This is a genomic window from Planobispora rosea (assembly GCF_014648175.1).
Taxonomy (GTDB): domain Bacteria; phylum Actinomycetota; class Actinomycetes; order Streptosporangiales; family Streptosporangiaceae; genus Planobispora; species Planobispora rosea.
This window is the reverse complement of the sequence record NZ_BMQP01000043.1, coordinates 1-56196: the sequence shown is the minus strand read 5'-3', so window position 1 is coordinate 56196 and position 56196 is coordinate 1. Positions and strand designations below refer to the sequence as shown.

Genomic DNA, 56196 nt, shown 5'->3' with positions numbered 1-56196 from the left:
GCCCGACCATGGCGGCCACGGCCAGGACGACGACCGCCAGGCCCGCCACCGGACGGGGCATCGGCCTGCGGCGCCGGAGGGGTCCGGACGGCCCGGTTCCGATGGCGGTCAGCAGCCGCCGCTCCTGTTCGTGCAGGTCGGCCAGGTCGGGGCGGGGGACCGCCGCGCGGAAGCGCTCAAGCTGGTTCATCTCATTCATGGACGGATCCCTCGCTGACCGCGGCGAGGGGATTGACCCCGCCCAGTTCGTTCCTGAGTTTGCTCCGCGCCCGGTTGACGCGCGAGCGCACCGTGCCCAGCCGGACGTTCAGCGCCTCGGCGACCTCCGGGTAGGTGAGGCCGCCCCAGGCGACCAGCAGCAGCGCGTCACGGTGGCCGCGCGGCAGCGCCGCCAGCGCACCCGCGAGGCGGCGGTGGGCCGCCTCGGCGCTCAGTCGTTCGTTGCTGCGCTCGGTGAACGGCGCCAGGACGGGGTCGGTCCCGGTGCGTTCCACGACGCGCAGCTGGCGCACCTCCGTGCGCACGTGCCGTCTCATCAGGTTGGTTGCGATCCCGTACAACCACGGTCTGGCGTTCGGGCGGACCACGTCGTAGCCGCCGCGCTGCCGGAACGCCGTCAGGAACGTCTCGGCCACGACGTCGTCGGCGGCGTGGTCACCCAGCCTGCGGGTGACGTAGCGGGCGATGTCCGGGGCGTACCGCCGGAAGAGCTCCGCGAACGCCTCCGGGTCGTGCCGGGACCGTTCGATGAAGGAGGCGTCATCGTCCTCCGCCCGGCTGCTCTCACTCATTCTGCGCCTCTCGGCTCTGGATCAGATCATCCGTTGTTGCCGGGAGCGCCCCGAACGGTTCCCGGAGAGGCGGGTTCGGGTGGAGGACGCGGGGGGATCTCGCCGGGAGGCGGTGAGTCCCGGGCTACGCGGTCCGGAGGCGGTGAGTCCCGGGCTACGCGGTCGGGAGGCGGTGGGGCGACCGGAGGAGCCGGAGGCTCTCGGGGAGCTGCGAGTGCAGCGGGTCCGGCAGCGCGTCGGGCGCGAACCAGCCCAGCTCGTCGAACTTGTGCGGCTCGCCGATGGCGACCTCACCGGGATCCACCCTGACCGCGAAGACCACCGCGACCCAGTGAGAGGTCACCGGGTCCCCGCGCAGGACGTTGCGGACGCCGATCGTCTCGATCTCCAGCGCCTCGGCCGAGTACTCCTCGCGGACCTCCCGGGCGACCGCCGCCTCGAACGTCTCGCCGTACTCCAGCGCCCCGGCGCCGCAGTCCCACGTCCCGGGCTCGTCCCGGGCCCCGGCTCCGCGCCGGGCCAGCAGCACCCGGCCCTCGCCGTCGTGGCAGACGAACACGCAGGAGACGGAGGGCGCCTTGGGCGCGCTCCGGGGGACAGGGCCGTTCGAGGAGGGGACAGCGCTCATGTCCCGGAGCGTACTGATCGGGATGGCGCCCCTCCATCCATTTTGCTACCCGCCCCAGCCCAGCCCAGCCCAGCCCGCTCCAGCCCAGCCCAGCCCGGCCCAGCCCAGCCCGGCCCAGCCCAGCCCGGCCCAGCCGGGCCGGACGGGGATCAGATGCTGGGACGGGTGGAGTCGCCGGAGTGGGTCAGCTCCTCCACGTGCTTCATGCTCTCCCGTACGTCGATGACGCCCGGGCGGTGACGCCGCCACCCGGTCCCGCCGCGCTGCCAGGGGCGCGGCCCGTCCAGCGGGCGGTACTCGACGCCCAGCGCGTCCAGTCGCCTCAGGTGCCGCTCCAGCCGGGCGGGGAACGCGGTGTCGGCGGATCCCGCCCAGGCGACCTCCGCCAGCGCGCATCCCCGCGGCCAGGCCCGGTAGTCGACGGCCCGGCCGTCGGGCAGGCGCTCGCTCCACAACTGGAACTGCGCGCCCAGCACGTGTCCGGCCTCCTCGGCGGTCCACGCCTCGGGGATCGGCGCGAACCCCGCCACGTCGGCCACCGTGGTCGCGTCGCCGATGGCGACCGGCTCGTCCGCCGAGGACGCCTCGGCGTAGTCGAAGTAGAGCGGGAAGATCGGCGTCTGCACCACGTCGTGCCCGGCGGCGGCGGCCCGCCTGGCCACGCCGAGCCCGCGCCACGGCATCACGATCGTGTCGGGGCGGAGCATGCCGCTGACGAACGCCTCGTCCCAGACGACCGCCCGGCTGCCCCGTTCGGCCAGCACGTCCGCCAGCCGCCGCAGGAACCACGCGTGCAGGCCGGCGAGGTCCGGCAGTCCCAGCTCGGCCTGGAACGCGGTGATCTCCGGTGAGGCGGCCCAGTCGTCGAGCACGCACTCGTCCCCGCCGAGGTGCACGTACGGGGTCTCACCGAGCGCACCGAGCAGCTCGTCGAGCACGACGGTCAGGAAGTCGATCGTCGGGGGGAGCGGGGAGAGGATCGCCGGGGAGATGCCCCACCGCTCCAGCACGCCGAACGGCTCCGGCTCCCGGCCGCCGGTCGCGCGCGCGTCGAACTCCGGGTAGGCGGCGAGGATCGCCGAGGCGTGGCCGGGCACGTCGATCTCCGGCACGATCGTCACGGCCCGCGCCCTGCCGTAGGCGGCGATCTCCGCCAGGTCGTCCAGCGTGTAGTAACCGCCGTGCGGGACGCCGTCGAAGGCGGGCTCCTCGCGGTAGTAGCTGGTGGTCGTCTGCGACCGGTGCGAGGCGACCTCGTGCAGCCGCGGGTAGGCCCGGCTCTCGAACCGCCAGCCCTGGTCGTCCACCAGGTGCAGGTGGAGCCGGTTCAGCTTGTGCGCCGCCATGAGGTCGATCATCCGCAGCACCTCCCGCTTGGGCAGGAAGTGCCGGGCCACGTCCAGGTGCGTCCCGCGCCAGGAGAACCGCGGCGCGTCGGCCACCCGCACCAGCGGCACGTCCCCACCTGCCGGGACGCTCCGGAACGCGGTGTCGGGCAGCAGCTGGCGCAGCGTCTGCCCGGCGTAGAAGGCGCCGGAGCGGTCCGCAGCCGCGATCCGCACGCCTTCGGACGTCACCTCCAGCCGGTAGGCCTCCGCACCCGGCGACGCGTCGTGTGCCACCACGACGGCCCCGGACTCGGCGGGCCGCAGGTCCAGTGTGGGGAGCGCCTGCCGTACGGCGTCCACCAGCTCGGCGGGGCCGGAGACGGAGGCACCGGGGGAGAGCGTGAAGGATCCGGGTTCGGCGGGGGTGGCGGACGACGGACGCGGCAGAAGCTCAATCATGTCCGAATCATGCCAAATGCAAGCGGAAATGCCCCGCGGGGCTGTGGAACGTTGTGCATAGCGACCATGATCGCCATCGTCGCGGACGGTGCTCCGTACCGCGCCCGGGTGCCTATCGCAGGTAGTCCTGGATCCCGTCGGCCAGGGCGAGGGCGATCCTCTGGCGGAACCGCGCGTCCTGGAACTTCGCCGCCTCGGCGCGGTTCTTCATGTTCCCGCACTCGATGAAGACCTTGGGAACCGTGGAGAGGTTCAGGCCGCCCAGGTCGCTGCGGTAGTCCAGGGCCTGCCTGCCGATGTAGGTGGAGTACGGCAGGCCGGTGCCCTCGCGGAAGGCGTTCCGCACGGCGATGCCGAGCTGCTCGGACCTGCCCACCACCGGATCCACCGGACCGTTGATCTTCCTCGGCATGATCACGTGGAAGCCGCGGTTGCCGGCGGCGGAGCCGTCGGCGTGCACCGAGATCGCCGCGTCCGCCCTGGCCCGGTTGCCGATCGCCGCCCGCTGGGTGATGCACGGGCCGAACGGCGTGCTCCCGCTGCGGGTCAGCTTCACCGTGGCGCCCCTGGCCTTCAGGATCCTGGCCAGGTGCTGGGAGACGTCCCAGGTGAACGCGGCCTCGGTGTAGCCGCTCGCGGTGGTCGTGCCGGTGGTGTCGCAGGCTTTGCGCTGGGTCAGGACGTCGACCTGCCGGTTGATCTCCGCGGTGTGCCGGTGGTTGTTCTCGTTGTGCCCCGGGTCGATGACCACGACCTTGCCCTCCAGGGGCTTGGAGCCGGCGGCGCCGCCCGTCGCGGGAGCCTCGGCGGTGCCGGAGACGGTGGCCTCCGCGGAGTCCTCGGGGGCGGCCCCCTCCGGGAGGGCCTCGGCGGTACCGGAACCATCGGGGCTCTCGGAGCCGGCGGAGGTTTCCGTACCGTCCGGTGAACCTCCGGCGGTGGTCTCCGCCGGACTGGCGGAACCCGCGGAGGTCGCGGAGGATCCGGTCGCCGGCTGCGGGACCGCGCCGGTGTCGTCCGGCGCACCGCCGCAGGCCGTGGCAGCCAGGCCGCACAGGACAAGGGCCGCCGTGAGTGCTCTGCCAGTCACGTTCAATCCCCCCGTAGGAACCGTCAGCCACCCAATCTACGCGGCCCGGTACCACGCCCGCCGCCGGGTCGCCGGGATACCCGGTAGCCGGTGACCGGTGGATCGGAGGAGGCTCGGGCCTCCCGGCCGGACGTGGACAGCGCGTGCGAGAACCGGGCACGCGCTGCCGTCGTCGTGGCCGATCCACCGTTCCACGGTCGATGGACGCGCTCGTCCACCGTCAGTAGACGTGCTCGCCGATCTCCTGACGTTGCAGGAGCGCCGCCAGTTCGCGGGCGTCCTCGGCGTCGACGCCGAGGACCACGCGCGGGCGGCCCCACGGATGGTCGATCGAGTGGGCCACGTAACTCGCCACGGAGTCGGACGCCGTCTCTCCGCTCCGGCCCCGGCCCCGGCTGGTGCGCCACTGCGCCCACGCCCGCTCCAGCTCGGAGGCGGCGCGCTGAGCGCATGAAACCAGTTCTGGATCACGCATGGTTACCCCCCTTATCAGGAGCAGAGTCAACACCAGTGATCCGTGACGCCAGCGGGGATTTGCTCAGCCTTGGCGCCCGCCTGGAAACGGTGTAACGCTCCAGGCGGACGGTTTACGCTTCGCTGGCTGGGCCGGTGCTGCGCCGTACGACCAGATGGGGGGTCACCTGACGCAGCCGGGAGGCTTTGCCGGGGTCGCCGATCCGGTCGCTGAGCAGAGCCGCGGCGGAACGGCCCATGGCCCGGCGGGGCTGGTCGACGGTGGTGAGGGAGATCGGGGGCATGCCCGACAGCTGCGAGTTGTCGTAACCGACCACGGACAGGTCCTCGGGCACGCGCAGGCCGAGTTCGGCCGCGGCGGACAACACGCCCATGGCCACCCTGTCGTTGACGGCGAAGATCGCGGTGGGCCGGGGGTCGCGGGTCAGCAGGCTGCGTGCCGCCCGGGTGCCGCCCTCCTCGGTGGCCTCGGCCTGCTCAACCGTGATGTACGGCGCCAGCGCGTGCCGTCGCATCGCCACCAGGTAACCCTCGCACCGGAACCTGCCGGAGGAGGAGCAGGCGCCCTCGATGTGGGCGATCCTGCGGTGGCCGAGTTCCACGAGGTGGTCGATCGCCAGGCGGGAGCCGAGCTGGTCGTCGTCCACGACGATGTCCACGCCGCCCAGGTCGATCTCACGCTCACCCACGACGACCGTCGGCGTGTAGCCGGTCGCCTCGATGAGGGTCTCGCTGGTGGGCGGGATGCCGAGCAGGACGAGCCCGTCCACCCGGAGCTCCAGGAAGGCCTCGACCGCCTCGTCCTCGAAGGCGGGATCCCACTGGCTGTTGCCGATGAGCAGCCGGAGCCCGTCACCGTGCAGGCTCTCCTGCAACCCGTCGAGGAACTCGGCGTAGAAGGGGTTGTGCAGGTCGGCGACGAGTGCTCCGACCAGGTGGGTGCGGCCCTCGACCAGGCTCCGGGCGACCGCGTTGGGACGGTAGCCCAGCTCTCTGGCCGCTTGCAGTACGGCCTGCCTGCGGTGCTCGCTGACGTGCGGCGATCCGCGGAGCACCAGGGAGACCAGCGATTTGGAGACGCCGGCTCGTTCAGCGACGTTGCGGATCGTGGGCCGCGGACGCGGCGTGATCCCGTCCGTCTGGACGGGGATGTCGAGCGCGCGGGCTCGGTTGGTGGTGGTGATGTCGACCGGCGGTCCTGACATTGGCCTCTCCCCCGGAAATGGTGGGTGGGCACCTGTGCGGGTGTCTGGATGCCCTCTCACACAAAACGATCCACTTCCGTTTGGGGTACGGCTTTCTTCCGGATGGGGTACAGCTTTCATCCGGCGGCACCGGATCTTGGCGTCGGCGCCGCGGGTCTCCGACTCCGATAGTGTGCGGGATGTGGGTTCGACATCCGGAGCCGCCAAGCAGGAGAAACCTGCGGCAGGCGGTACGCGTCCCGCACGGCGCAGGCTCAGCGTGGACCGGCGCCGTGAGGAACTCATGGCCGCGGCCCTGGAGCTGTTCAGCAAGCACGACGCCGAGGACGTCTCGATCGACGACGTCGCCTCGGCCGCCGGCGCGTCGCGCGCCCTGGTCTACCACTACTTCGGCGGCAAGCAGGAGCTGTACGTCGCCGCGCTGAAGAGCGCCGCGAGCCAGTTGGAAGAGCGCCTGCGTCCCCAGGGGAACGGCCGTCCGCTGGACGAGCTGGCCCTGGGTCTCGGCCGGTATTTCGACTTCGTCGAGGAGCACGCGGCGGGCTTCGCCGCGCTGCTCAAGGGCGGTCCGGCCAACCGCAGCGGCGAGATCGGGGAGATCGTCGACAGCGTCCGGCACCGCCTGTTCAACCTCATCACGAGGCAGATGCGGGTCGAGGAACCCGGCCCGACCCTGCGCATGACGCTGCGTTCGTGGATCGCCTCGGTCGAGACGGCCGGCCTCGACTGGCTGGAGCACCGGGACATAGAGCGGCCCGTGCTGGAGCGCATGCTGGTCGATCACATGGTGGCGCTGCTCGGAGTGGCCGCGAACCACGCACCGGAGGTCGAGGAGCTTCTCCAGGAGCTCGTCCGCGACCAGTTGCTCTGAGCCCGGCTGTGACCGGTGCTCTGAGCCTGGCGGTGATCAGTCGCTCCGAGCGCGTCCGTGACCGGCGTGTGCTCTGAGCTGAGCCGCCGGAAGGATCACGGGACCGTCATGCCGGAAGGATCACGGGACCGTCAGGGTGGGGCGGCGCCGGATGTGCGGCGCCGCTTCCCACGCAGATCTCGTGCCCTCCGCGCTCACGCTGAGTGAGCGCGGGCACGGCTCCCCCGCTGACCGACGCGCTGCCCCCTCACTCGGAACGCTGCTGCGGGATCCCCGCGAGCAACGCGCGGACCTCGGTCTCCCGGTAGCGCCGGTGCCCACCCAGGGTGCGGATGGACGTGAGCTTGCCCGCCTTGGCCCACCGGGTGACGGTCTTGGGATCGACCCGGAACATGGTGGCGACCTCCGCCGGGGTGAGCAGCGGCTCGGCCTCAGGTGTACGAGCTGACATTTGTGCGGCCTCTCCTCCGTGTGGACCGGCGACAGCGATCCTGCGATTGACGCTTGTCACGGATGTCCTCCTACGGCCCCCTGCGTGCGGCTGATGGGGTCATAAGGGGTATCACCCAGTGTGACCATACAACCACGCAAAGCGATTGGCGAGTCTTTGGGAGACTCATCTCTCTTGTGCACGCGGTGTAGTCACGCTCGGTGATTCTAGCGACACGTTTCGTGGTATCGCAGTGAAAACGGCAAACTACTCAGTTCGCAGATGCGTCCCCGGACGTTGACAGCCCCACTTATGCAGGTCAGAGGGGTGATATGCGACTCAGTTTGCTGATTCGAGAAGTTGTATTGACCGCCAGCGGAGGATCACGCGCTGGTACATGGCGAACGCAAGCTCCTCCTGGCCCGTCTCCAGACCCGTCAGCGCCGCGGCCAGCTCCGACACGGACTGGTCGGCCTGGAGCCGCCGGTCGTCCATCAGGTGGACGATGCCGCCGTAGTCCAGCTCGACCAGCGAGTGGGGATGGAACTCCTCCAGCCACCGGGCGACGTCCTCGACCTCGACGGTCACCCCGGCGTCGCCCCCGTGCCTGCGGATGATCTGCAGGGCCCGGGCGGTACGGCGCCGGGCGTGGGCCATGGTGGTGACGTAGAGGAGGTTGCGGCCGCCCGCGGAGGTCGCGGAGGTCTTGGCCGTGGAGCCCCCGGTGACGGCGTCTCCGGCCGCCGAGTCCTCCGCGGCGGTGCTCTCGGCCGCCGGTCCGCCGTTCAGCACCAGCCAGCGCTCGTTGCCGTCGAAGGGGACGAACCAGGAGACCGGGATGTGCCAGGTCGAGGTGCGGATGTGAGTGCGCAGGGCGGCCGAGCCGCCGCGCCGCTTGAACCGGTCGAAGTCGTCGGCGGTCTGCTCGGCGATGGAGATGGGCACGAACCGCTCGACCAGCCGGGCGGGGGTCGCCCCCCGGAAGCGTGAGAAGGCGAGCCAGGAGCGCAGCCTGCTCTGCCAGGGGCAGACGTAGAGCATGTCCTCCACGCGGCGCAGATAGGCGTTGGGGCTCTCGTGCGGTGGCGCCGGGATCGGGGGCACGCCCAGCAGGCGGGCGACCGCCTCACCGTGCTCGGCGTGGAGCGCGGTCGCCCGGCGCGGCCGGTCACGCGCGCCGGCGTAGGTCTCCCATGAGACGCGCTCGGGGGGGCTGAACGCGGTCAGAGGTTCGTAGACACGGAGGTACGCGGCATAGGGCAGCACGCTCGCATCGTGCCACGAAGACCCCGCTGTTGTCCGGTATCACCCTGTCCGTCGTACCGGGCGATGCGTCTCGGCAGGTGAGAAGGGACGGCTTCCCGCTTCGTTCATGGAATGTTGTGGTTACCCTGAGAGTGATCTCCGCCGCGAAGGAGCGGCGGACCGGACGACCGGGAGTCACCACAGTGACGGACGTCTTCGGGCTCTCCCACAAGGACGCAAGCCCAGCAGGCACCCCGATGAGCGGACAGGCCAAGCACGAGCAGGTCGTTTTCTGCTCGGACGAGCGCAGCGGTCTCTACGCGATCATCGCGATCTACAACACCGCCCTGGGCCCGGCCCTCGGTGGCACGAGGTTCTACCCCTACGAGAGCGAGCAGGCCGCCCTGGCCGACGTGCTCAACCTCTCCCGGGCGATGGCCTACAAGAACGCCCTGGCGGGCCTCGATCTCGGCGGCGGCAAGGCCGTCATCATCGGCGACCCCGGCCGGGACAAGAACGAGGCGATGCTCCGCGCCTACGGCAGGTTCATCCACTCCCTGGGCGGGCGTTACCTGACGGCGTGCGACGTGGGCACCTACAGCGAGGACATGGACGTCGTCGCCCGTGAGACCCCCTACGTGACCGGGCGGACCGTCGCGCACGGCGGCGCCGGGGACTCCTCGATCCTGACCGCCTTCGGCGTGTTCCAGGGCATGCGGGCCGCCGCCGAGCACACCTACGGCACGCCGTCGCTGCGCGGCAGGCGGGTCGGCGTCGAGGGCGTCGGCAAGGTCGGTCACCGGCTGGTGGACCTGCTCGTCGAGGACGGCGCCGAGGTCGTGATCTGCGACGTCAGCGAGCAGGCCGTCGAGCGGGTACGGCAGCGCCACCCTCAGGTGGAGGTCGTCGCCGACCAGGCCGAGCTGACCGGGGCGGACATCGACGTCTACGCGCCGTGCGCGCTCGGCGGGGCCCTGGACGACGAGACGGTCGTCCGGCTGCGGGCCGCGATCGTCTGCGGCGGCGCCAACAACCAGCTCGCCCACCCGGGAGTGGAGAAGCGACTCGCCGACCGCGGGATCCTCTACGCGCCGGATTACGTCGTCAACTCCGGCGGGGTGATCCAGGTCGCCGACGAGATCGGCGGGTTCGACATGGACCGGGCCCGGGCAAAGGCTGCCAAGATCTACGACACGACTCTCAAGATTTTCGCCACGGCGGCAGAGGATGGCGTCCCTCCGGCCGTCGCAGCGGATAGGCTGGCCGAGCGCAGAATGTCGGAAGTCGGGCGAATTAGGGGCATTTGGCTGGACCGGTAGTCCCTCGCGCCCATACGGCGTACCGAGGCGGGCGCAAAACAGGTACGGTTGTAGTCGAACGAGAGCTGACGCCTCAAGTCGGGTGGCGTCAGTGCGTGGTGCGTTAGCGACGAGGGGTCGGGCACGACCCCACACGAGGGGGTCGAGCCAATGGGGCGCGGCCGAGCAAAGGCCAAGCAGGTCAAGGTTGCTCGCCAGCTGAAGTACAACAGCGGTGGCACCGATCTTGAGCGTCTTCGCCACGAACTCGGAGTCGGAGACGACTCCAACCACAACGACGACGCCGACGACTCCTATGACGAGCTGGCGGATCGCTATGCCGATTACGCCGACGACTTCGACTCCGGCGACGAGCGGGACGACGACTCACGTGGTCGCCGGTAGGCGGATCTTCGTTTGAAAGGCGGACAGGACACCCGGTGGCCATGGGCCACCGGGTGTCCTGTCCATGCGTCATGACCTGACGACCGCCACGGAGGGCGGCCCTGCTCCCCGCGGGCTCCGGCGGTCCGGTGGTCCTGAGAGCTGTTGTCCCGCCTGTCGTCCCGCCCATCGGCTCGGCCCGGTGGTCCGTCCCGGGGACGCCGGTACGGCGAGACGGCGTGCCGGCCTTCCCGGCGCCGCCGTACGACGGCGCCGGGAAGGCCGTGCGGCACGCGTCAGCGGTAGCGGGCCTCGCCCGTGCCGGGGACGACCTCGCCGAGGACCCAGGCGGGCAGGTCGCGCTCCTTGAGCAGGGCCAGCGCCGCGTCGGCGGCGTCCGCCGGGACGATCGCCGCCATGCCCACGCCCAGGTTGAAGGTGCGGTCCATGTCGGCCTGCGTGACCCCGCCCCGCTCGGCCAGGAAGCCGAAGACCGGGGGCGGGGTCCAGGACGAGCGGTCCAGCAGCGCGTCCAGCGTGGGCGGGAGCGAACGGGACAGGTTGCCCTCCAGCCCGCCGCCGGTGATGTGCGCGTAGGCGTGGACCTCGACGGAACGGGCCAGTGCGAGACAGTCCAGGGAGTAGATCCTGGTCGGCTCCAGCAGCTCCTCGCCCAGCGTCCGGCCGAACTCGGCGACCTCCTGCTCCAGCGAGAGCCCGGCGAGCGCGATGATGTGCCGGACCAGCGAGTAGCCGTTGGAGTGCACGCCGGAGGAGGCCAGCGCCAGCACCACGTCCCCTTCACGGACCCGCTGCTGGCCGAGCATGGCGTCGGCCTCGACGACACCGGTGGCGGCACCCGCCAGGTCGTACTCGTCCGCGCCCATGGCGCCGGGGTGCTCGGCCGTCTCGCCGCCGATCAGCGCGGTCCCGGCCAGGCGGCAGCCCTCGGCGACGCCGCCCACGATCTCGGCGATCCGCTCCGGGACGACCTTGCCGCAGGCGATGTAGTCGGTCATGAACAGCGGCTCCGCGCCGCAGACCACCAGGTCGTCCACGACCATGCCGACCAGGTCGATGCCGATCGTGTCGTGCTTGCCGAGCCGCTGGGCCAGCATGACCTTGGTCCCGACACCGTCGGTCGAGGTGGTCAGCAGCGGGCGCCGGTAGTTCAGCAGGGCTGAGGCGTCGAAGAGCCCGGCGAACCCGCTGGGGTCGTCGACGACCTCGGGCCGCCGCGAACGGGCGACCTTCGACTTCATCAGCTCGACGGCGCGCTCACCCGCGTCGATGTCCACACCGGCGGCGGCGTAACTGGTCATTCGACCTCCTTCGTCGGTCGCATGACCTTCGTGCTGTGTCTTTCGGTCCGCCGGCTCACGCCTGGCCCTCCAGGACGTACTTGCCCACGTTGTCGCGGTCGACGGCGATCGGGTACTCCCCGGTGAAGCAGGCGCGGCAGAGCCGGTCGGAGGGGAGCGTGGTGGCCTCGGTCAGGCCCTCCAGCGAGATGTAGCCGAGTGTGTCGGCGCCGAGGGAGTCGCGGATCTCCTCCACGCTGAGCGAGCCGGCGATCAGCTCGGCCCGGGTGGCGAAGTCGATGCCGTAGAAGCAGGGCCAGGCGACCGGGGGAGAGGAGATCCGGACGTGGACCTCGCGCGCTCCCGCCTCACGCAACATCCTGACGATCGCCCGCTGGGTGTTGCCGCGCACGATGGAGTCGTCCACGACGACCAGGCGCTTGCCGGCGACGACCTCCTTCAGCGGGTTCAGCTTGAGCCGGATGCCGAGCTGGCGGATGGTCTGGGACGGCTGGATGAAGGTCCGGCCGACGTAGGAGTTCTTCACCAGGCCCTGGCCGTACGGGATCCCGCTCGCCTCGGCGTAACCGACGGCGGCCGGGGTGCCCGACTCGGGCGTGGGGATGACCAGATCGGCCTCGACCGGGTGCTCGCGGGCCAGCACGCGGCCGACCTCGACCCGGGTGGACTGCACGCTGCGCCCGGCGATGGTGGTGTCGGGGCGGGCCAGGTAGACGTACTCGAACAGGCAGCCCTTGGGCTCGGCCAGCGCGAACCGGCGGGAGCGGACCCCGTTCTCGTCGATGGTGATGAGCTCGCCCGGGTCGATCTCACGGACGAACACCGCACCCACGATGTCGAGGGCGGCGGTCTCGGAGGCGACGACCCAGCCCCGCTCCAGGCGGCCCAGGACCAGCGGGCGGATGCCCTGCGGGTCACGGGCGGCGTAGAGCGTCTTCTCGTCCATGAAGACGAGCGAGTAGGCGCCCTTGACCTGGGGGAGGAGCTCGGCGGCGGCGTCCTCGACGGACTGGCTGCGGTCCTGGGCCAGCAGGGCCGCCAGCACCTCGGTGTCGGTGGTGGCGCGGGTGGTGCCCGGCGCGAGGCGCTGGGACAGCTCACGGGTGTTGATCAGGTTGCCGTTGTGGGCCAGCGCGAGCCCGCCGACCTCGGTCGAGCTCAGCGTGGGCTGGGCGTTCTCCCAGACGCTCGACCCGGTGGTCGAGTAGCGGCAGTGGCCGATGGCCAGGTGACCGCGGAGAGTTCCGAGCACCGACTCGTCGAAGACCTGGGCGACCAGGCCCATGTCCTTGTAGACGAGGATGCGGCTGCCTTCGCTGACCGCGATGCCTGCGGACTCCTGCCCGCGGTGCTGCAACGCGTACAGCCCGTAGTAGGTGAGTTTGGAGACTTCCTCCCCGGGGGCCCATACGCCGAAGACGCCGCAGGCGTCCTTCGGGGGTCGGTCGTGGGGGTCAAGGTCATGGCTCAGCTGGCCGTCGCCCTTCAGCACCGCTTCAGTGTAGGTGGGGTTCTCGGCTGCTCGTACTCCGGGTCCGGCTCTTCCGTTTGTTCTGGTTTTACCGAACAATCGTCTGGCATTTGCCGTGGCGTCCCGGTTTCGGGTGGCAGGTCCAGGGGAGGGTGGGAGCGGCATACCGACGCGTCGGGAGAACAGACGTGACATCACCTGTGGACCCACACCAGCCTGATCCGCGACGGGAGCCCGGGAACCGGTCGGCCGAGCCCGCCGGGCAGGAAGAGCCCTCCCCGGGCCCGCCGTACATCCCGGAACGTTCCGGATCCGATGAGCCGCCGTACGCCCGGGAGCGCTCCGGTCCCGGCGAGATGCCGCCGTACACCCCGGAGCCGTCCGGTCCCGGTGAGCCGGCGCCGTACACCCCGGAGCCGTCCGGTCCCGGTGAGCCGGCGCCGGGGCCGCCCGAGCCGTCCGGTCCCGGCGAACCGCCGAGACCGCCCGAGCCCGCGCCGCGGGAGCCGGTTCCGCCGACTCCGGACATGCCGGACGCGCCGGAGGTCCCGCCGCCGGTCCAGGCGGGGCTGGGACCGCCCCTGGGCGCTCCCGGCATGTCGGCGGGCGCGCCCCAGCCCTCGCGGTACGACCCGCCCACACCGCCGAAGGAGTTCGCCGACGTCCCTTTTGCGGCCACCGAACCCGTCGGCGGTGAACTCCCGCCGGACCGGTCGCCGGGACCGGGCGGTCCCTACAGCGGTCCGGGTGCGGGCGGTCCGTACGCGGGTCCGGGACCGGGAGGCGCCCACCGCGCTCCCGGGCCGGGCAGCCCGTACGGCGGGCCGGGACCGGGCGAGCCCCGTAACGAGTCGGCGGTCCGCAACGGGTCGGCGCCGAGCGGTCCGTACGGCGGGCCGGCGCCGGGCGCCGTACCCGGGGGAACGTATCCCCCCGGCGGGGGACAGGCCTACCCGCCCCCTCCGGGGACCCCCGCCTACCCCGGAGGCCCGGCGGGTTATCCGGCGCCTCCGGCGGACGACTGGTCCAAGCGCGGGCAGGGCGGCGGAATGGGCACCGCGACCCTGGTGCTCGGCATCGTCAGCGTCGTCCTGCTCTTCGCGTGCGGACTCGGCATGCTGACGGCGGTCGTCGGGGTGGTCCTCGGCATCGTCGCGATCGTCAAGAACTCCAACCGGGGCCGGGCCTGGGTCGGCCTCGCGCTGAGCGCCCTCACCCTGGTCGTCGGCGCCGGATTCATGGTCTGGTTCGCCAACCGGGTCGGCGACTGCCTGAACCTGCCTCCCGAGCTTCAGCGGGCCTGCGTCGAGGAGCGGTTCGGCATCAGAATCGAGTCCCGCCCCTGACGGATCGTCACCCGACCGGGGCGACCGGCAGATAGCCGGTCAGGTCGGCCCGGGCGCCGCTCGCCGTGACACTCCCGGCGGCCACCGCCTGGTCCCAGGTCAGCCGGCCCGTGGCCAGTTCCAGCCAGGTCCGCGCGTCCGTCTCCACCACGTTCGGCGGGGTTCCCCGGGTGTGCCGGGGCCCCTCCACGCACTGCACCGCCGCGTAGGGCGGGACCCGCACCTCGACGGTACGGCCGGGGGCCGCCTCCGCGAGCCGGTCCAGCAGGTGCCGTACGGCCAGGCGCGCCGCGTCCCGCTCCGGGCGCATCCCCCGCTCGTACGCCCGCAGGACCACCGCGACGCACGCGCCCAGCAGGGCGTCGAGGGACTCGGGGCCGTCGTAGGGCGGCTCGTCGAGCGCGATCAGCTGGACGTCCAGCGCGGCGCGGACTCTGGCGGCGTCAGGCTTGTGTGGTGGCACGCCTCTCATCATGCACGCCGCCCGTCCCGCGAAGGCACGCCGCCCGTCCCGCGAAGGCACGCCGCCCGTCCTGTGAAGGCACGCCGCTCGTTCTCCCGGACGCACTCACCCGTCCTACCTGCGCCTTCCGGTGGAAGCACATCAGGACATCAGTGACAAATGGTTCATCACCCGGGCAAATGTCGTTCACCTGGGGTTCGGCCTGCACCCGTAGCGTCCCGCCCCGGAACACCCGTGCACACCCTGGAGGCCCCTGTGGCGAACCCGTCGCCGCGCCGCTCGCTCCCGCTGCTCATGAGCCCGCACAAGGGTGGGCGCAGCGCGCTGACCTGTGAATTCCGCTGCGGCAACGCCTGCGCGCACGATGTCTCGAACGCCAGCGACAACACCTACTTCGGCGATGTGGTCGCCTCCGCCCTGTCGCGCCGCGGCATGCTCCGCGCGAGCGCGCTCGGCGTCATCGCCGCCGGGGCCGGCGTGGCCGGTGTGGCGGGGGCCGTACCGGCGGCCGCCGACCCCGAGCCGGAGAGCCTGTCCACCGCCGGCGGCAGGCACGGCGGCCGGGGCTCACTCCGCTTCGCCGCCGTCGCGCCCAACCGCGAGGACCGCATCGTCGTCCCCGAGGGATACGCGTCGGCCGCCGTCGTGCGCTGGGGCGACCCGGTCCTGCCCGGCGCGCCGGCCTTCGACTACGAGAACCAGACCGCCGCGGCGCAGGCCCAGCAGTTCGGCTACAACTGCGACTTCGTGACCTTCTTCCCGATGGGCGGCCACCGCGGCCTGCTCTGGGTCAACCACGAGTACTCCGACGAAGCGCTGATGTTCCGCGGCTACACCGGCGGCTCCACCGCGACCGACGAGCAGATCAAGATCGGTCTGGCGGCGCACGGCGGTTCGATCGTGGAGATCGAGCGGGTGCGCAACTCCGGCCAGTGGAAGCTGGTCACCCGGGGCCGCCGCCGCTACAACCGGCGCATCACCGCGCAGACCCCCATGAAGTTCACCGGCCCGGCCGCGGGCAGCGACCTGCTGAAGACCGCCGCCGACCCGTCCGGTACCTCCGTCCTCGGCATGCTGAACAACTGCGCGGGCGGCACCACCCCGTGGGGCACCGTGCTGACCGCCGAGGAGAACTTCAACCAGTACTTCGCCATGGGCGGCGGCGCCCCCGAGGAGCAGAAGGCCGGGCTCAAGCGGTACGGCATCGACCCCACCTCCACCAAGCCCAGCGGGCGCGGCTGGGAGCGCCTGGAGGAGCGCTTCGACCTGTCCAAGAACCCGCACGAGGTCAACCGTTTCGGCTGGATCGTGGAGATCGACCCGTTCGACCCCGACTCCACCCCGATCAAGCGCACCGCCCTCGGCCGCTTCGCCCACGAGGGCGCCACCACCACCCTGGCCAGGGACGGCCGGGTCGTGGCCTACATGGGTGACGACTCCCGCTTCGAGTACGTCTACAAGTTCGTCTCCAAGAAGCGCTACATCCCCGGCTTCGACCGCCACAACCGCACCCTGCTGGACGAGGGCACGCTGTACGTGGCCAAGTTCACCGGCGACAGTCCGGCCACCGAGATCGACGGCTCGGGCAAGCTCCCCGCCGACGGACAGTTCGACGGCTCCGGCGAGTGGATCCCGCTGGTCACCGGGAACGTCTCGCACGTGCCCGGCATGACGGCCGCCGAGGTCCTCGTCTTCACCCGGCTGGCCGCCGACAAGGTCGGCGCGACCAAGATGGACCGTCCCGAGGACATCGAGCGCAACCCCGTCACCGGCGGCGTCTACCTGGCACTGACCAACAACTCCAACCGCACCCCGGCCCAGGTGGACGAGGCCAACCCGCGCCCGTCCAACAAGCACGGCCACGTCCTGGAGATCGTCGAGAAGCACAACGACGCCGGGGCCACGACCTTCGCCTGGTCGCTGCCGGTGGTCTGCGGCGACCCGAACGACCCCGCCACCTACTTCGCCGGGTTCGACAAGACCAAGGTCTCGCCGATCTCCTGCCCGGACAACGTCGCCTTCGACCGCGACGGCAACCTGTGGATCTCCACCGACGGCAACGCCTTCAAGCTCAACGACGGCCTGTTCGTCATGCCGGTCACCGGTCCGGAGCGCGGTTACCTGCGTCAGTTCCTCACCGTGCCGATCGGAGCGGAGACCTGCGGTCCGCTGATCACCCAGGACCAGCGCAGCGTCTTCATCGCCGTGCAGCACCCGGGCGAGGTCGACGGCGCCTCCCCGGAGACCCCGATGAGCCACTGGCCCGACGGCGGCGACAGCCAGCCCCGCCCGTCGGTCGCGGTGGCCTGGCACACCCAGGGCAAGAAGATCGGTTCCTGAGCCCGGTACGGCCTGCGTCCCGCCCCGGGATCACCCGGGGCGGGGTCCGGGGGGCAGGCGGGACGGCGGCTTCCGTAGGTTGATCTCATGACTGATCGCCCCTTCGAAGTCGTCTGCGAGATCGAGCCGCCGACCCGCCCCGATCTGAAGCACGTCCGCCACCAGATCGGCACGCTGAGCAAGATCGCTGGATCCTTCCTGATCCCGGACAACCACATCGGCCGGGCCACGGTCTCCAGCGTCGCCGTCGCCCACGAGGTCCAGGCGATGGGCGGGCGGAGCATCGCCTGCCTCAACTCCCGCGACCGCAACCTGCTGGGCTTCCGCCGCGACCTGCTCACCGCGGCGGCCTACGGGGTGGACCAGTTCCTGTTCGTGTACGGCGACAAGCCCACCACCGGCAACCGGACCAGCGACCTCACCGTCCGCTCGATGATCGAGGAGGTCCGTTCCCTCGGTGAGGACCCCGGCTTCGCGGGCGTCCCGGCCTTCCGGGTCGGCACCGCGGCGGGGCTGCGCCCCCTGCCCGCCTGGAAGCGTACGGCCGACTTCGTGTTCGCCCAGGTCAGCTTCTCCCTGGAGACGCTGCTGCGCTGGCGCGAGGCCAACCCGGTGGACGTGCCGGTCTACGCCGGGGTGATGGTCATCGCCAGCGAGAACCACGCCCGCCGTCTGGCCGCCGCGATCCCGGACATCGACATCCCGGCGGAGCTGGTGGAGCGGGTGGCCGGCGACCGGCTCGCCGGGGTCGAGGCCGCCTGCGAGCACGTGCTGCGCGTCCGCGACTCGGGCGCCTTCGACGGCGTGCACCTGATCCCGGTGGCCCGCTACCGCGAGGTGGAGTCCCGCCTGGTCGGCGTCCTGTGATGATGGGGATGACGGGGGCCCGGCCACAGGACGGCGACGGTGACGAGCGCCGAGAGCGTCAGCAGGACGCCCAGCAGGATCTCGAGGAGCGTATGGAACGACATGGGATCTCCTTCGTCCTCGTCGTGGACACGTATGCACGAGGACGGAGGTCTTCCCGCACCCTCCCGATCTCCCGGGAGGGCCACCCCGCCGGGCTCCCGGACTCGGGGACCGTGTTGACGGACGAGGTGTCGGACGGCGGGTACTCCCCTCCGCTTCTTCCACTATCCGCCCAGCTCAGAGCCCAAGTCAACTGCCCGCGGCCAGAGGGGAGGAGCACGGCGGACCGCTCGCGGGGGCGACGGGTGTTCGCCCACGGGTATTCACTCGGCCCTCAGCGGTGACCTAATCTGGGAGGGCGAGGGGAGTACTTCCCAAGCGTCGCTTCCGGTCAGTACGGACGCCCCTGAGCGTCCCCGGACGGCCGCCCGCGCGGTGCGGGTGAAGGAGACCTCGGACAGCCGAGTGCGTTCGAGGAGCTTTATGCCTGTCTCCGTGCCTCTTGCCATGCCCGCCGTCGTTCCCTCCCTCGGGTGGGCTCCGGCGGCCGTTCCCGGGCATGTCCCCGGACCCGCAGCCGCGGGCCCGCTGACGGCCGGTCTCGTGCCGCTTGAGTCGATCGCCTCTCCCGGTCTGTGGACGGTCACCATCGCCGCGCTGCTGGGCCTGCTGGCCCTGGACTTCGTCCTGACCCGGCGCCCGCACGAGGTACGGATGCGCGAGGCGGCGGGCTGGTCGATCTTCTACCTGGCGCTCCCGCTGGCCTTCGGCGTCTACCTGTGGTCGGTGAACGGGTCGACCGTGGCGGTGGAGTTCTTCACCGGCTACGTGGTGGAGAAGTCCTTGTCGGTCGACAACCTGTTCGTGTTCATGCTGCTGCTCGCCGCCTTCGCCGTCCCGTCCGCGCTGGCCCAGCGGGTCCTGCTGTACGGCATCATCGGGGCGCTGGTGCTGCGCGCGGTCTTCATCGCGCTCGGGGCGGCCGCGCTGCAGAGCGGCACCTGGGCGTTCCTGCTCTTCGGCGCGGTGCTGGTGATCACCGCCTGGAAGGTCCTCAAGGACGCGTTGAGCGGGCGTGACCACCAGGTCGACATCGACTCCATGCGCACCGTCCGCCTGCTGCGGCGCTTCATGCCCGTCACCTCCGACTACCGGGGCTCGCGCCTGGTCGTCCGGGAGGGCGGCCGCCGCGCGCTGACGCCGCTGGCCCTGGCCGTCGTCGCCGTCTTCGCCACCGACATCGTCTTCGCCGTCGACTCGGTCCCGGCGGTGTACGGCGTGACCGAGGACCCGTTCCTCGTCTTCGCCACGAACGCCTTCGCGCTGCTGGGACTCCGGGCGCTCTACTTCGTGCTGCAGGGGGTCCTGGCGAAGCTGCGCCACCTGAACCACGGGCTCAGCCTCATCCTGGCCTTCATCGGCGTCAAGCTCGTCCTGCACTGGGCGCACGGCATCTGGCCGGGGGTCCCGGAGATCCCCACACCGGTCTCGCTGGGGGTCATCGTCATGGTCCTGGTCACCGTCACGGTCACGAGCCTGTACGCCGCCCGCCGCGACTCCCGGTCACCCGGCGAGCCGGGCGCGCCGCTTGCGAGCGAGCGCGGCGAGCAGGGCGCCGGTCAGGGCGACGCAGAACAGCACGCCGTACGTCCGCCGGAAGCCGTCCATGAGCTGGTCGACCGCGACCGGTGACATGCGCGACAGCGTGCCCGCGTAGACCTGGGCGCGCAGGGCGGGGCTGACCGCGCTGGTGAGCACGCTCAGGGTGAGGGCGACGCTGAGCACGATGCCGACGTTCATCACCATGAGCCGGAAGCCGTTCACCACTCCCAGGCTCCCGGCGGGCAGGGCCTTCATCACCTGGGTGGTGTTGCCGGTCAGGAACGCTCCGCTGCCGCAGCCGCACAGGAACAGGCCGGCCCCGATGACCCAGTACGGCGTCGCCGGGGCCGTGTTCAGCATCAGGATTCCCAGCCCGGAGGTGCTCAGCAGCGCGCCGCCCACCGACAGGGCGTAGGGGGAGATCCGGCGGCCGAGGGCGCCCGCGACGGGGGAGGCCAGCGCCATGCCCACCGGGACCGGGAGCACGCCCAGCGCGGCGGTGACGGCGTCGACGCCCCTGGCCGCCTGGAAGTAGAGGGCGACCAGGAGGATCAGCGACGCGCGGGCCAGCGCGTTGCAGAACGAGGCGAGGTTGGCGAAGGCCAGCACGCGCTCGCCGAACAGCCGCACGTTGAGCACCGGGTGGGAGGCACGGCGCTCCACGACGATCAGCAGCGGGATCAGGACCACCGTGACGGCCGCGCCGACGAGCACGACCGGACTGCCCGGACCGCGCGAACCCGCCTCCGACAGCGCGATGAGCGCGGCCGACAGCACGGCGAAGACGATCAGGTTGCCCAGGGCGTCCACCGGCTCGCGGGGACCGCGCCCGACCTTGCGCAGGGTGAACGCCCCCCAGACGAGGGCGATGACCCCGGCGGGCACGTTCACCCAGAAGATCCACTGCCATCCGGCGGTCTCGGCGACCAGGCCGCCCAGGGTGGGGCCGGCGAGCTGGGCGACCGAGAGCGTGCCGATGTAGACGCCCATGCCCTGGCTGAGCCGGTCGGGCGGGAAGGCGTCGGTGATGATCACGGTCCCGTTGGCCAGGATCATCGCCGCGCCGATCGCTTGGAGCGCCCGCATCGCGATCAGGAACCAGACGTTCGGCGACAGCCCGGCCAGCAGCGAGGCGACGGTGAACAGGGCGAACCCGGCGAGGTACACCTCCCGCCGGCCCAGCAGGTCGGCCACCCGGCCGAAGAACACCAGGGTCGCGGTGTTGACGAGCAGGAAGGCCAGCAGGATCCACCCGGAGGCGAACGCGTCGGCGTGGAAGTGCCGGACCACCTCGGGCAGGGCGACGTTGAGCGTGCTCCCGGAGACGCCGATCAGCACCAGGCCGAGGCTGGTGACCGAGCAGACGCGCCAGGCGTAGCGGAGCTTCGAGACGTATTCCGGTGAGCCGGGAAGGTCCTGGGGAAGCGCGACCATAGGCTCCAGTCTGACGTACGGCGTACGCCCGTTTTGTCCGGGGTGTCGATCGCGGTGTCCGGCCCGGTGCCGGTGGGGCCGGTTACCTGGCCCGTCTGCGCAGGCCGTCCAGGTCGTGGACGATCACGCGGCGGCGGCCGGTCGCGATCAGGCCGCGGTCCCGGAGCGACCGCAGGGCCTTGCTGACCGCCTCGCGCGAGGCACCGGTCCACCCGGCCAGCTCGTCCTGGGAGAGCGGCAGCTCCACCCGGATCCCGCCGTTGGCCGGCTTGCCGTACCGCTCGGCCAGCTCCACCAGCCGGGTCGCCACCCGCCCGGTGGTGTCGAAGGCGCCGTACTCGATCCGCTTGCGGTCGGCGTCGCGCACCCGGCTGGTCACCATCTGCAGCAGCAGCACCGCGATCCGGCCGTGCTGCTGGAGGAAGGCGGTGAAGTCGCGCAGGGCGATCCCCTCGACCGGTTCCAGGGCGGTGACCGTGGCCGAGCGCGGCAGGCCGTCGATGACCGAGAACTCGCCCAGCAGCGCGCCGGGCCCGCGCACGGCGAGGACGACCTCGGTCCCGCTCGCCGTGTGCGAGGAGACCTTGACCCGGCCGGCGGTCAGCACGAGCACCCAGTCCGACACGTCGCCCTCGGTCATCAGGGTCGCGCCCCGATCCCATCGCCGGACCCGCCCCGCCGCGCGCAGCGCGGCGGCCTCGTCGGGGGTGAGGAGCGCGAGGAACTCGCCCGGCTCGGAAGAAGTGCTCACGGGAACCTCCCGGCGGTGCGGCGCCATGCGGATGTCCTGTCGATTATGTCGGTACGGCCCCGGCCGGAGAATGCTCTTCGGCCGGGGGATCACTGCGTGACACACCAAATCTCAGTGAATACGGATAAATAACTAGAATTACGCCGAAAGGAGTCGATCATGAAAGTCCGGAGAGCACGTAGGCGTGGACGGGCTTCTCCTTCCCCTTGAGGCTCAGCTCTCCCAGTGAACGGACCCGGGCGTGCGGGCCGATCCGGTCGAGAGTGTTCTGGCCGATCACGACGGTGCCCGGTTCGGCGATCCCCTCCAGCCGGGCGGCCACGTTCACGCAGTCGCCCATGGCGTTGAACCCGCGCAGCTGGGGGCTGCCGATGTTGCCCACGAGCGCGGGCCCGGTGTTGATCCCGATCCTGAACCGGGGGTAGCCGGGCGCCTCGGCGACGATCTCCGCGGCGGCCTCCTGCATGGCCAGGCCCGCCCGGGCCGCGGCCTCGGCGTGGTCGGCCTGCCGGGCCGGGGCGTTGAACAGCGCCAGCAGGGCGTCACCGACGAACTGCACGATCGTGCCGCCGTTGCCGAGGATGATCGGGACGGCCGCCGTGTGGTACCGGTTCAGCATCTCCACGATCTCCCCCGGCGCGACCCGCTCGGAGAAGGTCGTGAACCCCTTCAGGTCGGCGAAGAGGGCGGTGAGCTCGACCAGCTCGCCGCCGAGCTCCGCGGTCCGGGGATCGGCCAGCAGCGACTTGGCCACGTCCGGGGACATGTACTGCCGGAACAGCGTCTCCAGCTCCCGGTAGAGCCGGACGTTCTCCAGGGAGATGGACATCTGGCCGGCCAGGGCGGCCGCGAGCGCGTCGTCCTGCGACGTCCGGCCCACGGGCACCCGCAGGGCCCCGGCGAGCCGTCCCTTGACGGTCAGCGGGTGGATGACCGAGCCGTTGGCCCGGATCGGCCCGCCCGCGGGGAAGTCGGCCTCACGGTACTCGGCCGAGCCGAGGGCGACCCGCCCGTCCGAGACCAGCGCGATGCGCACGTCCCCGTAGGCCTGCCGCGCCCGATCCAGGGACTGTACGAGCAGCTCGTCCTCGGGCAGGCCGACGCGCGCCCGGTTGCCCAGGTCCACCAGCGCGGCCAGCCGCTCCGACAGCTCCCGCTCGTTGGCCAGCGCCTCGCCGGCCCGGTCGAGCACGGCGGCCTGCGCCTCGGTGAGCCCGAACTTGCCCGCCAGCCGGGTCGCGACCGGGACCCGGCTGTCCGCCCGGCGCCGCAGGTGCCCGACCAGCTCCTCCAGCGCCCGCTCGTAGTCCGCCCGGACCCTCCGGACGGTCGCCGCCAGGGCGACGGAGTCGAACAGCCCGGCGGTGCCGCCCTCCCGGCGCGACTGGATGTGGGCGCCGTAGGCGACGAACACGAAGGCGAAGGTGAGCAGCAGGTGCCACAGCCACCACGACAGGTGCCAGTTGCGGTGGTACATCCCGGCGAGCATCGCCTCGGCGAGCAGGGCGTACGCGGTGATCAGACTGATCAGCATCGCCGCCGGGCGCCTGCGGTGGAGCCGGAACAGCAGCACCGCGGCGGCGCCGTACAGGACCAGTCCGAGCAGCTCGGCCCCGCCGAGGCCGGCGCCCTGCTCCGGAGGCTTGCTGGACAGCGGGGTGAGGCCGGGGATGAGCGAGAGCACCCCCCACGCCACCAGCAGCAGCACGAGCCCGCCGCGGAGCCAGGCCTGCGAGCGCAGTACGACGGCCGCGGCCCGGTCTCCCAGCGGCAGCGCCGAGGCGAAGGCGAACCCCGAGGCGACGAACAGGCCCACCGGCTGGGACAGGTCGAACCCGTAGTTCGGGCCGGGCAGGATCATCTTCGGCGTGGTCAGGCCGTGCAGCAGGAAGAATCCGGCGCTGCTCAGGAAGACCAGTGACACGAGCAGCAGCCGGGCGTCCGACCGCCGGGCCGAGGCCTGACTGATCATGGCGCCCAGGATCATGTTGATCCCGGCCACGGCGATGATCAGCCAGAAGTGGCTGGGATTGTGCTGCCACTTGACGTTGATGCGGTCGTGGTGGGCGAGCAGCAGCCAGAGCCCCAGCAGCGGCAGCGCCAGGTGGATCACCCAGACGACCGCGCGGACCGGCTGCGTCGCCGGGGGAAGGTATGGTCCTGGCCCGGCGCTGCCCGCGATCGGGGTTGCCGTCGGGTCGTTCGTCGGCACGGTGGCCTCCGTATTCAGCGGGGGTGCCCCCCGTGGTGTCCGCCCCCGTCCGCAGACGGGGCTCCCCCGAACGATCCGATTATCGCGGTACACCCCCGTGCCGCCAACGGTGTTTACGGCGACCGGCTGATCTCCCGGCTCCGGACGGCGGAGGGTACGGCCCGCGCGGCGCCGGATGAATGTAATCGTTCGCCAGAAATGAGAAGGCGGGCGGGAGAGGTGTTCGTGGAAAAACCTGAGGTGAACGGAGGTGAACCGTAACGTGGGGACGGACCCGGAGGAGGACGAGACGACCGCTGAGGCGCTGCCCCTGTGGTTCCATCCGCCGCTACCGGCGTGTGGAGAACGAGGACGGTCACCCGGTGTTCCACGTCTATGAGTTCGACGACACAACCAGGACCTACGTCCCCATGGGGATCGAACGTGAGCGTCTGAAGCTCGTACGGCCTTTCCCGATCGACATCCCTCTCAAGAGGCTCATCGTCTGAGGCAGGAAGGGGTACGGCCCGCGGGAGCCGTACCCCTTCCCGTGTTCGCGTCGCGGATCAGCCGAAGATGGCCGGGAGCGCGCCCGTGTGGACCTCGCGGAGCTCGTCGACCGGGATCTCCAGCACGCCCTCGACCGCCAGCGAGGCGCCGCCGGTGCCGCCCAGGCCGTAGCAGGGCACCTCGTGGGCCGCGCACAGCTCGGCGAGGGCGTCGAAGGACTCCGGCCGCACCGTCACCAGGGCTCGGGCCGCCGACTCGCTGAACAGGTCGGCGAACGCGTCGTCGCCCGGCAGGGAGACCGCGCAGCCGATGCCCCGGGCCAGGCAGGCCTCGGCCAGGGCGATGGCCAGGCCGCCGTCGGACAGGTCGTGGGAACCGGTCAGCAGACCGCGGGAGGCGGCCTCGGTGAGGACGAGCGCGAGGGCCCGCTCGGCCTCCAGGTCGGCCGCCGGCGGCAGGCCGCCGAGGTGGCCGTGGGCGACGTGGGCCCACTCCGAGCCGCCGAACTCCTCCCGGGTCTCACCGAGCAGGACGACCCGGTCGCCCTCGCCGGTGAAACCGCTGGGCACCCGCTTGGCCACGTCGTCGATCACACCCAGCACGCCCACGACCGGCGTCGGGTGGATCGCGGCGGAGCCCGTCTGGTTGTAGAACGACACGTTGCCGCCGGTCACCGGGACACCGAGAGCCTTGCAGGCGTCGGCCAGGCCGCGTACGGCCTCGGCGAACTGCCACATGACCTCCGGGTCCTCGGGGGAGCCGAAGTTCAGGCAGTTGGTCACCGCCAGCGGCGTGGCACCGGTCACGGCCACGTTCCGGTAGGCCTCGGACAGGGCGAGCTGAGCCCCCGCGTAGGGGTCGAGGCGGGCGTAACGGCCGTTTCCGTCGGTGGCCAGCGCGATGCCGCGGGTGGTCTCCTCGGCGCCCGGCATGGCCTCGCTGACCCGCAGGAGCCCGGCGTCGGCGGGCTGGGCCAGCACGGTGTTGCCCCGGACGTACCGGTCGTACTGGGAGGTCACCCACTCCTTCGAGGCGAGGTTCGGCGAGCCGAGCAACTGCAGCAGGGCCGCGCGCAGGTCCTCGGGGCGCGGCAGCTCCGCCGGGGAGTCCGCGTTGAGCGCGGCCTGCCCGGCGGGCTCGGTGAAGGGGCGCTCGTAGACCGGGCCCTCGTCGGCCGCGGTGCCCGGCGGGATGTCCACGATGGTCTCGCCGTGCCAGGTCATGACCAGGCGGCCGGTGTCGGTGACCTCGCCGATCACCGTGGCCGGGATGTCCCACTTGGCGCAGATCGCCATGAAGGCGTCGATGTCGTCGGGGGAGACGACCGCCATCATGCGTTCCTGCGACTCGCTCATCAGGATCTCTTCGGGCCGCAGCGACGGATCGCGCAGCGGGACCAGGTCCAGCCGGACGTCCATGCCGCCGGTGCCCTTGGCCGCCAGCTCGGTGGTCGCGCAGGACACACCGGCCGCGCCGAGGTCCTGGATGCCGACGACCACGTCCGCCTGGTAGAGCTCCAGGCAGCACTCGATCAGCAGCTTCTCCATGAACGGGTCGCCGACCTGGACGCTGGGCCGCTTGGCCTGCGACTCGTCCTCGAACGTGGCGCTCGCCAGAACCGACGCGCCGCCGATGCCGTCGGGGCCGGTCAGCGCGCCGAACAGCACGACCTTGTTGCCGGGGCCGGGCGCGGTGGCCAGCTTGATCTGGTCCTTGCGGAGCAGGCCCACGCACAGCGCGTTGACCAGCGGGTTGCCGATGTAGCAGGGGTCGAAGACGACCTCGCCGCCGATGTTGGGCAGGCCCAGGCAGTTGCCGTAGTGGCTGATGCCCTCGACCACGCCGGGCAGCACCCGCCGGGTGTCGGGCTGGTCGGCGCCGCCGAAGCGCAGGGAGTCCATGACCGCGATCGGCCGGGCGCCCATCGACATGATGTCGCGGACGATGCCGCCGACACCGGTGGCCGCGCCCTGGTGCGGCTCGACGTAGGACGGGTGGTTGTGCGACTCGATCTTGAAGGTGGCCGCCCAGCCGTCACCGATGTCCACCACGCCGGCGTTCTCGCCCATGCCGACGAGCAGCGCGTCGGACTTCGGCGCCTTGGTGCCGAACTGGCGCAGGTGCACCTTGGAGGACTTGTAGGAGCAGTGCTCGCTCCACATGACGCTGTAGATGGCCAGCTCGGAGCTCGTCGGGCGGCGGCCGAGGATGTCGCGGACCCGGTCGTACTCGTCGCGCTTCATGCCGAGTTCGGCGTACGGCTGGCGCTCGTCGGGGGTGTCCGCGGCGCGCTTGACGGTGTCGAGGGCGGGGGACGGACTCACGCGACCTCCTCCGTCGGTCGCGTTCGCCGGACTGCCGTGTCTGTCGGCTCGCTCGCTCCGCTCGCTCACGTGTTCACCAGCTTCTTCAGGATCGAGGTGAAGAACCCGCGGCCGTCGGTGCTCGGGGCGCCGGTCAGGTCCTCGACGGCGTGCTCGGGGTGGGGCATCAGGCCGACGACGTTGCCGGCCTCGTTGCGGATGCCGGCGATGTCGTTCAGGGAGCCGTTGGGGTTGCCCCCGGCGTAGCGGAAGACGACCTGGCCGTTCGCCTCCAGGGCCGCGAGGGTCGCCTCGTCGGCGACGTAACGGCCCTCGCCGTGCTTGATCGGGAGAACGATCTCCTGGCCCTCGGTGAAGTCGGAGGTCCAGGGAGTGGCGGTGTTCTCCACGCGGATGCCCTGGTCGCGGCAGATGTAGTGCAGGCCGGCGTTGCGCATCAGCGCGCCGGGCAGCAGGTGGGCCTCGCAGAGGATCTGGAAGCCGTTGCAGGTGCCGAGCACGGGGAGCCCGGCTCGGGCGGCGGGGATCAGTTCCTCCATCAGCGGTGCGAACCGGGAGATCGCGCCGCACCGCAGGTAGTCCCCGTAGGAGAAACCGCCGGGCAGGAAGACGGCGTCCACACCCTTGAGGTCGGGGTCCGCGTGCCAGAGCGGGACGGCCTCGCCGCCCGCATGGCGTACGGCGCGGGCCGCGTCCTGATCGTCAAGGGTTCCGGGGAAAGTGACGACGCCCACGCGGGCAGCACTCATGACAGCGTTTCCCTCCACAAACGAGCACCGCGCCGGCGTCTCACTCAGCGGACGGCGGTCTGCGGCGGTGCGCCCAGGCTATCCGCTCCGCGTGAGAGAGTCGTACGCGGAGTCGTCGGATCGCACGATCGGCGGGGGTCCGGACGGTCGTGCCCTTGGAGGATCACACGAACACCGCCCGCGGAGGACCGTACGGACATGCCTGGTTTGGACGGGCGTCGCAGGAGCGGGCACGTGCGGACGGGCGTCGCGGAGGCGGACGCGGGCTCAGACCGAGGCGAGCTCCCGGCGGCCGGGCTCGGAGGCGTCCTCCTCCAGGTCGAGCCGCTTGCTCAGGTGCACGGTGGTGCCCCGGCCGGGGGCGATGTCGAAGAAGATCTCGTCGACCATGGCCTGCATGATGAGGATGCCGCGGCCGTTCTCCAGATCGTGGGACGGGTAGTGTTCGGGCACCCGTACGAGCCCGCGGCCCCTGTCGATGACGCGTACGTCACAGCGGCCGCAGCCGATCGCCGCCTCGACCTGGTAGCGGTTGGCCGGGCCGCCGTAGCGCACCGCGTTGCCGCACGCCTCGCTCACCGCGAGCAGGATGTCGGAGACGCAGTTCTCCGTGACGTGGAGCGAGCGCAGGGAGTCTCCGAGAACCCTGCGGACCATCGGAATGCCGACGGCCTCTCTTGGCAGGGCCAGCGAGAACTCGATATCCACCGGTATCCTCCCGGGGCCAGACGTCACCTCCGAAAGGTTTCCCTGACGGAATCGGGGCTAACCGCAAAATAGCTGTGATGTTATCTACTGTTGGTCAGGGCGTGGCGTTTGTGGCCAGTCTCGGGGGAATGCTGCTGGCTCTACCGGAATTTCCTGTGGCTATTGTGACTATTCATCCGCCACGGTGACCGTGAAATCCTCGATGACGGTGTTGGCGAGCAGGGTCTCGGCCATCTTCCGGACCTCGTCGAGCGCGGCCTCGTCGGCCGGGCCCTCGATCTCCACCTCGAACCGCTTGCCCTGCCGTACCGAGGAGACACCGGAGAAGCCGAGGCGCGGGAGCGCGCGGGCGATGGCCTGGCCCTGCGCGTCGAGAATCTCCGGCTTCAGCATGACGTCGACGATGACGCGCGCCACGGTGTTCCTCCAGGTTGATGCGGGGACGGTCAGGCGCCTCAAGCGTAACGGGCCGCGGCAGCGCTCCGTCGCCGGGTCCGGGCTTGCGCGTCCGAGGGTGAAAGCGGGTGGAGTGGGGGAACGGGGAAGACATGGACGTCACAGAAGGTCTTGCGCTCAGGTATGTGACCTCTGCCACGATGTCCATAACCGCAGACGAACCCCACCACAACGGATCGGATGCGTCGCTAACCGGCCGGACGGGAGTGGCGAACCCACTCGGACGGCCCCGAGCACACAGGAGCGGCACGTGACAGCCGACGCCTCTCGTGGTGCGCAAGCACCCCCCGAGCTCGTCCAGTTGCTGACCCCGGAAGGCGAACGGGTCGAGCACCCCGACTACGACATCGACCTGACCCCGGAGGAGGTCCGCGGACTCTACCGCGACCTCGTCCTGGTGCGCCGCGTCGACCTGGAGGCCGTGGCCCTGCAGCGCCAGGGCGAACTGGGCATCTGGGCCTCGCTGCTCGGTCAGGAGGCCGCGCAGATCGGCTCCGGCCGGGCGCTCACCGACGCGGACATGGCCTTCCCGACCTACCGGGAGCACGGCGTGGCCTGGTGCCGCGGCGTCGACCCGGTGAACCTCCTCGGCCTGTTCCGCGGGGTCAACCACGGTGGCTGGGACCCCGTCGAGCACAACTTCCACCTCTACACGATCGTGATCGGCAGCCAGACGCTGCACGCCGTCGGCTACGCCATGGGCATCCAGCGTGACGGCGCGGTCGGGGAGAACGGCGCCGCCACGATCGTCTACTTCGGTGACGGCGCCACCTCCCAGGGCGATGTGAACGAGTCGTTCATCTGGGCGTCGGTGTTCAACGCGCCGGTCGTGTTCTTCTGCCAGAACAACCAGTGGGCGATCTCCGAGCCGCTGGAGAAGCAGTCGCGGATCCCGCTCTACCGGCGGGCCAGCGGGTTCGGCTTCCCCGGGGTGCGGGTGGACGGCAACGACGTGTTCGCCTGCCTGGCGGTCACCCGCAAGGCGCTGGCCGACGCCCGGTCCGGGCAGGGCCCTGTGCTGATCGAGGCGTTCACCTACCGGATGGGCGCGCACACCACCTCCGACGACCCGACCCGCTACCGGGTGCAGGACGAGCTGGAGGCGTGGAAGCTCAAGGACCCGATCGAGCGGGTCCGGGCCTACCTGTTCAAGAACCAGCTCGCCGACCAGGCGTTCTTCGACGAGGTCGACGCCGAGGCCGACGAGCTCGGCCGGGACGTGCGCAAGCGCTGCCTGGAGATGCCCGACCCCGAACCGTTGGCGATCTTCGATCACGTCTACACGGAACCGCACCGGCTGATGGACGAGGAACGGGCCGCCTTCGCCGCCTACCTCTCCGGATTCGAGGACGAGGAGAGCGGCCGATGACGACGCTGACCCTGGCCAAGGCCCTGAACGAGGGCATGCGCAAGGCCATGGAGGACGACCCCAAGGTCCTGGTCATGGGCGAGGACGTGGGCAAGCTCGGCGGTGTCTTCCGGGTCACCGACGGGCTGCAGAAGGACTTCGGCGAGGAGCGGGTCATCGACACCCCGCTGGCCGAGTCGGGCATCGTCGGCACGGCCATCGGCCTGGCGCTGCGCGGTTACCGCCCGGTCTGCGAGATCCAGTTCGACGGCTTCGTCTTCCCTGCCGCCGACCAGATCATCACCCAGCTCGCCAAGATGCCGCTGCGCTCGCTGGGCACGATCAAGCTGCCGGTGGTCGTGCGCATCCCGTGCGGCGGCGGCATCGGGGCCGTGGAGCACCACAGCGAGTCCCCCGAGGCGTACTTCACGCACACCTCGGGCCTGCGGGTGGTGGCCTGCTCCAACCCGGCGGACGCCTACACGATGATCCAGCAGGCGATCCGCTGCGACGACCCCGTCATCTTCTTCGAGCCCAAGCGGCGCTACTGGGAGAAGGCCGAGGTCGACACCTCCGCCACCGACGGCTGGTTCCCCCTCGGCCGGGCCCGCATCGCCCGGCCCGGCACGGACGTCACCCTGCTCGCCTACGGGCCGATGGTGAAGACCTGCCTGGAGGCCGCGGCGGCCGCCGAGGAGGACGGCCGCTCGCTGGAGGTGGTGGACCTGCGCTCGCTCAACCCGCTGGACACCCCGGCGATCGTGGAGTCGGTACGGCGCACCGGGCGGTGCGTCGTGGTGCACGAGGCGCCCGTCTTCGGCGGATTCGGCGCCGAGCTGGCCGCCCGGATCACGGAGGAGTGCTTCTACAGCCTGGAGGCGCCGGTCCTGCGCGTCGGCGGGCCGTCCACCCCCTACCCGCCCTCCCGGCTGGAGGAGCACTACCTGCCCGACCTGGACCGGGTCCTGGACGCCGTCGACCGCGCGTTCGCGTTCTGAGAGGGAGAGGGATGAGAGAGTTCAAGCTCCCCGACGTGGGCGAGGGGCTGACCGAGGCGGAGATCGTCCGCTGGCACGTGAAGGTGGGCGATCCGGTCAAGGTCAACCAGACCATCGTGGAGATCGAGACCGCCAAGGCCGTGGTCGAGCTGCCCTGCCCGTTCGAGGGTGTGGTCTCGGCCCTGCTGGCGGACGAGGGCGAGACCGTCGATGTGGGCAGGCCCATCATCGCGGTGGACGACGGCTCCGCCCCCACGGCTCCTCCGGCCCCGGCCGGCGGCGAGTCCCGGCCGGGCGGGTCCGGGCCCGGGTCAGGTGAGGCGTTGTCCGGTGAGACGGTGGCGGACGGACAGGACGGCGCGGCCGCCGTGCCCGCGGACCGTGGCCAGGCCCTGGCCGACGACATGGTCCCGGCCGCTCCCAAGGCGGGCAAGGAGGAACGCCAGCCGGTCCTGGTCGGGTACGGGGTCAAGCTGGGCGCGGCCAGACGCCGCCCCCGCAAGCAGCCTCCCGCCCCCTCCGGATCCGCCGCTCCTTCCGTGTCCGCCGTGTCCACCGCGCCCGCTCCTTCCGCGTCCACCGCGTCCACCGCGCCCGCTCCTTCCGTGTCCACCGCGTCCGCCGTACCCGATGCGGGAGCCGGGGCGGGCCGGGTCGCGGTGCTGGCCAAGCCGCCGGTGCGCAAGCTCGCCAAGGACCTCGGGGTCGACCTCGCCACGCTCACCGGGACCGGGCCGCAGGGCTCGATCACCCGGGACGACGTGCACACGGCCGCGAACGCGGTGCCCGCGTGGGACGCCGGAGCCGCCCGCCCGGCGGCGCGCGCCGTACCGGCCGGGGGCGAGGAGCGCATCCCGGTCAAGGGGGTGCGGAAGGCGACCGCGCAGGCCATGGTGGCCTCGGCGTTCACCGCGCCGCACGTCACCGAGTTCCTCCAGGTGGACGTGACCGCGACCATGGAGGCGGTCGCCCGGCTGCGCACCCTCCCGGACTTCGCCGAGGTCAAGGTCTCGCCGTTGCTCCTGGTCGCCAAGGCCGTGCTCGTCGCCGCCCGCCGCCACCCGATGATCAACTCGGCGTGGGACGAGGCGGCGCAGGAGATCGTGGTCAAGCACTACGTGAACCTGGGCATCGCCGCCGCCACCCCGCGCGGCCTGCTGGTCCCCAACGTCAAGGACGCCCACGCCCTGTCGCTGCCGGAGCTGGCGGCGGCGCTCGGCGCTCTCACCGAGACCGCCAGGGCCGGCCGCACCCAGCCCGCCGACATGGCGGGCGGCACGTTCACGATCACCAACGTGGGCGTGTTCGGGGTGGACGCCGGGACGCCGATCCTCAACCCGGGGGAGTCGGCGATCCTGGCCTTCGGGCAGGTCCGGGACCTGCCGTGGGTGGTGGACGGGCAGATCGTGCCGCGCAAGGTGTGCACGCTCGCGCTCTCCTTCGACCACCGGGTGGTGGACGGCGAGCTCGGCTCGCTGTTCCTGCGCGACGTCGGAGCCATGCTGGAGGACCCGCTCCGGATGCTCGCCTGGAGCTGATCGGGAGCGCGGAGCCGAGGCGAGCGGGCCGAGGCGAGCGGGCCGAGGCACGAGGGCTGAGGCACGAGGGCTGAGGCACGAGGGCCGGGGCACGAGCTCCACCCCGCCCCGGGGACGTGACCCGGGGCGGGGGACCGCGGGCGGCGGCCGTACGCTGGCGGGCATCCGAACCGAAAGGACGATCATGTTCCGCCACGTCGTGCTGTTCACCTGGGCCGAGGACGCCACCGACGAGCAGAAGGCCGCGGTCGCCGCCGGACTGGGCAGGCTCCCGGACGCCATCCCGGAGATCCGCGCCTACGCCCTGGGCTCCGACGCGGGAGTGAACCCGGGCAACCACGAGTTCGCACTCGTCGCGGACTTCGACAGCGTCGACGACTACCTGGTCTACCGTGACCACCCGGTGCACCAGGCCGTGATCGCCGAGCACGTCAAGCCGATCCTGGCCGCCCGCGCGGCCGTGCAGTTCACCGTCTAGGACGGTCACGCCCAGCGCAGGGCCCGGGCGCCGGGCATCGGATGCTCCCGCAGGTACCGGGCGCCGGTCATGAAGTGCACCCCCCTCCCGCGTGCCGAGGTGGACGGGACGAGCGACTTGGCGCGGGCGGTGGGGCCGGAGGAGCCGAGCCAGACGCGCACGCCCAGCGCCTCGGAGACCGCCGTGGGCCAGTCGCTGATCCCCTCCACGTAGTGCGGGCGGGCCTTGCCCAGCAGCGCGGTGAGCTCGGCCTGGCCGGCCAGGTCGCCCTTCTCGCCCACCGGGAGCTCGCCGATGTCGTAGGAGTCGCACATCCGTGACACCGGAGCGTCCAGGTGGGTCAGGGCCAGCAGGTCCACCCCGCCCGCCGCCCGCAGCGCGTAGCGGTGGGCCACGGCGTCGAAGTGGCCGGTCCGGAACGGTCCCTGCCAGGGGCCGGACGGGTTGTGCGGCTCGGGGAGCCTCAGCTCCGGGTCCTCGGTGACCAGGGGGCCCGGCCCGTGCCGGGGGGTGTAGGTGCGCAGCACGCCGAGCCGTACGGCATGCTCCCCGTCGAGCAGGGAGAAGGCGTTGTCGAAGGTCGTGGTGCTCCAGGTCGTGTAGGGGTGGAAGCCGTACCACTCGTCGAGCAGCACCCCCTGGGCGCCCTCGAAGACCACGGGGCGTTTGCGCAGCAGTTCGCTGAGGTGGGAGGGGTCGACCAGCCGCACCCGCTGGGCGAACGCCTGGTAGGCGGCCAGGCAGTCGGCGGTCGGGGGCACGTCCGCGCCGAGCCGGTCGCCGAGCCGCTCACGCAGCAGGTTCAGCTTCTGCCCCAGCAGGCCGGGCCGCTCGCAGTCGCCGACCTTCGGAGCCACGAACGGGTTCTCCAGCGCGTAGGCCATCACCTCGCCGACGCCCATGCCGCAGGACCCGTGCCGGTTCGCGCCGCGCTCCCGTTCGCGGGCCCGCCCGGCTGCGATGTGGTACGGCGTGGCCAGCAGGGCCTCACGGTCGATCGTGAGCATGCCGTACGGCTGGGAGACGCCGAGACGGCGCAGGTGCTCGGCCTCGGCGGCGAGCGCGAAGGGATCCACCACCATGTACCGGGAGAGATGGGTCGGCACACCGCGCAACGTTCCGGAACCGAACTGCGCGAACGTGTGGTGCCGTCCGTCGGGCAGGACGACGTTGTGCCCGGCCTGCGCGCCCCCGTTGAACCTGATCACCGCGGTGACGCCGCCCTGGGCGCAGAGCCAGTCCACGACGCCGCCCTTGCCCGCGTCGCCGTATCCCAGATCGACGACGATCATGTGATCTTTCACAGCCGCGTCACCCCGCTCTCGCCGCGTTCGAGACCGGGACCGTCGTCCACCACGAGCGCGCCGCGGTCCAGCCTGGCCAGCGCCCTGGAGACCGAGGCCCCCGCGTCGGAGCCGAGCTCGCCCAGGTCGCTGAGGCCTTCGTCGAGGCCGATGGCGTCCTCGCCGAGACCGACGGTGAGGGCGATCGTCTCGCAGACCATGCCCAGGTCGTCCAGCTCCAGGACGTTCTGTCCCAGCAGTTCGCGCCAGCGCCTGAGCACGCCTCCCTCCCCGGCGTGGTACGTCCCGGCGGGGATGATGTAGTAGACGTCGTACTTGCGGGTCAGCTCGGTGATGATGTCGGTGATGGGGATGTCCCGGTCCAACCGGTCGCCGATGACCGCGCAGACCTGGCGGCGGCTCACGTTCGGGTACGGCAGCTCGTCCCCGATGATGAACAGGTAGCCCCGGCGTCCCCGCTTCTCGAAGCAGTCGATCGAGGTGTGCCGGGCCATGAAGTACATCGCGAGCTCGTAGGACTCGCTCATCTGCCCGCCGCCCCCGCCCTCCAGCAGGATGTTGCCGAGGTGCTCGTCCATGCGGTTGTCGGACTCGAACTGCCCGATCTGCAGGGGCGCGCGGTCGCAGGTGGCGTCGCCGATCGCGCCGAACAGGATCTGCGGGTCGGTGGCGTACCCCTTGCGCAGCAGCAGGCCGAGCAGGTCGGGCAGCTTGCTCTGCAGGACGCGCGGCACGTCGCCCATCGAACCGGTCACGTCGAAGAGCACGGCGACGGCCAGCGAGGTGGGGTGCTCGTCGGAGTCGCGGCTCTCGCGGACCGTCACGCCGTGGGGATCGAGGCTCTCGTGCACGGTACGGGCTCCGCTGTCGCTGTAGGCGAAGGCGCTGGCGCCGCGGGCGGCGCGCAGGTGTTCAGCCGCGGTGTAGACGTCGGTGGACCAGATTCCGCTTCCCATGGGGGTCTCCCGTTTCGCGGGTGGCAGGCTTGTCAGAGGTGGAGGGGGCGGTAGCGCCGGGGGCCGTAGAGATCGTCCAGGAGCTCGTCGAGCTCGGCGAGGAGTCCCCAGGCGTCACGCGGGGGGCTCAGCAGGCTTCCCCTGATGAAGGCGCGCATCCGTGCGGGGACGCCGGAGGGGGTGCCTGAGGGGGCGCCGGGGGGAGTGCTGCCGGTGCCGTCCGCCGGTCCGTGCCCGCCGGGGGCGGCGGGACGACCGGTGCGGTGCCCCATGAGCGTGGCGACGCAGTGGGTGGCGAGGCGGATGTCGAGGGTCTCGGTGGCCGGTTCCCGGGCGAGGACGCCGGGCGGGTAGTCGTCGCGGTGCCGCGTCACCAGGGCGGTCAGCGGCGTGCCCAGCGGGACCGACTGGCTCCAGTCGATCAGCACCAGGCCGTGTTCGATCGGGTGGACCAGCACGTGGTGGCCGAAGACGGCGCCGTGCACGACCCCGGCGCGATGGGCCGCGCCGATCGCCACCAGCAGCCGCCGCCAGATCCACGCCGCGTCCCGGGGGTCCAGCGGTGACCTCCGCCGGGCGATCTCGGCCAGGGTCAGGAACCCGTCCGGCACCCTGCTGATCACGTTGGCCTGCCGTTCCACCCCGCCCGAGCGGTAGCGGAACGACTCCACCAGCCGGGGCACGTACGGCAGGAGCAGCGGATCGCCTTCGCGCTCGATCACCCTGAGAGCCTCGGCCTCACGCCGGACGAGGTCGTTGTCGGCCGGGTTCCGGACCAGCTTGACCAGGGTGTCCTCGTCGGTCCTGTAGAGCACGGCGGTGGCGCCCCGCCGGTGGATCCCGGTGATCCGGTGGGTCCCCCGCCTGGTGGTGATCACTCTCGGGCGGCCCGCGCTCCCGTGGCGGGCCGCCCAGAGCCGGGCCAGCTTGACGAAGGCCGCGGCGGCGTCCGGGCGGGAGGCGAGGTCCGGGTGGAGGAGCCGGGCGAGCCGCCGGTAGGCGCGCTCCGGGTTGTCTCCGGAGAACAGGTCTTCCGGGTCCGTGGCGGCGTTCACCAGGGTGATCGCCTCCGCTGTCGTGTTCGCCGGATCTCCTCGTGCCCCGGTCGGTTCGGCGGTCATCGGATCTCCCCTCGGTCCGGTCGCGGTCATCGGGTTTCCCTCGGTCCGGTCGTGGTCGTCGGGCCCTCTCCCGGTCCGGTCGCGGTCGTGGTCACCGGATCTCCTCCTCCCGCTCCGGTCGCAGCAGAGCGGGATGGAGGAGCCGGGCGTCTCCCGCGCGGTAGAGCTTGGCCCGGGGCCCGCCCCGCGCCCCGCCGCTCTCGGTGGTCTCGCCGGTGCTCTCCACGAACCCGGGGACCGACAGGATCTTGCGGTGGAAGTTTCCGGCGTGCAGCGGGACGCCCCACACCGTCTCGTAGACCCTGCGCAGCTCGGAGATCGTGAACCTCGGGCCGACGAACGCGGTGGCCAGCGGGGTGTACTCCAGCTTGGCCCGCGCCCGTTCGAGCGCGTGCCCCAGGATGCGCTCGTGATCGAAGGCGAGCTTCGGCAGGCGGTCCACGCCGTACCACGCGGCGTCGGTGGCGTCGGACCCCGCCTGCGGGTCGGGCAGGTCCGGAGCGAAGGCCAGGTAGGAGACTGACACGATCCGCATCCGCGGGTCCCGGTCAGGTGCCCCGTAGCTGGCCAGCTGCTCGATGTGGACCCGGTCGGTCATCCCCGTCTCCTCGGCCAGCTCCCTGGCCGCGGCCTGGTCCAGGTCCTCTCCGGGCCGGATGAACCCGCCGGGCAGCGCCCACCGCCCCAGGAAGGGCGGCTCCCCCCGCTCGACCAGGAGCACGTGCAGCACGCCCCCGATGATCGTGAGCGCGACCACGTCGACGGTCACGGCGACCGCCGGGTATGACCGCGGGTCGTAGCCGGCCAGGTACTCGTGTTCATCCATGTCGGTCCTTCTCAATCTGAGATACTCTCAGTATGAGAATAACGGTCGGCCGAGTCAACCCCTGCCCGCGAGCTCGAACGGCCGGGCCGCCGGAGCAGTGTGACGAGAATCATTCAGATCGCCGGATGCGCTGCCGAGAAGAGGGGAGACCCGTCGAAAGGCTGTCTGATGCTTCTGCTCCGTAACACCCCCATCCTGGCCAAGCTGGCCGTCCTCGCGACGGTGGCCGTCATCGGCATCCTGACCATGGGCGCGATCCGCTTCGCCGACATCGAGCCCACCGAGCTCGCCGCGCGCAAGACGAAGGTCCAGAACCTGGTGGAGACGGCTCACTCGGTCGTCGCCGGGTACCACGCCCAGGCGGAGAAGGGCGTGCTGACCACCGAGCAGGCCCAGGCCGCCGCGCTGGCCGCGGTACGGGCGATGCGGTACGGCGACGGCGACTACTTCTGGATCAACGACATGGGTCCGAAGATGGTCATGCATCCGATCAAGCCGGAACTGGACGGCAAGGACCTGTCCGCCAACGCCGACCCCGACGGCAAGCTGCTGTTCGTCGAGTTCGTCAAGGTGGTCCGCGCCCAGGGGACGGGCTTCGTCGAGTACCAGTGGCCCAAGCCGGACGCGAGGGAGCCGGTCGCCAAGCTGTCCTACGTCGCCGGGTTCGAGCCGTGGGGCTGGGTCATCGGCACCGGGATCTACATCGACGACATGCAGGCGACCGTCCTCGACAAGGAGCGCGGCACCGTCGTGCAGACCGCCGTGGTCGTGGGCGCCGTCCTCGTCGTCCTCGTCGTGATCGGCCTCAGCATCTCGCGCCCGGTGCGGGCCATGACCGCGGCGACCCGGAGGCTCGCCGACGGCGACCTCCAGGTCGCGCTGCCCCCGGCGTCGCGTGACGAGATCGGCCGGATGGCCGGCGCCCTCGGCGTGCTGCGGGACGGTCTGGCCGGCAAGCAGGCCCTGGAGCGCGAGCACGAGGAACTGCGGGCGCGCGCCGAGGAGGACCGCCGCCGCTCCGCCGACGTGCTGGCCGCCCGTCTCGACGAGACGGTCTCGACGGTGATCGCCCGGCTCGACGACGCGGTCCTGGCCATGCGGGACGGCGCGGGCGAACTGGCGGCCACCACCGGGGGCCTGGCCGACACCGTCCGGGAGATCTCCGATCTGGCCGGCCACTCGACCCAGACGGCGGCGCAGGCGGCCGCCGAGACGGACAGCGCCAGCGGCACGGTCAACGGCCTGACGACGGCGGCGGAGACCATCGGCGGCGTGGTCGAGGTGATCCGGCGGGTCGCCGCGCAGACCAACCTGCTGGCGCTCAACGCCACCATCGAGGCGGCCCGGGCCGGCGACATCGGCAAGGGCTTCGCCGTGGTGGCCAACGAGGTCAAGGAACTGGCGCAGCAGAGCTCGCAGGCCACCGACGAGATCGCCCGCGAGGTGGAGGCGATCCAGAACACCTCGCAGGGAGCGGCGGAGGTCATCGACCGGATGGCCAACGCCGTGCGGAGCCTCGGCACCAGCACCGAGGAGGTGGCCACGGCCATCGCGGGCGGCGGCGACGCGGAGGGCGTGAGCGTGCGGCGCTCGGCCGAGGCGACCGGACGGGTGGCCGCGCGCATCGCGAACCTGTCGGAGGACCTGGCCGCCGAGGCGGGCCGCCTGCGGACGGAGTTCTCGCATCTTCTGACGGAGATGCGGCAGAGCTGACGCGGGCTCCGCCGCACCGGCGGTGACGGCGGAGAACACGGAGGGGCGGTCCCGTACGAACGGGACCGCCCCTCAGCGCTTACCCGCCGCGGGAGCAGGTGGCCTGGATCCGGCTCAGAACGCGTCCTCCGGGAGCTCCATCAGGTCCTGGTTCGTGGCGGCCAGGATACGGCGCTCGGCGGCCAGGCGCGGCAGGACGGTCTGGACGAAGAACGACGCGGCCGCGACCTTGCCGGTGTAGAACGCCTTGTCCTCGTCCGAGGCGCCCAGCGCGGCCAGGGCGATCTCGGCCTGGCGCAGCAGCAGCCAGCCGATGACCAGGTCGCCGAGGGCGAGCAGGAAGCGGGTGGTGTTCAGGCCGACCTTGTAGACCTCGGCGGGCTTGTCCAGCGAGCCGAGCGCCCAGCCGGCCATGGTGTCGGCCATGGCCTTGACCTCGTCGGCGGCCTCGGCCAGGAGCGCGCGCTCCTGCTTCAGCCGGCCGTTGCCCGCCTCGGAGTCGGCGAAGGCCTTGATGTCGGTGTAGAGCGAGCCGAGGGCGACGCCCTGGTTGCGCAGGACCTTGCGGAAGAACAGGTCCAGGCCCTGGATCGCGGTGGTGCCCTCGTAGAGGGAGTCGATCTTGGCGTCCCGGATGTACTGCTCGATCGGGTACTCCTGCAGGTAGCCGGAGCCGCCCAGGGTCTGCAGCGAGCGGGCGAGCATCTCGTAGGAGCGCTCGGAGCCGACGCCCTTGACGAGCGGGAGCAGCAGGTCGTTCATCGCCTCGGCGTGCTCGTCCCGGCGGCCCTCGAACTCGGCGATCTGCACGGCGTCCTGGTAGGAGGCCGTCAGCAGGACCAGAGCCCGCATGCCCTCGGCGTACGACTTCTGGAGCATCAGCTCGCGGCGCACGTCCGGGTGGTGGGTGATGGTCACGCGCGGGGCGGACTTGTCGGCCATCTGGGTCAGGTCGGCGCCCTGCACGCGGGACTTGGCGTACTCCAGCGCGTTCAGGTATCCGGTGGACAGGGTGGCGATGGCCTTGGTGCCGACCATCATGCGGGCCTGCTCGATGACCATGAACATCTGCTTGATGCCCTCGTGCACGTCGCCGACGAGCGTGCCGACGGCCGGGTGCTTGTCGCCGAAGGTGAGCTCGCAGGTCGTGGAGACCTTCAGGCCCATCTTCTTCTCGACGTTGGTGACGTAGACGCCGTTGCGCTCGCCGAGCTCACCGGTCTCCAGGTCCACGTGGTACTTGGGCACCAGGAACATCGACAGGCCCTTGGTGCCGGGGCCGTGCCCCTCGGGGCGGGCCAGCACCAGGTGGAAGATGTTCTCGGCCATGTCGTGCTCGGCGCTGGTGATGAAGCGCTTGACGCCCTCGATGTGCCAGGTGCCGTCGGGCTGCCGTACGGCCTTGGCCCGGCCGGCGCCCACGTCGGAGCCCGCGTCGGGCTCGGTGAGCACCATGGTGGCGCCCCACTGCCGCTCGATGGCCAGCTCGGCGAAGCGCTTCTGCTCGTCGGTGCCGATGGTGTGCAGGATGTGGGCGAAGCCGGGGCCGCTGGAGTACATCCACAGGGCCGGGTTGGAGCCGAGGATGAGCTCGGCCAGGGCCCAGGCCACGCTGCGCGGCACGCCCGGGCCGCCCATCTCGGCGGGCAGGTCGAGGTTGGTCCAGCCGGCGTCGCGCATGGCGAAGAAGGACTTCTTGATGCCCTCGGGCATCTTCACCGTGCCGGTCGCCGCGTCGAACACCGGCGGGGTACGGTCGCCCTCTTCGAAGGAGTCGGCGAGCACGCCCGTGGCCATGCGGTTGAGCTCGTCGAGCATGCTGCGGACGATGTCCTCGTCCAGCTCGGCGTAGCGGCCGGTGCCCAGAATCTCCCGGCGTCCGAACACCTCGAAGAGATTGAACTCCAGGTCACGGATGTTGCTCTTGTAGTGGCCCATGGGCTCTGCTCCTTGAAACCGGGGAACCGGGACTCGCGACAGGGGTCTACTGGTCAGTAACCTTACTGACAATGCTACCCGCCGGTAACCCCTGGAAAACAGCACCAGTGGGGACGTTTGTCACATCGGCCAGGGGAAGACGATCCTTATGGCTCTTCCTCCGTTGCGCCCGGCTGAGCTCCCGGACCCTCAGCCGCTGCGGAAGGTGCTCGGCCCGGGAGTCATCGCGGCGGGGGTCGGTCTCGCCTCCGGCGAGTTCGTCATCTGGCCCTACATCTCCGCCAACGTCGGCCTGGTCTTCCTGTGGGCGGCCGTGGTCGGCGTGGTCGCCCAGTACTTCCTGAACATGGAGATCGAGCGGTACACGCTCGCCACCGGGGAGACCGCGCTGACCGGGTTCAGCCGCCTGTGGCGGCACTGGGGCCTGCTGTTCGCGTTCATGGCGGTGCTGGCCAACATCTGGCCCGGCTGGGCCACCAGTTCGGCCACCGTCCTCACCTACGCCGTGGGCGGAGGGGACGTCACCGTCATCGCCGTGATCGAGCTGCTGCTGATCGCGGTGGCGCTCACCCTGTCGCCGGTCATCTACCGGACCGTGGAGGCGACCCAGTTCATCAAGGTGGGCGCGGTCGTCGTCTTCCTGGTGATCGCGGTGTTCCTGGCCATCACCGGGGACGCCTACCGGGGGCTGGGCGAGGCGGTCACCCATATCGGCCAGGTCCCCGCCCAGCTCGGCGCGGCGCTCGTGCTCGGCGCGATGGCCTTCGCCGGCGCGGGCGGCGGGCAGAACCTGGTGCAGAGCAACTGGATCCGCGACAAGAACATGGGCATGGGCGCGCGCATCCCGCGCCTGGTCTCCCCGGTGACCGGTGAGGACCAGGCCGCCCCCGCCACCGGCTACACCTTCGAGCCCGACGAGGCCAACCTGGCCCGCTGGCGCGGATGGTGGCGGGTGGCCAACATCGAGCAGCTCGTCTCGTTCGTGGCCATCACCGTCTTCACGATCTTCCTGATGTCGATGCTGGCCTACTCCACGGTCTTCGGCGCCGAGACCGCCAACAACGTGACGTTCCTGCGGACCGAGGGCGAGGTGCTCAACGAGCGGCTGTCGTGGTTCGGCACGTTCTTCTGGGCCATCGGCGCGCTGTCGCTGTTCGCAGCCAGCATGGGCATCTGCGACTACGTCGGCAGGATGGTCGCCGACATCGTCAAGACGGTCTATCTGCCGAACAGCGCGCGATGGACCGAGAGCCGCATCTACAGCCTGGTCGTCTGGTTCATCGTGCTGTTCGGCATCACGATGCTCGTGATCGGCTTCGACCAGCCCATCACGCTGCTGGTGATCTCGGCGAGCGTCGGCGGGATCATGATGTTCCTCTACTCGGCCCTGCTCGTCGTCCTCAACCGGAAGCTGGTTCCCCAGGCCATCCGCGTCCGCGGCTACCGCATGGTGATCGTGCTGCTGACGTTCGCGTTCTTCGGGTACTTCTCGGTGCTGACGTTGATCGACCAGTTCGGCAAGCTCTTCTGACGCCGCGACCCGCGACCCGCGCCCCAGGCTCCGGCCTCCGGCCTCCGGGCTCCGGCCTCCGGGCTCCGGGCTCCGGGCTCCGGGCTCCGGGCTCCGGGCTCTTCTAGGCTCTGGGGCATGAAGGAGCCTGCGGACCTCAAAGGACTGGCGGAGCGCTGGCGGTCGGATCTGGCGGGATGGGGCATCCCGGACGAGATCGCGGCGAAGGCCCCGGCCGACCCGTGGCGGCACTCGCCCGCCCGGTTCGCCGAACGCACCGACCGCGCGCTGGCGGACCCGGAGGGCCCCACCCTGGCCCGGGTCGCCGAGGCGCTGCCGGAGCACGGGACGGTCCTCGACGTGGGCGCGGGCACCGGCGCGGCCTCGCTCCCGCTGGCCCGCCTCGGCCGCGGGACCGGGCTCCTCGGCGCACTGGTCGCGGTCGACACCTCGGAGGGGATGCTGGCCGAGCTGGAGTCCCGGGCCGAGGCGCTGGGCGTCCCGGTGACGATGATCCGGGGCCGCTGGCCGGACGTCGCCGGGGAGACTCCCGAAGCCGATGTCGCGATGGCGGCCCATGTCGTCTACAACGTTCCCGACCTGCCCGGCTTCCTGGCCGAGCTGACCCGCCACGCCCGCCGCCGGGTCGTCCTGGAGCTTCCGTACCGGCACCCGATGAGCTGGCTCACCCCGCTCTGGGCCCATTTCCACGGCATCGGCCGTCCCGAGCGGCCCACGGCCGACGACGTGGCCGCCATCGCCGGGCGGATGGGGTACGGAGTCCGCCGGCAGGAGCGCCTGGCTCCGCTGAGCCGGTTCTCGGACGTGGCGGAGCTGGCCGAGAGCGCCTGCCGCAGGCTCTGCCTCCATCCGGACCGGGCGGAGGAGGTCGTCGCGGCCGTCGCCGAGCTGGACATGTGGCCGGTGCCGAGGGATCGCTGGGTCACGCTCTGGTGGGACCCGGCGTGACTGCCGTGGCGGTTACGGAGTAACCGGCTTGGCACTGTAGAGGGTTACAACACCGGCTTGACGGTTTAGGCGGTGTCGCGGTTGGGTGGTCGCATGATTGACGTCCACTACGTGACTTTCGACTGCGCGCAGCCGTACGAGCTGGCGACCTTCTGGCGCGACGCCACCGGGTTCGAGTTCGACCCGGACACCGACAAGGACGACGACGAGATCCTGCTCGTCGGAAAGATCAACCTGCTCTTCATCAAGGTCCCCGAGGGCAAGACCGTCAAGAACCGCGTCCACCTGGACGTCACCGGCTCCGAGGGCACCACCCGCGACCAGGAGGTCGAGCGGCTGCTCGGGCTCGGGGCCACGATCGAGTCCGACCGCCGCAACCCCGACGGCACCGGCTGGGTGACCATGCTCGACCCGGAGGGCAACGAGTTCTGCGTCTGCCGGAGTGAGGCGGAGCGGGAGCAGCAGGGGCAGGAGGCGGAGCGGGAGCAGCAGGGGCAGGAGGCGGGGCAGGGCTGATCCCGCGGCGGTCCCGTCGCGGACGGGAGGGATCGGCTCTTGCCGGAACGATGTTCTGCCGGTCATGCTGCGAACATGAGTGCCCCCAGCGCGTCGGCGAGCATCGAGATCTCCGCACCGCCCGAGACGGTCTACGACCTGGTCGCCGACCTCACCGACATGAGCGCCTGGAACACCGAGTGCGAGCGGGTCCGCTGGGTCGGTCCCGTCCGGGAGCCGCGGCCGGGCGCCAGGTTCCGGGGGATCAACCGCAACGGCTGGCGGCGCTGGTCGACGATCTGCACGATCACCGCCGCCGACCCCGGCCGGACCTTCGCCTACCACGTGCGCGCGGGCGGCGTGTTCGACGTGGCGATCTGGCGGTTCGACATCACGGAGACGGAGAGCGGCTGCCGGGTGGAGCAGAGGACCTGGGACCGGAGGGGGCTGTTCATGCGCGTCGTGGGCGACCTCGCCACCGGCGTGGCGGACCGGGCGAGCCACAACGCCGTCAACATGCGCCGGACCCTGGAGAGCCTCAAGGCCGTCGCGGAACGGCCCTGAGGGTCAGCGGCCGGAAGGCAGGGACGACTGGCCCCGTCCCCTCATGGTCAGCGCCAGCACCGCGGTGATCAGGTAGACCGCGACGCCGCCCTGGAGCGCGTCCAGCCCCGCGCTGAACGGGCCCTCGCCGTCGATGACGAGCTGCACCGGGTACATGAGCGCGGCGGCGCCGAGCGACGGGTAGAGGGAGAAGCGCCACGGGTGGCGCAGCGCCCAGGAGCGGGCCTGCCGGGTCACCCGGTCACCGGCGCCGGGCCTGGAGATCGCACCGACCGCCGCGACCAGCGCGAACAGGCTGATGCCCAGGCAGAGAGCCCAGGTCAGGCTGGCGGCCCCGGGCAGGATGACGCCCAGGCCGAAGCTGGTCGCCGCCACCGCGCCGCCGGCCACCGCCGCGCTCTTCCAGGGCGCCCCGTGCAGGGCCGCGCCGGCGAGGGAGATCTCGTCACGTCGAGTCAGTTCTTCTTTCATGACAACAGAGTGCGCTTTCGAACCCCCTGTCCACATCGGGGGGCAACCCTGATCCTGCCCTGACCCCCGCCCCCGACTAGGTTGATCGTCATGTCAGTGGAATTCCGCACCGCCAGCATCGAGGACCTCCCGGCGATCGTCGCCATGATCGCCGACGACTCCATCGCCGCGGACCGGACCGGCACGTACGGCCCGGAGCACCGCGCCGCGTTCGAGGCCATCACGGCCGACCCGAACAACGAGCTGATCGTGGCCGAGCGGGACGGCGAGGTGGTGGGCACCATGCAGCTCACCTGCATCCCGGGGATCTCCCGGCGCGGCGCCCTCCGCATGCAGATCGAGGCCGTACGGATCACCGCGGCCCTGCGCGGTCACGGGCTCGGCCGGAAGATGATGGAGTGGGCGGTCGAGCGGGCCCGCGAGCGCGGCTGCGCCGTGGTCCAGCTCACCACCGACAAGCGGCGCAGGGACGCCCACCGGTTCTACGACTCCCTCGGCTTCGTCGCCTCCCACGAGGGCTACAAGCTCGTCCTCGACTGAGGCTCAGGCGGGGGCGACCTCCACGAGGTTGTCGTGGTAGACGGCGCCGCGGCCCATGTCGGCGTCGCGCTCCTCCACCACCGCGTTGACCCCGGCGCCGTCCGGGTTCAGCTTGGGCCAGTGCCCCTTGGCGGACGCCACCACGCCGGGCCGTACCTTCTCGCTGATCTCCACGTCGGCCTCGAACGCGCCACCGGCGTTGAACACCCGGACCCGCTGCCCGTCGGCCAGCCCCCGGGCCGCCGCGTCGGCCGGGTTGACCAGGACCCGCGGGCCCTTGGAGCGGCGCAGCAGCTCGGGGTTGTTGCCGAAGGTCGTGTTGAGGAAGGTGTGGGAGGCGGGCGTGACCAGCGTCAGCGGGTACGGCCCTCCGGCGGCCACGGCCGTGTGCGGCGGGACGTAGGCCGCTCCCCGGGGGAGGCGCATCCTGCCGGAGGGGGTGGGGAAGCCGCCGTCGGCGAACGGCGCGAACGGCTGCGGCACGTTGAGCCGGACCCAGCCCTCCTTGCGCAGCCGGTCCACCGTGATCCCGTCCAGGGACGGGTGCCCCGAGGACAGCAGCTGCTCGGCCAGCTCCAGGTCGGAGTCGAACAGCGAGGGCTCGGTCAGGCCCATGTGCCCGGCCAGGCGGCGGAACGTCTCGGTGGTGGACAGGCACTCGCCCGGCGGCTCGACGGCCGGTTCGTTCCACATCAGGTACATGTGCCCGTATCCGGCGTGCAGGTCCATGTGCTCGATCTGCATGGTCGCCGGCAGCACGATGTCGGCGTAGTCCACGGTGTCGGTGGGGAACTGCTCCATCACGACCGTGAACAGGTCCTCGCGCAGGAGTCTCTCGCGGATGCGGTTCTGGTCGGGGGAGGAGCCCACCGGGTTGGCGGTGTAGACCCACAGGCACTTCACCGACTCGTCCAGCTCGGTGGCGAGCCGGGTCATGGTGAGCGTGCGGACCGGCCCCGGCCGCAGGTTGTCGCGGGTGTCGATGTCCAGGTGGACGTGGCCGCTGGTGGAGTAGGCGACCCCGCCGCCGGGGTGGCGCCAGTCGCCGGTCACCCCGGGGATGGAGGCGATCACGCGCATCGCGGCGCCGCCGCCCGCGTGCCGCTGGATGCCCATGGTGGCGCGGATGGCGGTGGGCCGGGTGCGCGCCAGGCGCAGGCCCAGGGCCCGGATGCCGGCCTCGGGCAGTCCGGTGATCTCCGCGACGCGCGCCGGAGGGTGACGCAGGATCTCCTCGCGGAACTCCGCCCAGTTCTCCGTGTGGTTCTCCAGGTAGTCGCGGTCCTCCGCGCCCTCGGCCAGCACGACGTGGAGCAGCCCGAGCGCCAGCGCCGCGTCGGTGCCCGGCAGGATCGGCAGGTGTTCGTCGGCCTGCTCGGCCGTACGGGTGCGGATCGGGTCGATCGCCACCACGTACGCCCCGGCCGCGCGGGCGTCCTGGATGAACTTCCACAGGTGGTGCCCGCTGGTCAGCGTGTTGGTGCCCCAGAGCAGGATCAGCCGCGAGAGCGCGAAGTTCTCCGGGTCCATCCCGCCGGGCGTGCCGTTGGTCTTCACCAGGCCGGAGTTGCCCGCCGTGGAGCAGATGTTCAGGAAGTGCCGGGAGGCACCCAGGACGTTCCAGAACCGCCGGCCTGCGACGCCCTCGCATCCCTGCAGGTAGCCCAGGCTTCCGGTGCCGTTGTAGGGCCAGATCGCCTCGCCGCCGTGCTCGTCGACGATCGCGCGCAGCCGTACGGAGATCTCCTCCAGGGCCTCGTCCCAGGAGATCCGCTCGAACACGCCCGCGCCCTTGGGGCCGATCCTGCGCATCGGGTGGAGGATGCGGTCGGCCGCCCGGGTGTGTTCCAGGTAGCGGTTGACCTTCACGCAGAGCGCGCCGCGGGTGTAGGGGTGGTCGGGGTTGCCGCGCAGCTTGACGGCCTCGCCGTCCTCGACCGTCACGACCCACGAGCACGTGTCCGGGCAGTCCAGCGGACACGCCCCCAAAATCTGCATTTCACCCGCCATGATTTGACTTTACCGGTGCGGGGTCGGCAGAACTCCCGGACATCCGGCGCTCCCGGCCGCGGAGGAGGCTCCCGGGCGTACGGGCAGCTCCCGGGCGTACGGGCAGCTTCCGGGCCTACGAGCAGCTTCCGTGCGCACGGGAAGGGGGTACGGCCGGCCCGGCCGTACCCCCTCGTCACCGTCCCCCCGCTACGGGGCGACGGTCATAGGCGATCAAGCGGTGATCACATCGGCACGCCGACGTGGTCATGCTCGTGGTCATGGCCGCCGCCGCCGGTCCCCGGCTGGTTGGAGCCGGGGGTGCCGCCGCCGGGCAGCTGCGCGCTGTAGGCGTAGACGAACGTCGCGGTGGCGATCGCACCGGTGTTCACCTTCAGCGCCTTGTCGTTGATGTTGTCGATGGTGTCGCACGCCAGGTGGTAGCACTTGTCGTAGGCGACGCCCGCCTCACCGCCGAACTTCGCGGCCTCCTCGGCGGTCTTGATGCCCTCGGCGCCGGTGAACAGGCCGCCCGCGGGGATGCCGACCTCGATGAAGGGACCGTAGTCCGAGCGGCCGGTGAAGTCGGTGCCGGTGTACGGCTGGCCGATGGTCTTGAAGTACGACTCGAAGAGCTTCTCGATCTGGTCCGAGCCCGCCGGTCCGGCCGGGGCGCCGACGCCGTCGGAGTTGTCACCGTCGTAGATGCCGAAGGTGTAGTTCGGGGACGCGATCATGTCGAAGTTCAGGTACAGCTTGATCTTGGCCCGCTCCTCGGCGGAGAGGTTGGCCACGTAGTGCTCGGAGCCGAGCAGGCCCAGCTCCTCGGCGCCCCAGAAGGCGAAGCGCAGCTTGTTCTTGGTCGGGAACAGGCCGGCCTTCAGCGCCGTCTCCAGCACGCCCGCGCTGCCCGAGCCGTTGTCGTTGATGCCGGGGCCCTCGGGCACGCTGTCCAGGTGGGCGCCGACCATGACGACCTTGTCCGCGTCGCCCCAGCGGCTCTCGGCCAGCACGTTGTGCGTCTTGCGGTGCAGGTCGCTCTCGGTGTTGGTGACCAGGGTGACCGTCGTCCCGGCGGCGGCCAGCTCCTCACCGATGGCGTAGGTGGTGCCGACGACCGGGATGTTCACGGTGGGGGCGCCGAGGGTGCCGCCGAGCAGGACGCGGCGGTCGTTCGCGCCCTCGCCGGGCTGGCCCTCGTTGAAGATGATCACACCGCTGGCCCCGGCGGCCTGGGCGTTCTCGGCCTTGATCTGGAAGCTGCAGGTGCCGCGCTGCATGAGGGCGATGTTGCCCGCGGTGAAGCCGGCGAAGTCGCTCGCCTCGCAGCCGGAGGTGGAGGTGTTGGGCGTCGGGCTCGGCGGGATCATGACGTCGACGGCCTGCACGGCGGCGGTGACGTTGCCCGAGCCGGAGTAGGTCATGGTCCTGAAGTCGGTGTTGCGCACGTAGGTCTTGGCCGAGGGCGCGACCCGCTGCAGCGAGGACTCCGTGATCTCACGGAAGAACGGGAACTCGAACTCCTGGAGGGTGACCTTGTACCCGGCCCTGCGGAGCCTGTCGGCCACGTAGGCGACCGAGGCGTCGTAACCGGAGGTGCCCGAGGCGCGGGTTCCGCCGTTGGCGTCGGCGATCTGCTGGAACTTCACGAGATGCCGCTTGACTCCCAGGCCCGTGACGGACTTGCTGAGGGCCCGGGGATCCGGATCGGCGGCGGCCGGGGTGGCGGAGATGACGGGAAGGACCAGGGCGGAAGCCGCGGTGACGGCGGCCAGCAGGCCCTTGTACGCGCGTGCGCGCATGCAACACTCCTCTAACACCAATGAAGCAGGAAATCCCCCGTGATCGCGATAAGTGGAACTTAGTGGGATGAATCACCGTTTTGTAAGACCTGCTCGACATTTGTTATCGAGCGGAGTCGAATCAGCGTTCCTGGCGTTCTCGGGAGACACTTGACGGCGACACTGCGGGTGGAGTAACGATCTCGGTCGCCGCGTGCATGGCGGGACGGGGACGGGCGGACGGTGGCCCGGGGCGGTGACCCGGGAGGGCCGCGACCGATGGCGGGATGCCGGTCCATGGAGTCAGCTTTCCAGGAGACCGCCGCCTTTTTCCTGGTAATCGCAGATCGGTGGGTCAATTCTCCATCTCGGAGATATACGAGATGTTGGCGATGTCCGCCTCGTCGGTGCTGACACTCCCGGCGAACCAGGCATCCAGAATCTCCCGGAGCAGCGGAGCCGAGGTCAGCCGGAGACTGATCGCCAGCACGTTGGCGTCGTTCCACTTCCGCGCCCCCGCCGCCGTCTCGGCGTCCACGCACAGCGCCGCCCGGACGCCCGGCACCTTGTTCGCCGCGATCGACGCCCCGGTCCCGGTCCAGCAGCACACGATCGCCTGGTCGGTCACCCCCTCGGCCACGTCACGGGCGGCCCGCGCGCAGCACCACGCCCAGTCGGCCCGTCCGTCGGAAACGGCGCCGTGCGGGACGACCGTGTGCCCGCGTCCTTCGAGTTCGGAGATGAGAATGGGAGCGACACCGTCGAGACTGTCGGAGGCCAGTGAGATACGCATGACTCCGATTGTGGACACTGGACAGAAAGATCGGTGACGCACTTGTAATGCAAAACGGGCAGAATCGCTGGCGGTGAAGGACATCAAGGAACGCGACGGGACGACGGTCGCCCGCGGCACATCGCCGCCGGGCGGAGAGACCGCCGTGCTCGTCGCCGAACCACTGCTCCCGCAGCGGCTCCGGCGCCCCTCCGACGCGCTGCGCTTCCTGGCCACGCTGCTGGGCCTGGCGGCCGTGATCCTGCTCGCGCTGGTGGCGAGAAAGACCCTCAACGGCCTGGAGGCCGACGTCGCCGACGGCACCCGCCGGGTGCCGTTCCTGCTGAGCGGCCTGGTCGGCATACTGGGCGGTGTCGCCATGCTCGCCATCCCCGCCGCGTACGCGGTCGAACGGGTGCTCCACCGTGACGGCCTGCGCGTCGCGGAGGGACTGTTCGCGGCCATCGCCGGGATGGTGCTCTCCTTCGTCCTCGGCGAGTGGATCCTCGGTCCCGGCCCGGAGGACCTGCGGATGCTGCTCACCGGAGGCCGCTCCGGGGTCGAGCCGCTCAACACGCTGCTCACCTCGGTCATCGCCTACGCCACCGCGACGCGCATCTCCCGCCGTCCCACCTGGCGCGCCGCGCTGTGGGCGGCGGTCGCGGTCAACTCGGTCGCGCTGTTCGCCGGGCTGGCCGCCACCATCCCCGGCATCGCCGTCTCCATCCTCGTCGGACTCGCCGTCGGATACGCCACGCTGTACGGCCTGGGCAGCCCCAACACCCGCCCGCCGGGCAGCGCGATCGTCGCCGCGGTCCGCAAACTGGGATTCCACCCGGTCAAGGCCCACCGGCTGGACGACGACCACCAGGGCAGCCGCAGATACGCCGTCGGGCTCAAGGACGGCACCCGCCTCGACGTCACCGTCCTCGACCGCGACCGGCAGGTCGCCGGGCTGCTCTACCGCCTCTGGCGGCGGATCCGGCTCAACTCCGAGACCCGGCGCCGCGCCATCCGCTCGCTCCGCGCCGAGCTGGAGCGCGAGGCGCTGATGGCCTACGCCTCGCAGGCGGCCGGGGTCGGCAGCCCCCGGCTGGTCGGCACGGGCGAGATCGGCGCGGAGGCCGCGCTCCTCATCTACGAACACGTCTCCACCCGGGCGCTCGCCGACATCCCCGACGAGGAGATCGACGACCACCTGCTCGCCCAGATCTGGGAGCAGGTCATGCTCCTGCAGGTCCAGCGGCTCGCCCACCGGCGGCTGACCGGGGACAGCATCCACGTCGACGACGAGGGACGGGTCGTCCTGATGGACGCCCGCAGCGGTGAGATCGCCGCCGGAGACCTGCTGCTCAGCCTCGACATCGCCCAGCTGCTCACCTACCTCGGCCTGCGCGTCGGCGCCGAGCGCTCGGTCCGCGCCGCGGCGGCCGTGACCGGGCCGAACACGCTGGCCACCGCGCTCCCGCTGCTGCAGCGGATCGCGCTCACCCGGGAGACCCGGGCCGCGCTGAACAAGAACAAGGGACTTCTGACCGCGATCCGCGAGAACATCGTCGAGCTCGAACCCAAGGTCGAGGCGGGCGAGGTGCGCCTGGAGCGGTTCCGCCCGCGCACCCTGGTCACGATCATCGCCAGCGCCTTCGCCGCGTATCTCGTGCTCACCTCCCTGACCCGGATCGACCTCAACGTGGTCACCTCGGCGAAGTGGAGCTGGACCGGGGTCGCCTTCGCCGCCGCGATGCTGAGCTACGTGGCCGCCGCGCTGATGCTGAGGGGCTTCGTGCCGGAGAGACTCCCGCTGGGCCGTACCGTGCTCGCGCAGTTCGCCGGATCGTTCGTCAAGCTGGTCGCCCCGGCCGCGGTGGGCGGTGTCGCCATCAACACCCGCTACCTGCAGAAGCGCGGGATCCCGCCGGGTCAGGCGATGGCCAGCGTGGGCGCCTCCCAGCTCACCGGGCTGGCCCTCCACATCGGGCTGCTGCTGCTGTTCGCCTACATCACCGGCTCCAGCACGGCCGCGTCCTTCACCCCGTCGCGCACGCTGGTGTTCGTGCTGCTGGCGGTGGCCCTGGTGCTGGTCATCGTCCTGGGCGTCCCGCGCCTGCGCCGCGTGATCACCTCGCGGCTGCGTTCGCTGTTCTCGGGAGTCCTGCCCCGCCTGCTGGACGTGCTCCAGTCCCCCCGGAAGATCGCCGAGGGGTTCACCGGCACCCTGCTGCTGACGATCTTCTTCGTCCTCTGCCTCGACGCCTGCATCCGGGCCTTCGGCGACTCCCTCAACTTCGCCGCCGTCGCCGTGGTCTTCCTCGCCGGCAACGCCATCGGCTCGGCCGCCCCCACCCCTGGCGGCCTGGGCGCGGTCGAGGTCGCCCTCATCAGCGGCCTCACCCTCGCGGGCCTGCCACAGGGGATCGCCACTCCCGCGGTGCTGCTGTTCCGGCTGCTCACCTTCTGGCTCCCGGTCCTGCCCGGCTGGGCCTCGTTCACCTACCTGCAACGGAACGACGCCCTGTAGGGCCCGTACGGCGCACCGTACGGGCCCTCCCCCATGTCACGGGCCATGACGGGCCATGACAGGCCATGACAGGCCATGTTCAGGGGCCGGAGGGTTCTCAGGCGGCCTCGAGGCTCTCAGACGGCCCAGAGGTTGATGCCGGCCTCGACCGCGTCCTTGTCGATCGCCGCCAGCTCCTCGGGGGTGAACGAGAGGTTCCCCACCGCCGCGAGGCTGTTCTCCAGCTGCGCCACGCTGCTCGCGCCGATCAGCACCGAGGTCACCCGCCTGTCGCGCAACGCCCACGCCAGGGCCATCTGCGCCAGCGACTGGCCGCGCGCCGCCGCGATCTCGTTGAGCCTGCGGACGTGCCGCATGACCTCGTCGGTGAGCATCTCCGGCTTGAGGAAGTGCCCGAGCGACGCCCGCGACCCCTCCGGGATCCCGTCGAGATAACGGTCGGTCAGCATGCCCTGCGCCAGCGGCGAGAACGCGATGCAGCCCACACCCTCGGCCTCCAGCACGTCCAGCAGCCCGCCCTCGATCCACCGGTTCAGCATCGAGTAGGACGGCTGGTGGATCAGCAGCGGCGTGCCCATCTGGCGCAGGATCCGCGCCGCCTCGGCGGTCTGCTCGGGGGAGTAGGACGAGATCCCGGCGTACAGCGCCCTGCCGGAGCGGACCGCGTGGTCCAGCGCGCCCATCGTCTCCTCCAGCGGCGTGTCCGGATCGAACCGGTGGCTGTAGAAGATGTCGACGTAGTCCAGGCCCATCCGCTTGAGCGACTGGTCCAGGCTGGCCAGCAGGTACTTCCGGGAGCCCCACTCGCCGTACGGCCCGGGCCACATGTCGTACCCGGCCTTGGTCGAGATGATCAGCTCGTCCCGGTGACGCGCGAAGTCCTCGCGGAAGTGCCGCCCGAAGTTGGTCTCCGCCGAGCCGTACGGCGGTCCGTAGTTGTTGGCCAGGTCGAAGTGGGTCACCCCGAGGTCGAAGGCCCGGCGCAGGATGTCCCGCTGCACCTCGAAAGGCTTGTCGTCGCCGAAGTTGTGCCACAACCCGAGTGAGACCGCGGGGAGCCTGAGCCCGCTCCTGCCCACCCGGTTGTACGGCTGCCGCCCGTCGTAACGGTCGTCCGCGGCGATATACGTCATCACTCGGCGACCTTCGCGGTGTTGAGGATCCAGGAGAGGGTGAACGCCTCCTCGCGCCAGGAGTCGTACCTGCCGCTGCGGCCGCCGTGCCCGGCGCCCATCTCGGTCTTGAGCAGGAACGGCCCGCCCCGCGCGGTGTCGCGGAGCCGGGCGATCCACTTGGCCGGCTCGTGGTAGAGGACACGGGTGTCGTTGAGGCTCGTGATCGCCAGGATCGGCGGGTAGACCTTCGTCTCCACGTTCTCGTACGGCGAGTAGGACTTCATGTAGTGGTAGACGTCCGGGTTGTGCAGCGGGTCGCCCCACTCGTCCCACTCGATGACGGTGAGGGGGAGCGACGGATCGAGGACCGAGGTCAGCGGGTCCACGAACGGCACCTCGGCGACCACGCCCGCGAAGATCTCCGGAGCGAGGTTGGCCACCGCGCCCATCAGCAGCCCGCCGGCCGAGCCGCCCCGCGCGATGATCTCGGACGACCAGCCCGCCGCCTTGAGGTGCTCGGCGCAGGCGACGAAGTCGGTGAAGGTGTTCTTCTTCCGCTGGAACTTCCCGTCCTCGTACCAGCGGCGGCCCATCTCACCGCCGCCCCGGACGTGCGCGACGGCGAAGACGAACCCCCGGTCCAGCAGGCTCAGCCGGGCCACCGAGAACGACGGATCGATCGAGATCTCGTAGCTGCCGTAGCCGTACAGGACGGTGGGCGCCGGCCGGTCGGTGCCCTTCTTGACCGCGATCGAGATCGGGACCCGGGTGCCGTCCGAGGCGGTCGCCCATTCGCGGAACTGTTCGTAGTCGTCCGGGTCGTAGCCGCCGAGCACGGGTCTGCGCTTGAGCAGGATCAGCTCGCGCGCCTGGAGGTCGTAGTCGTAGACCGACGGCGGAGTGATCATGCTCGTGTAGCCGAGGCGGAGCCGTTCGGTGACGAACTCGGGGTTCCCGGAGGGCGCCGCGTCGTAGATCGGCTCAGGGAAGGAGATCTCGTACGGCTCGCCGTCCGCGGGCAGGATGCGGATGCCGGTCAACCCGTCCCGGCGGAAGTGGACGACGGTGTGGCTGGAGAAGGCGTCGACGTCGAGCAGGCGGGTGTCCTCGCGGTGCTCGATCAGCGGCGTCCAGGTGCCGGGGTCGTCGATCGGGGCCGTGGCCAGCTCGAAGTTCTCGGCGTTGCGGTTGTGCAGGACCAGGAAGCGGTCGCCCGCGTGGTCGATGCCGTACTCGATGCCGGTCTTGCGGGGCCGTACGACACGGAACTCGCCGGTCGGGTCGTCCGCCTCCAGGATGCGGACCTCGCTGGTGATCTTGCTGCCGGAGGAGAGGACGAGATAGCGCTCGCTGCGGGTCAGGCCGACGCCGATCCAGAACCGCTCGTCGGTCTCCTCGTAGACGAGGGCGTCGTCGGCGGCCGGGGTACCGATCACATGCCGGTGGACCTTGTGCGGGCGCCAGGTCTCGTCGACCGTCGTGTAGAAGAACGTGGTGCCGTCCGCCGACCAGGCCCCGCCGTAGAAGATGCCGGGGATCTCGTCGGGGAGGGCCTCGCCGGTGAGGAGGTTCTTCACCTTCAGGGTGAAGCGCTCGTCGCCGGTGAAGTTGACGGAGTAGGCCAGCAGGGTGCCGTCGGGGCTCACCGAGCTGGTGCCGAGGGCGAAGAAGTCGCTGTCGCCGGCCAGCTCGTTGGCGTCGAGCATGACCTGCTCCCCGGGCAGCGACTCGCCCGGCTTCAGCTCGGGAGGAGTGTCGCCCTCCGCGGCGACCCGGCACTGGATGCCGTACTGCTTGCCCTCCTCCGTGCGGGAGTAGTACCACCAGTCGCCCTTGCGGGTGGGGACGGAGAGGTCGGTCTCCAGCGTCCGCCCCTTGATCTCCTGGAAGATCGTTTCCTGGAGGGGTTTCAGGTGTGAGGTCACCTGCTGGGTGTAGGCGTTCTCGGCCTCGAGATAGGCGATCGTCTCGGGGTCGTCCTTGACCGTCAGCCAGGCGTAGTCATCCACCACGGTGTCCCCGTGGTGCACGCGCTCGCTGGGAACCTTCTTCGCCGTAGGCGGCGTCTCGATGCTCACGCGCCGAGTCTATGTTTCCGGTCCCGCCCGGCTCCGGTTTCGGCGTTCCGTCTCGAGCGGTCGCCGGGGACTGCTAATCTTTTGACGTCGGCAAGATCCGGCGCAACCCACTCCAATCACTCAGGTGACTCCGGTGTGGGCTGTCCCGTATATGTCGATAACCCCTTGAAACTCGCGGTTTCAGAGATCGGTTCGCAGAGCCGCTCGATGGCTGGTAAGTTAGAGGGGTTGCCTCGGAGACGGGGCAGGCCGAATTCCCGAAAGATCAGCTCGAACCGGTCAAATTGACACGGAAAAGCGGATCTGAAAGAATAAAGCCACAACGAAGCGAACAAAACGCCCCGGATCGGGACGATCAAGGAAATGATCGGCTCGGGCGGTGTACGCGTCCGTTT

At 71.0% G+C, this 56196-nt stretch carries 49 protein-coding genes and 1 pseudogene (1 of these 50 only partly in view); 19 read left to right on the top strand and 31 right to left on the bottom strand.

What is annotated here, in order from left to right:
- The 7 genes from IEZ08_RS31485 to IEZ08_RS31455 form a co-directional block, all read right to left on the bottom strand.
- Positions 1-199: the 5' portion of a hypothetical protein gene (locus IEZ08_RS31485; RefSeq protein ID WP_141704290.1), read on the bottom strand. The gene continues 692 nt to the left of window position 1, outside the view; only the first 199 of its 891 coding nucleotides appear in the window; its start codon is at positions 197-199; its stop codon lies off the left edge, out of view.
- Positions 192-791 (bottom strand): RNA polymerase sigma factor, encoded by a 600-nt coding sequence (locus IEZ08_RS31480; RefSeq protein ID WP_068927872.1) that lies wholly within the window; start codon positions 789-791, stop codon positions 192-194. Before IEZ08_RS31480 ends, IEZ08_RS31485 begins: the two co-directional genes overlap by 8 nt.
- A gap of 154 nt (positions 792-945) precedes the next feature.
- Positions 946-1419 carry an NUDIX domain-containing protein gene (locus tag IEZ08_RS31475; protein WP_068927870.1) on the bottom strand — a complete coding sequence of 158 codons (474 nt, stop codon included), beginning with the start codon at positions 1417-1419 and terminating at the stop codon, positions 946-948.
- Positions 1420-1568: 149 nt separating this feature from the next.
- Entirely contained in the window at positions 1569-3206 is a 1638-nt protein-coding gene (locus tag IEZ08_RS31470; RefSeq protein WP_068927868.1) for a beta-N-acetylhexosaminidase, read from the bottom strand.
- Positions 3207-3318: 112 nt separating this feature from the next.
- Entirely contained in the window at positions 3319-4296 is a 978-nt protein-coding gene (locus IEZ08_RS31465; protein WP_068927866.1) for an N-acetylmuramoyl-L-alanine amidase, read from the bottom strand.
- Between the two features lie 220 nt (positions 4297-4516).
- The gene (locus tag IEZ08_RS31460) at positions 4517-4771 is read right to left on the bottom strand and encodes a hypothetical protein (protein ID WP_068929252.1); all 255 of its coding nucleotides are present in this window, start codon (positions 4769-4771) and stop codon (positions 4517-4519) included.
- 112 nt (positions 4772-4883) lie between these two features.
- A complete protein-coding gene (locus IEZ08_RS31455) occupies positions 4884-5975 on the bottom strand; it encodes a LacI family DNA-binding transcriptional regulator (RefSeq protein ID WP_084780765.1) in 1092 nt (363 codons plus the stop codon).
- Between the two features lie 181 nt (positions 5976-6156).
- Between IEZ08_RS31455 and IEZ08_RS31450 the strand changes: the two genes are divergently transcribed.
- Positions 6157-6846, top strand: a complete 690-nt coding sequence (locus IEZ08_RS31450) for a TetR/AcrR family transcriptional regulator (protein ID WP_068927864.1) — start codon at positions 6157-6159, stop codon at positions 6844-6846.
- 247 nt (positions 6847-7093) lie between these two features.
- Here the strand turns inward: IEZ08_RS31450 and bldC are convergent, their stop codons facing one another.
- Together bldC and IEZ08_RS31440 are read right to left on the bottom strand one after the other, a co-directional pair.
- Complete coding sequence (gene bldC / locus IEZ08_RS31445; RefSeq protein ID WP_013133571.1) at positions 7094-7297, bottom strand: developmental transcriptional regulator BldC; 204 nt, start codon at positions 7295-7297, stop codon at positions 7094-7096.
- A gap of 318 nt (positions 7298-7615) precedes the next feature.
- The gene (locus tag IEZ08_RS31440; protein ID WP_068927862.1) at positions 7616-8542 is read right to left on the bottom strand and encodes a DUF8083 family protein; all 927 of its coding nucleotides are present in this window, start codon (positions 8540-8542) and stop codon (positions 7616-7618) included.
- 182 nt (positions 8543-8724) lie between these two features.
- Here IEZ08_RS31440 and IEZ08_RS31435 point away from each other — a divergent pair, with 182 nt between their 5' ends.
- Positions 8725-9840 (top strand): Leu/Phe/Val dehydrogenase, encoded by a 1116-nt coding sequence (locus IEZ08_RS31435; protein WP_068927860.1) that lies wholly within the window; start codon positions 8725-8727, stop codon positions 9838-9840.
- A gap of 150 nt (positions 9841-9990) precedes the next feature.
- Positions 9991-10224 carry a DUF3073 domain-containing protein gene (locus IEZ08_RS31430; protein WP_068927858.1) on the top strand — a complete coding sequence of 78 codons (234 nt, stop codon included), beginning with the start codon at positions 9991-9993 and terminating at the stop codon, positions 10222-10224.
- A 275-nt stretch (positions 10225-10499) separates the two neighbouring features.
- Here the strand turns inward: IEZ08_RS31430 and purM are convergent, their stop codons facing one another.
- Together purM and purF are read right to left on the bottom strand one after the other, a co-directional pair.
- On the bottom strand, positions 10500-11525 hold the full coding sequence (gene purM / locus IEZ08_RS31425) for a phosphoribosylformylglycinamidine cyclo-ligase (RefSeq protein ID WP_189243554.1): 1026 nt from the start codon (positions 11523-11525) through the stop codon (positions 10500-10502).
- A 55-nt stretch (positions 11526-11580) separates the two neighbouring features.
- Positions 11581-13017: an amidophosphoribosyltransferase gene (gene purF, locus IEZ08_RS31420; RefSeq protein ID WP_068927854.1), complete on the bottom strand. Its 1437-nt coding sequence runs from the start codon at positions 13015-13017 to the stop codon at positions 11581-11583.
- A gap of 167 nt (positions 13018-13184) precedes the next feature.
- Here purF and IEZ08_RS31415 point away from each other — a divergent pair, with 167 nt between their 5' ends.
- Entirely contained in the window at positions 13185-14342 is a 1158-nt protein-coding gene (locus IEZ08_RS31415) for a DUF4190 domain-containing protein (protein WP_141704289.1), read from the top strand.
- Between the two features lie 7 nt (positions 14343-14349).
- Here the strand turns inward: IEZ08_RS31415 and IEZ08_RS31410 are convergent, their stop codons facing one another.
- Positions 14350-14805: a sterol carrier family protein gene (locus IEZ08_RS31410; RefSeq protein WP_229803730.1), complete on the bottom strand. Its 456-nt coding sequence runs from the start codon at positions 14803-14805 to the stop codon at positions 14350-14352.
- Between the two features lie 255 nt (positions 14806-15060).
- Here IEZ08_RS31410 and IEZ08_RS31405 point away from each other — a divergent pair, with 255 nt between their 5' ends.
- Together IEZ08_RS31405 and IEZ08_RS31400 are read left to right on the top strand one after the other, a co-directional pair.
- On the top strand, positions 15061-17145 hold the full coding sequence (locus IEZ08_RS31405; protein WP_373294393.1) for a PhoX family protein: 2085 nt from the start codon (positions 15061-15063) through the stop codon (positions 17143-17145).
- An 87-nt stretch (positions 17146-17232) separates the two neighbouring features.
- Positions 17233-18012, top strand: a complete 780-nt coding sequence (locus IEZ08_RS31400; RefSeq protein WP_068927850.1) for a methylenetetrahydrofolate reductase — start codon at positions 17233-17235, stop codon at positions 18010-18012.
- Here the strand turns inward: IEZ08_RS31400 and IEZ08_RS31395 are convergent.
- Positions 17973-18116, bottom strand: a complete 144-nt coding sequence (locus IEZ08_RS31395) for a hypothetical protein (protein ID WP_176728629.1) — start codon at positions 18114-18116, stop codon at positions 17973-17975. The two genes, IEZ08_RS31400 and IEZ08_RS31395, sit on opposite strands and share 40 nt — an antisense overlap.
- A 421-nt stretch (positions 18117-18537) precedes the next feature.
- Here IEZ08_RS31395 and IEZ08_RS31390 point away from each other — a divergent pair, with 421 nt between their 5' ends.
- Positions 18538-19746, top strand: coding sequence for a TerC family protein (locus tag IEZ08_RS31390; protein ID WP_229803728.1), 1209 nt, complete (start codon positions 18538-18540; stop codon positions 19744-19746).
- Positions 19747-19842: 96 nt separating this feature from the next.
- Here IEZ08_RS31390 and IEZ08_RS31385 read toward each other — a convergent pair.
- From IEZ08_RS31385 to IEZ08_RS31375, 3 genes and pseudogenes are all read right to left on the bottom strand, one after another.
- Positions 19843-21090, bottom strand: a pseudogene (locus tag IEZ08_RS31385) (MFS transporter); the annotation flags it as partial.
- A gap of 82 nt (positions 21091-21172) precedes the next feature.
- Positions 21173-21841, bottom strand: a complete 669-nt coding sequence (locus IEZ08_RS31380) for a Crp/Fnr family transcriptional regulator (protein ID WP_229803726.1) — start codon at positions 21839-21841, stop codon at positions 21173-21175.
- 157 nt (positions 21842-21998) lie between these two features.
- The gene (locus IEZ08_RS31375; protein ID WP_189243553.1) at positions 21999-24053 is read right to left on the bottom strand and encodes an adenylate/guanylate cyclase domain-containing protein; all 2055 of its coding nucleotides are present in this window, start codon (positions 24051-24053) and stop codon (positions 21999-22001) included.
- Between the two features lie 362 nt (positions 24054-24415).
- Here IEZ08_RS31375 and IEZ08_RS40400 point away from each other — a divergent pair, with 362 nt between their 5' ends.
- Entirely contained in the window at positions 24416-24541 is a 126-nt protein-coding gene (locus IEZ08_RS40400; protein ID WP_268249385.1) for a hypothetical protein, read from the top strand.
- A gap of 57 nt (positions 24542-24598) precedes the next feature.
- Here IEZ08_RS40400 and purL read toward each other — a convergent pair whose 3' ends face one another.
- From purL to purS, 4 genes are all read right to left on the bottom strand, one after another.
- Positions 24599-26866, bottom strand: a complete 2268-nt coding sequence (purL, locus tag IEZ08_RS31370) for a phosphoribosylformylglycinamidine synthase subunit PurL (protein ID WP_068927841.1) — start codon at positions 26864-26866, stop codon at positions 24599-24601.
- Positions 26867-26931: 65 nt separating this feature from the next.
- A complete protein-coding gene (gene purQ, locus IEZ08_RS31365) occupies positions 26932-27615 on the bottom strand; it encodes a phosphoribosylformylglycinamidine synthase subunit PurQ (protein WP_068927840.1) in 684 nt (227 codons plus the stop codon).
- A 267-nt stretch (positions 27616-27882) separates the two neighbouring features.
- Positions 27883-28323 carry an ATP-binding protein gene (locus IEZ08_RS31360; RefSeq protein WP_068927838.1) on the bottom strand — a complete coding sequence of 147 codons (441 nt, stop codon included), beginning with the start codon at positions 28321-28323 and terminating at the stop codon, positions 27883-27885.
- Positions 28324-28491: 168 nt separating this feature from the next.
- Positions 28492-28740 (bottom strand): phosphoribosylformylglycinamidine synthase subunit PurS, encoded by a 249-nt coding sequence (gene purS, locus IEZ08_RS31355; protein ID WP_084780760.1) that lies wholly within the window; start codon positions 28738-28740, stop codon positions 28492-28494.
- Positions 28741-29029: 289 nt separating this feature from the next.
- Here purS and pdhA point away from each other — a divergent pair, with 289 nt between their 5' ends.
- The 4 genes from pdhA to IEZ08_RS31335 all read left to right on the top strand — a co-directional run bounded on the left by pdhA (position 29030) and on the right by IEZ08_RS31335 (position 33141).
- The gene (pdhA, locus tag IEZ08_RS31350; RefSeq protein ID WP_068927836.1) at positions 29030-30148 is read left to right on the top strand and encodes a pyruvate dehydrogenase (acetyl-transferring) E1 component subunit alpha; all 1119 of its coding nucleotides are present in this window, start codon (positions 29030-29032) and stop codon (positions 30146-30148) included.
- Positions 30145-31125 (top strand): alpha-ketoacid dehydrogenase subunit beta, encoded by a 981-nt coding sequence (locus tag IEZ08_RS31345; RefSeq protein ID WP_068927834.1) that lies wholly within the window; start codon positions 30145-30147, stop codon positions 31123-31125. Before pdhA ends, IEZ08_RS31345 begins: the two co-directional genes overlap by 4 nt.
- 11 nt (positions 31126-31136) lie before the next feature.
- Entirely contained in the window at positions 31137-32663 is a 1527-nt protein-coding gene (locus IEZ08_RS31340) for a 2-oxo acid dehydrogenase subunit E2 (protein ID WP_189243552.1), read from the top strand.
- 184 nt (positions 32664-32847) lie between these two features.
- Complete coding sequence (locus IEZ08_RS31335) at positions 32848-33141, top strand: Dabb family protein (protein WP_068927831.1); 294 nt, start codon at positions 32848-32850, stop codon at positions 33139-33141.
- A 5-nt stretch (positions 33142-33146) separates the two neighbouring features.
- Here the strand turns inward: IEZ08_RS31335 and IEZ08_RS31330 are convergent, their stop codons facing one another.
- From IEZ08_RS31330 to IEZ08_RS31315, 4 genes are all read right to left on the bottom strand, one after another.
- Positions 33147-34433 carry an adenylosuccinate synthetase gene (locus tag IEZ08_RS31330; RefSeq protein ID WP_084780759.1) on the bottom strand — a complete coding sequence of 429 codons (1287 nt, stop codon included), beginning with the start codon at positions 34431-34433 and terminating at the stop codon, positions 33147-33149.
- A gap of 8 nt (positions 34434-34441) precedes the next feature.
- Positions 34442-35401, bottom strand: coding sequence for a hypothetical protein (locus tag IEZ08_RS31325; protein WP_068927829.1), 960 nt, complete (start codon positions 35399-35401; stop codon positions 34442-34444).
- Positions 35402-35433: 32 nt separating this feature from the next.
- A complete protein-coding gene (locus tag IEZ08_RS31320) occupies positions 35434-36522 on the bottom strand; it encodes a lipopolysaccharide kinase InaA family protein (protein WP_068929247.1) in 1089 nt (362 codons plus the stop codon).
- Between the two features lie 91 nt (positions 36523-36613).
- Complete coding sequence (locus IEZ08_RS31315; RefSeq protein ID WP_068927827.1) at positions 36614-37348, bottom strand: NUDIX hydrolase; 735 nt, start codon at positions 37346-37348, stop codon at positions 36614-36616.
- Positions 37349-37516: 168 nt separating this feature from the next.
- Between IEZ08_RS31315 and IEZ08_RS31310 the strand changes: the two genes are divergently transcribed.
- Entirely contained in the window at positions 37517-39061 is a 1545-nt protein-coding gene (locus tag IEZ08_RS31310; RefSeq protein WP_189243551.1) for a cache domain-containing protein, read from the top strand.
- Positions 39062-39175: 114 nt separating this feature from the next.
- On the opposite strand, the gene IEZ08_RS31305 is transcribed toward IEZ08_RS31310, so the two are convergent.
- Positions 39176-40999 (bottom strand): acyl-CoA dehydrogenase, encoded by a 1824-nt coding sequence (locus IEZ08_RS31305; RefSeq protein WP_068927823.1) that lies wholly within the window; start codon positions 40997-40999, stop codon positions 39176-39178.
- A 148-nt stretch (positions 41000-41147) separates the two neighbouring features.
- Here IEZ08_RS31305 and IEZ08_RS31300 point away from each other — a divergent pair, with 148 nt between their 5' ends.
- The 4 genes from IEZ08_RS31300 to IEZ08_RS31285 all read left to right on the top strand — a co-directional run bounded on the left by IEZ08_RS31300 (position 41148) and on the right by IEZ08_RS31285 (position 44537).
- Entirely contained in the window at positions 41148-42530 is a 1383-nt protein-coding gene (locus IEZ08_RS31300; RefSeq protein ID WP_068927821.1) for an Nramp family divalent metal transporter, read from the top strand.
- Between the two features lie 117 nt (positions 42531-42647).
- On the top strand, positions 42648-43478 hold the full coding sequence (locus IEZ08_RS31295) for a class I SAM-dependent methyltransferase (RefSeq protein WP_068927819.1): 831 nt from the start codon (positions 42648-42650) through the stop codon (positions 43476-43478).
- 93 nt (positions 43479-43571) lie between these two features.
- Entirely contained in the window at positions 43572-43994 is a 423-nt protein-coding gene (locus IEZ08_RS31290) for a VOC family protein (RefSeq protein WP_189243550.1), read from the top strand.
- A 75-nt stretch (positions 43995-44069) separates the two neighbouring features.
- Entirely contained in the window at positions 44070-44537 is a 468-nt protein-coding gene (locus IEZ08_RS31285; protein WP_068927815.1) for an SRPBCC family protein, read from the top strand.
- A 3-nt stretch (positions 44538-44540) separates the two neighbouring features.
- Here the strand turns inward: IEZ08_RS31285 and IEZ08_RS31280 are convergent, their stop codons facing one another.
- The gene (locus tag IEZ08_RS31280) at positions 44541-45008 is read right to left on the bottom strand and encodes a hypothetical protein (RefSeq protein ID WP_068927813.1); all 468 of its coding nucleotides are present in this window, start codon (positions 45006-45008) and stop codon (positions 44541-44543) included.
- A gap of 90 nt (positions 45009-45098) precedes the next feature.
- Here IEZ08_RS31280 and IEZ08_RS31275 point away from each other — a divergent pair, with 90 nt between their 5' ends.
- Positions 45099-45548 carry a GNAT family N-acetyltransferase gene (locus tag IEZ08_RS31275; protein ID WP_068927811.1) on the top strand — a complete coding sequence of 150 codons (450 nt, stop codon included), beginning with the start codon at positions 45099-45101 and terminating at the stop codon, positions 45546-45548.
- Positions 45549-45551: 3 nt separating this feature from the next.
- Here the strand turns inward: IEZ08_RS31275 and IEZ08_RS31270 are convergent, their stop codons facing one another.
- The 3 genes from IEZ08_RS31270 to IEZ08_RS31260 form a co-directional block, all read right to left on the bottom strand.
- Positions 45552-47558, bottom strand: a complete 2007-nt coding sequence (locus tag IEZ08_RS31270; protein WP_229803724.1) for a molybdopterin-containing oxidoreductase family protein — start codon at positions 47556-47558, stop codon at positions 45552-45554.
- A gap of 224 nt (positions 47559-47782) precedes the next feature.
- Positions 47783-49339, bottom strand: coding sequence for a M28 family metallopeptidase (locus tag IEZ08_RS31265; protein WP_068927808.1), 1557 nt, complete (start codon positions 49337-49339; stop codon positions 47783-47785).
- Between the two features lie 334 nt (positions 49340-49673).
- Positions 49674-50111: an RpiB/LacA/LacB family sugar-phosphate isomerase gene (locus tag IEZ08_RS31260; protein ID WP_068927806.1), complete on the bottom strand. Its 438-nt coding sequence runs from the start codon at positions 50109-50111 to the stop codon at positions 49674-49676.
- Positions 50112-50184: 73 nt separating this feature from the next.
- On the opposite strand from IEZ08_RS31260, the gene IEZ08_RS31255 reads away from it, so the two are divergent.
- Entirely contained in the window at positions 50185-52608 is a 2424-nt protein-coding gene (locus IEZ08_RS31255) for a lysylphosphatidylglycerol synthase transmembrane domain-containing protein (protein ID WP_229803723.1), read from the top strand.
- A 116-nt stretch (positions 52609-52724) separates the two neighbouring features.
- On the opposite strand, the gene mgrA is transcribed toward IEZ08_RS31255, so the two are convergent.
- Together mgrA and IEZ08_RS31245 are read right to left on the bottom strand one after the other, a co-directional pair.
- On the bottom strand, positions 52725-53741 hold the full coding sequence (mgrA, locus tag IEZ08_RS31250) for an L-glyceraldehyde 3-phosphate reductase (protein WP_189243549.1): 1017 nt from the start codon (positions 53739-53741) through the stop codon (positions 52725-52727).
- Positions 53741-55801 carry a S9 family peptidase gene (locus IEZ08_RS31245; protein WP_189243548.1) on the bottom strand — a complete coding sequence of 687 codons (2061 nt, stop codon included), beginning with the start codon at positions 55799-55801 and terminating at the stop codon, positions 53741-53743. Before IEZ08_RS31245 ends, mgrA begins: the two co-directional genes overlap by 1 nt.
- Positions 55802-56196 lie beyond the last annotated feature (395 nt).

Excerpts from the sequence above, each read along its gene's own strand:
- IEZ08_RS31480 (WP_068927872.1), bottom strand. The coding sequence starts at position 791 with ATGAGTGAGAGCAGCCGGGCGGAGGACGATGACGCCTCCTTCATCGAA.
- IEZ08_RS31475 (WP_068927870.1), bottom strand. The coding sequence starts at position 1,419 with ATGAGCGCTGTCCCCTCCTCGAACGGCCCTGTCCCCCGGAGCGCGCCC.
- IEZ08_RS31470 (WP_068927868.1), bottom strand. The coding sequence starts at position 3,206 with ATGATTGAGCTTCTGCCGCGTCCGTCGTCCGCCACCCCCGCCGAACCC.
- IEZ08_RS31460 (WP_068929252.1), bottom strand. The coding sequence starts at position 4,771 with ATGCGTGATCCAGAACTGGTTTCATGCGCTCAGCGCGCCGCCTCCGAG.
- IEZ08_RS31455 (WP_084780765.1), bottom strand. The coding sequence starts at position 5,975 with ATGTCAGGACCGCCGGTCGACATCACCACCACCAACCGAGCCCGCGCG.
- bldC (WP_013133571.1), bottom strand. The coding sequence starts at position 7,297 with ATGTCAGCTCGTACACCTGAGGCCGAGCCGCTGCTCACCCCGGCGGAG.
- IEZ08_RS31430 (WP_068927858.1), top strand. The coding sequence starts at position 9,991 with ATGGGGCGCGGCCGAGCAAAGGCCAAGCAGGTCAAGGTTGCTCGCCAG.
- purM (WP_189243554.1), bottom strand. The coding sequence starts at position 11,525 with ATGACCAGTTACGCCGCCGCCGGTGTGGACATCGACGCGGGTGAGCGC.
- IEZ08_RS31400 (WP_068927850.1), top strand. The coding sequence starts at position 17,233 with ATGACTGATCGCCCCTTCGAAGTCGTCTGCGAGATCGAGCCGCCGACC.
- IEZ08_RS31395 (WP_176728629.1), bottom strand. The coding sequence starts at position 18,116 with ATGTCGTTCCATACGCTCCTCGAGATCCTGCTGGGCGTCCTGCTGACG.
- IEZ08_RS31390 (WP_229803728.1), top strand. The coding sequence starts at position 18,538 with ATGCCTGTCTCCGTGCCTCTTGCCATGCCCGCCGTCGTTCCCTCCCTC.
- purQ (WP_068927840.1), bottom strand. The coding sequence starts at position 27,615 with ATGAGTGCTGCCCGCGTGGGCGTCGTCACTTTCCCCGGAACCCTTGAC.
- IEZ08_RS31345 (WP_068927834.1), top strand. The coding sequence starts at position 30,145 with ATGACGACGCTGACCCTGGCCAAGGCCCTGAACGAGGGCATGCGCAAG.
- IEZ08_RS31340 (WP_189243552.1), top strand. The coding sequence starts at position 31,137 with ATGAGAGAGTTCAAGCTCCCCGACGTGGGCGAGGGGCTGACCGAGGCG.
- IEZ08_RS31335 (WP_068927831.1), top strand. The coding sequence starts at position 32,848 with ATGTTCCGCCACGTCGTGCTGTTCACCTGGGCCGAGGACGCCACCGAC.
- IEZ08_RS31330 (WP_084780759.1), bottom strand. The coding sequence starts at position 34,433 with ATGATCGTCGTCGATCTGGGATACGGCGACGCGGGCAAGGGCGGCGTC.
- IEZ08_RS31325 (WP_068927829.1), bottom strand. The coding sequence starts at position 35,401 with ATGGGAAGCGGAATCTGGTCCACCGACGTCTACACCGCGGCTGAACAC.
- IEZ08_RS31320 (WP_068929247.1), bottom strand. The coding sequence starts at position 36,522 with ATGACCGCCGAACCGACCGGGGCACGAGGAGATCCGGCGAACACGACA.
- IEZ08_RS31315 (WP_068927827.1), bottom strand. The coding sequence starts at position 37,348 with ATGGATGAACACGAGTACCTGGCCGGCTACGACCCGCGGTCATACCCG.
- IEZ08_RS31310 (WP_189243551.1), top strand. The coding sequence starts at position 37,517 with ATGCTTCTGCTCCGTAACACCCCCATCCTGGCCAAGCTGGCCGTCCTC.
- IEZ08_RS31305 (WP_068927823.1), bottom strand. The coding sequence starts at position 40,999 with ATGGGCCACTACAAGAGCAACATCCGTGACCTGGAGTTCAATCTCTTC.
- IEZ08_RS31300 (WP_068927821.1), top strand. The coding sequence starts at position 41,148 with ATGGCTCTTCCTCCGTTGCGCCCGGCTGAGCTCCCGGACCCTCAGCCG.
- IEZ08_RS31295 (WP_068927819.1), top strand. The coding sequence starts at position 42,648 with ATGAAGGAGCCTGCGGACCTCAAAGGACTGGCGGAGCGCTGGCGGTCG.
- IEZ08_RS31290 (WP_189243550.1), top strand. The coding sequence starts at position 43,572 with ATGATTGACGTCCACTACGTGACTTTCGACTGCGCGCAGCCGTACGAG.
- IEZ08_RS31285 (WP_068927815.1), top strand. The coding sequence starts at position 44,070 with ATGAGTGCCCCCAGCGCGTCGGCGAGCATCGAGATCTCCGCACCGCCC.
- IEZ08_RS31280 (WP_068927813.1), bottom strand. The coding sequence starts at position 45,008 with ATGAAAGAAGAACTGACTCGACGTGACGAGATCTCCCTCGCCGGCGCG.
- IEZ08_RS31275 (WP_068927811.1), top strand. The coding sequence starts at position 45,099 with ATGTCAGTGGAATTCCGCACCGCCAGCATCGAGGACCTCCCGGCGATC.
- IEZ08_RS31270 (WP_229803724.1), bottom strand. The coding sequence starts at position 47,558 with ATGGCGGGTGAAATGCAGATTTTGGGGGCGTGTCCGCTGGACTGCCCG.
- IEZ08_RS31265 (WP_068927808.1), bottom strand. The coding sequence starts at position 49,339 with ATGCGCGCACGCGCGTACAAGGGCCTGCTGGCCGCCGTCACCGCGGCT.
- IEZ08_RS31260 (WP_068927806.1), bottom strand. The coding sequence starts at position 50,111 with ATGCGTATCTCACTGGCCTCCGACAGTCTCGACGGTGTCGCTCCCATT.
- mgrA (WP_189243549.1), bottom strand. The coding sequence starts at position 53,741 with ATGACGTATATCGCCGCGGACGACCGTTACGACGGGCGGCAGCCGTAC.